We start from the raw sequence: 57,671 nt of genomic DNA, 5'->3' as shown, positions 1-57,671 counted from the left end.
GAGTGTGGTTGAGTAAGATGTGCTCTATAAGCCATGCATGCTCGACCAAACTCTGCATCGTTAATTGTTGTATTATCACCTAACGCAGACGCAATGGAGCCATTGAGATTCCGTGAGTCGGCCAGCCATTCGAAAAAATCCAACAATCTCAGATATTTATTCTTTACAGTGCTAACAACATCTTTATTGGTGATAGCGATAAAACATGTCGCAACTTTTTCACAAAATTCGAGACCGTACAATTTGATCAGTGAGGCAAATGAATAAACTCTTCCATGTTTTTCTGAATAAGGCATTGCGCCGACGTTTATATGTTCAGCCCCATATACTGTAAACGACTTTTTTGTAAGTCCCCGACTCTGACTTTCATGCAACGCTTTGATTCTTTCGTTAATCAACGCCATTAGATTAGGGCTATTTCTAATCATTCCTGCGGTGACGCCTAACAATTTCGCCAACCAATTCAAGCTAATTTTTCGAGAACTTGAATCCAGAACTAACTCAGTCGTCGCTAAAATGCGCTTCAACTCGTCAATACAACGGTCTGCCGAAAATTGCGAGTACCCATGGGACTGCACGATCTGATCATACTCTTCAAAAAGTGATCTCAGCTTTCGAGAACGCATCTCTACAACACTTGTGCTGAAACTATTCCCCAAACCAAAAGCAGTCAACACTGCTTTTTTATTCAATTTTCCGAGTCCATTAATAGGTAGAGTATTTGTTCTCGTTAACACTTCCAAATAATTTCGAATTTCTAGAACCTTCTTTTCCCAAACCGTGCCAATATTTCCTTCCTCATATAACTCAATTTCGAACTGTTCGAACAGTTCATATGCCCAATGCCAAGAGCTCATCCTTCCAGACATAGACCCTGCAGGAAAATTAAACTTTTTCTCAAATGTCCGTCGAGATATGCATCCTGGTCTCTTTGCACTTTTGGATACAGGAAGCTCATCAAAGTTATTCTTTAGATGGTTGAGGAGGTGTTTAAACTTTTCTGGTGTCCCGTATGCGTGATGAATCTGTGTAAGAATGCCGCCATTGAGCTCTTTAATCTCTTGCTCGAAATCATCTAAAACTTGCTTACACCATCGGTATTTTTGGAGTTGATAATAGTTGGTAAGCGAGCCGTGTTTAAATCCGTATGTCTTCTCTATTAAAGAGCGAGCGATTTTACCCTGACGTGTCGGGAGTTGGTTTTCCTGCAACAAAGTTTGAAAAAACGCTAGTAGCTTTGCAGGAGTGTTGTAATCATCAAGTCCCGACATTACTCACCTCTTTAGTTTCAAACTGCGACTGGTGCAGAGATCGCTGGATGTGGTTCGTAACCATCCAATTCAAAATCGTCAATAGTGTAATCAAAAAGAGAGGCTGGTTTTCGTTTAATTACTAGCCGAGGGAAAGGTCGTGGCTCTCTTGTTAATTGCAATTTTGCTTGGTCGATATGATTCAAATATAAATGGACATCCATTCCAAACCATACAATTTCACCGACCTCATACCCGGTCTGCTCGGCTAAAATGGTTGTAAGGAATGCCAAATTGGCTATATTAAAGGCCAACCCGAGATAAGAATCACAGGATCTTTGCACCATACCACCCGAAAGCTTATTGGTTTTGGGATCAACATAAAATTGATAATGTTTATGGCAAGGAGGAAGAGCCATCTGCTCAAGCTCACCAACATTCCAACCGTCAAATAAAATTCTGCGGGAAGAAGGATTGTTCTTCAACAAATCAATCACCTGAGTAATTTGGTCGATTTCTCTCCCGTCATCCGTTTTCCAGCGACGCCATTGCTTACCGTAAACCGGACCTAAATCGCCCCATTTTTGAGCAAAAGCGTCATCAGTGATAATCCTCTGTTCGAACTCTTTCATGGACAAGGATTTATCAGCACTTCCGGCAGGCTGAGCATCGATAAATTTTTTATACGGCCAATCACTCCAGATGTGAACATTTTGCTCGACCAACTCTTTGATGTTGTGCCCACCACTCAGCATCCAAAGCATCTCTTTGAATGCTATTTTCCAATAAACTTTTTTGGTGGTGAAAACTGGAAATCCCTCGGCCAAATCGAAGCGCATAGAATGACCAAATATAGCTTTAGTACCAACACCTGTCCTGTCAACTCTTTCACTTCCTGTCTGAAGTAACAGAGTAAGCAGATCTAAATATTGCTGTTCTTGATGTGTTTTCATGAAATTACCTTTGACTTGCCCCAAGCAATTAAAGGGACTCAACCTTCGCCAATGAAGAAGCTTTTGCTATCAAACTCAGCTCTGTCAATAACTTTAAACGTTGCTTTTGTCGAGATAAAACTTTGAACCTACTAAGTTACATCGAAAAAGCCAATTAACCAGATAGGTATTATATTTGAATCTGTTGGGCACCTGAAATGGCAAAAACGCCGAAACCACAATATGGTTTATCAAAAGGAGCAACGAGACACCTCAGACAGTTTGTGCGTAGCATTTCGTAGAGCCCGTTAAATAAATACTAGCACCAAACCCATACAATGAAGCTAATTAATGAATATTTTTTTCGAGCGAAGCGAATTCCATGTCACAAAGAAACGCCAAACCAAGAAACACATCACAACTACGCTGATACAGCTGACAAGATAATTTACCATCGGCTACATAGAACTGAAAAAATGCGTGGCACGGTGCCAAAGCCATTTTATCCAGTTCGCCCACGTTCCAAGCAGAAACGATAAGACGGCGAGAATCTGGCTGAGATTTTATCTGGGCGATAACTTGCGAAATCTGGTCGATAGCATCACCACTCTGGGTTGGCCAGCTGCGCCACTGGGCACCATAAACTGGGCCCAAATCACCATTGTCATCGGCCCATTCATCCCAAATGCTGACCTTATTTTCGCGTAAATAGGCGACGTTAGTTTCACCCTTCAGAAACCACAGCAATTCATGGATGATAGAGCGCATATGGCATTTTTTGGTGCTCACCAAAGGAAAACCTTTGCTCAAATCGAAGCGCATTTGATAGCCAAATACCGAGCGAGTCCCAGTACCTGTGCGATCCGATTTATCCACGCCTTCGGCTAATATGTGCTTCATTAAGTCTAAATACTGTTTCATTGCTGCTTACCTTGCTTACGAAAAATCAAGTACAAACCGATTAACACCATAGGCACAGAGAGTATCTGCCCCATAGTCATAAATCCCCAGTAGAGTCCCAACTGTGTGTCGGGTTGCCTCACAGTTTCAACCATAATACGGAACATACCGTAACCGACTAAGAACATACCAGAGACCGCACCGACTTTATCGGTACGTTTGCTAAACCAGTAAAGTAATAGGAATAATGCTACGCCTTCAAGGGCGAACTGATACAACTGGGATGGATGACGTGGGTCAGGCCCACCGGTTGGAAACACCATAGCCCAAGGCACATCAGTGGTTCGTCCCCAAAGCTCGCCGTTAATAAAGTTACCAATACGACCAGCGCCTAAACCAATAGGCACAACAGGTGCCACCATATCGGCGACTGCAAAAAAAGTACGTTTTTGTTTCCACGCGATATAGAGCATCGCCATAATCACGCCCATCAAACCGCCGTGGAAGGACATGCCACCTTCAGAGATTTTAAATAAATAGAGGGGACTGGCGAGGAAATAATCGAAATGATAAAAAAGCACGTAACCGATACGGCCACCTAAAATCACCCCAAGAAAACCATAAAAGAGTAAATCTGAAACTTGCTCCCGCGTCCATATCCCCTTTGAACGGTCGGCTTGGCGGTTCAACAACCACATGGCCGCAACAAATCCGACTAAATAGGTAAAACCATACCAACGCAGTGCCGGTTCAAAGGTTTGTCCAAAAAGATTAAACGGTCCAAATGAAACGATCACGGGATCGATATTGGGGAAACTCAACGCCATAACACATCCATTAGCAGCCTCAAACTGAGATAAACATAAAAACTAGGTCAGAATTAACTTAAGGCCGACACATAGAAGTAACAGTGCAAATATCTTTTTAAGTACAGGTGTTGGCCAAGTGCTCGCCGCTTTTACCCCCACAGGCGCCATCAAGACAGAAGTGATCACTAAACCAAACAATGCAGGTAAATAGATATAGCCTAAGGTACCATAGGGCAACTCAGGGGCATTCATTCCTGCAATAATATAGCCGAAACTGCCAGAAAGAGAGATTAAGAAGCCCATCGCCGCAGAAAAGCCCACGGCTTGACGCATCTGTAAACCATAAAAAGTCAAAAATGGCACTATCAGTATACCGCCACCTATCCCGGTCAAACCTGCCAAAACCGCAACAAAAGCCGATACAACAAAAAGCACTACTGAATTAGGTAATTGACGATTTGATTCGGCCTTAACGGGATAAGCCATTTGAATTGTCATTAAAATCACAAAGATGGCAAAACCTTGTTGTAACTTATCAGCGGGAATACGCTCAGCAATAAAACCTGAAGCCAGCGCGCCTATAATAAGGCCCGGTAACATTGATTTGAATAAATTCCAAGGCACATTGCCACGCTTATGGTGGGCACGTGCCGACGAAATAGAGGTGAGAATAATGGCTGCTAGCGAAGTGGCAATTGCAATATGGGGGAGCTGAGTAGAGCTAATACCGACCGATGGCAAAATATAAAGCAGTGCCGGCACTACAATCAAGCCGCCACCGATACCTAATAATCCTGCCATAAAGCCGACAAATGCGCCTAAAGCCAAGCAAATAAAGAACACCAACAACAAACTATCCACACGAGTACCTACAGCGTGATAAATTGAGGGCCTTAGCTTAAAGCAAAACACAGCATTAGTTAATTAAGAATTGTTGCGAGACCCTGCTGGGTCAAATATTCTTTAACCAGCTCACGCACTTGGAAGCCGTTTGATAGGCTCAGCGCTTTAGCAAGTAATTGATCTAAATCGGCCCGCGCAACACGACGCAATAGATAATTGATCCGCGCTAAACTGCCCTGATTCATACTCAACTGATCGTATCCCATAGCCACCAGCAAAATGGCCCCCATAGGTTCGCCCGCGAGCTCTCCACAGATACTAATATCGAGTTTATGGTATCGACAATCTAGGTGCGCCTGATGCAAAGCCCGCAATATTCCAGGATGATAACTGTCAAATAACGAGCTCACCCGCGGGTTATTACGGTCAACAGCCAGCAAATATTGGGTTAAATCATTACTACCAACAGAGACAAAATCCACTCGTTTTGCCACATCATCCAACTGATATAACATGGCAGGCACTTCGAGCATAATGCCTATTCGTGGCATCACTATGTCGCTGTTAACATCGTTTTTTAATTCGACATAGGCTTGTTGCAAATATTCTAAGGATTGATCGATTTCATCTAAGTTGCTGACCATAGGCAGCAAAATACTTAACTGTTTACCGTCTCCCCCAGCCTGTAGCATGGCCCGTAACTGCACCAAAAATAGCTCAGGATGATCCAGCGACAAACGGATCCCGCGCCAACCAAGGAAAGGATTGTCTTCTTTAATTGGGAAATACGGCAGAGGTTTATCACCGCCAACATCCAAAGTGCGCATCACCACAGGTCGACCAGACGCCGCCGACAAGACCTGTTGATACACTTTCACTTGCTCAGATTCACTCGGGAAACGTTGTTGCAGCATAAAAGGGATTTCGGTGCGATACAGCCCAATCCCGTCGGCACCTTCGGCAATTTCAGAAGCCACGCCGCTGAGTAAGCCCGCATTAAGATACAAACGAATACGTGAGCCGTCGAGGGTCACAGAAGGCAGTGCTAATTCTTGAGCATACTGGCGTTGCAGCGCTTTTTGCGCCGAAATTAAGCTGCGATACTCACCAACAATCGCCGGTGATGGCGACACCAATAGCTGGCCACGGCTGGCGTTCACCACTAAGAGTTTTTGATCAATATTGGCGGATAACAGTTGTTCTACACCGGTAATGGCCGGCACACCTAAGGCGCGGGCTAAAATAGCGGCATGGGAGTTTACGCCGCCAAGCTCAGTGACAATCCCCGCGAGTTTTTGTCTTGGGAACTCAGCCAACATAGTCGCATCGGCTTCGCGGGTAATTAAAATGACAGGTTTATCGGGCTCAAGCTCTAAACGCTCTGGCTCAATCAGCTGGCGCAATACTTTTTGGCCTAAGTCGCGGATATCACTCGCCCGCTCCTTAAGATAAGGATCTTCCATCGCCAAAAATTGCTGAATATAACGCAAGGACACTCGGCTCACCGCCGACTCAGCAGCCCAACCTAATTGCACTTCACGGGTATATTCGCCGCCTAAACTAGCATCATCGAGCAGTAACTGTAATGCATTGAAAATGGAGACAACTTCGTCATCTTGCTCACGATCAAACCGTTGAGATAAGGCACCTATCGCTTCTTTACAACGCGCCATAGCCGTAGTTAAGCGACTCGATTCATAGGCAATATCGTCAGAACGCACCTCAGGCTGTTCAAGGGGGATTTCCCCACCAAGTACGAAGGCATACGCAATGGCGATACCGTTTGACGCTGAAGTACCTTGAAACAGAATTTGTTGATGATGGGAGCTGACTTGAGCTTTTTGTTTTAACCCACGCACCGCCATCGCTAATTGGGCGGCGAGCGTCATCAGGAAGGCTTCTTCGCCCTCACTGAATTGGCGAGCACTCGCCTGCTGTACCACTATTACCCCAACCACAGCCTTCTGGTAGATAATAGGTACAGCTAAAAAAGCGCGGTATTCTTCTTCGGCGACTTCAGGAAAAAGCTTAAACCTTGGATGAAGCCGAGCATCAGCTAAATTAACGGCCTCTTCTCGCTGGGCAGCGAGTCCAACTAAACCTTCGGTCAGCGGCATACGTACCCGACCAACGGCGCTTTTTTCAAGACCGTCGGTTGCAGATAACACCAGTTCTTGCTCTTCTAGGATATAGATGGAGCAACATTGGGTTTCCATCGCCGCTTTAGTCGATGAGACTAAGACTTCTAGTGCGGTTTCCAAACTGTGGGCAGATGCCACAGCCTGAGTAATATCCCTAAGCGTATTTAACACTGTTTTCAATCCTCTTTTGAAAATCAGCCCGTTGTTTTTTGCCTTCCCCGTTTCCTAGGTATTTCTAGGGTCTGGAATGACAATGCCGTTACCGCAAACTCTTTCATCACCTTACGATAAACATCACGCTTAAATGACACGACTTGCCGCACAGGATACCAATAACTTACCCAGCGCCAATCGTCAAATTCAGGATGCCCAGAGGAACTTAAATTAATCGCACTATCTTGGCTTTTCAGTTGTAACAGAAACCACTTTTGTTTTTGCCCAATACACACAGGTTTACTGTCTTGCCTGACTAAACGCTTTGGCAAACGATAGCGTAACCAAGAACGGGTCGAGGTTAATATATGCACGTGTTCAGGTCTTAGGCCCACTTCTTCATACAACTCACGATACATAGCCTCTTCTGCTGTCTCGCCATCATCGACGCCACCTTGAGGAAATTGCCATGAGTGTTGACCGAAACGTCTAGCCCACATGACTTGGCCATATCTGTTACAAATTATAATGCCCACATTTGCGCGAAAGCCGTCGCTATCAATCACATGGACTCCAAATCACATTAAATTTTAATAAACTGATTGTTTCATAAAGCTAGTCTCTCAGCAAACCTCTATTTTATCCTAAGCTTTGGATAACATCTGACTTAAAAGACATTTATCAACAATGCTAGGGGATGGGATCCGGGGATATCCACATTTTCTGTGGATATCTCTGTTTGAAACTCAGGTGAACTTGTTATAACGTTCAAAAAACATCTATTTACCATCGTTTTGAAAATTTAGCGTTAAAACTTAATAGCAAACAAATTCATAAACTTGTACATTAATCATGATTTATTTTAGACTAAAAAACCAATAAAGCTCATTATTTAACCAGCAAGAAGTATTTCTATCATTCTCGCGATATTACTCAACTTTATACACAAATAGTGTCCACAACTGTCCACAAAAGCCAGAATAAATGCACTTTATTCGCATTGACTTAGGATTTTTATTAGGTTAAGAGGCTCACTTTACTGAGTTATCCATAATATCTGTGGATAAGTATGTGGGGAACGCAAGGGAAAGCAGAGAGTAACTTTGAACACTTTTTTGCAAAACGGGGGTTATCACGGATATAAAATTTAAAATCAGTTACTTAGAATAAAAACATTCGGTACAAATTCACTCACCCTGTAGTGCTCATTTTTTAACCGTCATTGCTAAGCGGTTATTTTTAAGTAAAATCCAACCATGAATCGAATTATCCCCCCCGAAAATCTATCTGAACTACTCGAACGTGCCAACATGATGGCGGGCGTGAGTTTGGCGCAGATAGCAAGCCAAAGAAGCATTCGTGTCCCCAAGGATCTTAAACGCGATAAAGGTTGGGTCGGTCAATTAATCGAAATGGAATTAGGCGCAACGGCGGGTTCTAAACCTGAGCAAGATTTTCTACATTTAGGAGTCGAGCTTAAAACTATCCCCATTGATACACAGGGGCGACCGCTGGAGACCACATATGTCTGCGTGGCGCCGCTATCGAATATCCAAGGATTAACCTGGCAAAACAGCTTAGTCTGCCATAAGTTACAGCGAGTACTTTGGGTACCCGTTGAAGGAGAGAGGCATATTCCTGTGGGTGAGCGCCGTATAGGTACACCAATATTGTGGGAACCGGATCCGCTCGAGTTGCAATTACTGCAACAGGATTGGGAAGAGATCATGGAGCTTATCGCCCTCGGAAAAGTAGAGAGGCTTACAGCGCGCCACGGCGAAGTGCTGCAATTGCGCCCTAAGGCCGCTAATAGTAAGGCGTTAACACAAAGCATTGCCGAAGATGGTAGCCTCAAAATGACCAACCCTAGGGGCTTTTATTTAAAGACCAGTTTCACTGCTATGATACTTAATAAGGTATTTGGTTAATTTTTAGTAACGATATGGACTTGGATTGATCCAGATCACAAATTTCACTGGCACTAAGGTGACTCTTTTCTATAAACTACGGCATCCTGAAATCACAGCCGTATTCGGATACCAATCAAGCAGTGAGAGCACGTAGACAAGCGAAAAAACTCCTTTTTGCGATTTTAGCTTGGGCGATTGCCATGGCTGCATTCGTGTTTTTTCGATATGCCCAATCACCAGAGCTGCCCCAATGGGCGGTAAGTTCGGCTGATCTCGCAACACTTGCTATCTACATGGGGATAATTTTTGGCAGCTTACATTGGATGTCGAACGTCATTGCCGATTTCAGTGCAATCAATCGCCTCCCCTATGTGTTTTCAGTCATCTTTAAAGGCTTGTTTTTATTACTGGGTGCTACGACGTTAGCTTACATGACTCAGTTTTTAAATATGTGGGCCATCGAAAATCACATGTCGACCCTCAGACAAATGCTGACGGCGCACATTCTCTATAGTCCTTCATTCCAAGCATTGATCGTATATTTGGTCGTTGTACGAGTCAGCTTAGCTTTTGTCGAGCAAATGGCATTATTAGTCGGGCCGCGTATTTTACTCAACATAGGCCTTGGTAAATACCACAAGCCAAGATATGAGCAGCGCTTATTCCTCTATTTAGATATGGTCGCCTCAACCACACATGCCGAATCACTTGGCGATTACCGCTTTAGTCGATTGATCCAAGACAGCTTTAGTTTACTTTCAGATACTGTGTCCAATAACGAAGCTGAAATCTACCGCTATATGGGAGATGCAGTGCTGCTTCACTGGCCATTAGAAGAAGGGATAGTTCACGACCGCTGCATGAATATTTATTTTGAATTTAGCCAACAACTGAACTGGCAACGCCGCTACTTTGAAGAGCATTATGGCTTTGTGCCGAAATTTAAAGCGGCGGCCCATTGTGGCCAAGTCGTCGCTGCAGTTGTTGGTGTACAGAAACAAGAAATTAGTTTCTTTAGTGACGTGCTCAATACCTTAGCAAGACTGCAAGATCAATGTAATCCACTAGGACAGCGCATGTTGATTTCGGGCGCACTCGCGGGACGTTTAGATAACCCCAACACTCAGTATCACCTATCAAATCTAGGCCCAGTCAAACTCAAAGGGAAACAACACTCAATTGAAGTGTTTGGCGTTTCCCCGCTTTGATTTGTAATCGACTTTAAGCTTTAGCTTGAATTAATGCTTTGCAGTTACAGTCAGTTTATTCCTCGTCCTTAGCTAATAATTTTTGGATCATTAACCCTAAAGTGCGGAAAGTTAAGATCCGACTGGTGGTTTGACGCCAGACAAGGCCGATATCACGGTAAGGTGCCTCACCCGGTGGCGTCATCACCACTAAATCTGTGTCATTCAAAATACCCGCGTCAATGGCCATTTGCGGAAGAAACGTGGTGCCCAGTTTACTGTTCACCATCTGCACTAAAGTATGCAAACTGGTGGCGGCAAACGGATTGACTTTCGCACTATCACCTAGCTGACATGCAGTAATAGCATGGCCTGTGATGCAATGCTCACTTTGCAGAAGAAAAATACTCTCGTCCGGCAGAGTTTGATAATCAATAGGTTGATGTATGCCACCCGCTAAATCTTTGTGGGCCACCATTTTGAAAGGATCTATGCCCACTTTCATGCTGTGGTAACCGCTTGTATCAACGGGTAGCGCTAGGATCAATAAGTCCAGCTCTCCTTTACCCAAAGCATCTAGCAAACGCTCAGTGGTATCTTCCTTCAATAATAAACTCATCGCCGGATAAGATTGCTGACACTGGCGGATCACACGACTCAATAGAAAAGGCGCTATGGTTGGAATACAGCCTAAGCGAATATCCCCCGTCATCGGCTCACCTTGATTTTTCACTAATTCCACCAAATCATCCACATCAGTGAGAATTTTACGGGCGCGCTGCACCACTTCTTCACCAATGGCGGTAAACATAAATGACTTATGGTCTCGCTCAATCAACTGATGCCCTAACTGCTCTTCTAGGTTTTGGATCCCACTTGAGAGCGTTGATTGACTGACGAAACACACCTTAGCGGCGCGGTTAAAATTCTGCTCTTGATGGAGATTCACCAAATAGAATAAGTTTTTTAAGCTAGGTAAACTTTTCATTTTCTCGATTGCCATGAAGGTTATGAATTAAGAAATTAAATCTACTTTAGCATAAGTGATGAGCAATAACGCGGCATAAGATATCAGGATTGTGACCCGAATCGATATTCAATCGGTTCGCCGTAAAACTTAAGTGGGAGTAACAAAATAAGATGGGAAAAGCGCTAACAAGAAAATGTCGAAAACAATAAACTTAATCGTAAAACCAATGCAAGATTCACTCAATTAAGCGCAACAATAGACATTATCGCTGCGCCTTAACTTACCTTAGCAAGTAATATTTTATGCTTTGGCTTGGAGGAATAACTTTAACTGTTGTAAATCTGCACTCGCGTGTTCAACGATGTCAGCAACCCAAGAGCCATGTTCAGCATCCCATCTTGCTTCTTCGCCATGCTGTAATAATTGGGCGATCTGCTGAATACGTTTTAACCCCACAGAACCTGCAGCACCTTTAAATTTATGTGCTTCTGAACATAAGGTATCTTTGTCTGCTGCGTCGTTAGCCTTCACTAGATTTCCAACATATTCAGGCATTAACTGCTCAAATAACACCACACTCTTGAGTAAGGTACCGGCACCAATGGCGCTGCAGTACTGTTCGAGAGTATTGAGATCTAGGATTGCTTCTAATTCAACTGTGGCCATAAGGCCTCCCTTAAGTGGTTCAATGCTTAAAACGAATTTATCACATGATACCCACTAAAATTGTCAGTGCAACTTATAGCGATATTCATGGTCTAATTCAGATTAAAATTAACAAAAAACAAACTAATAGTCGTAAATAAACGCTTACGAAATAATAGCGACGACATAACATTTAGGGAGTAAATTTATCCCACTAACTTGCCTCTATCGTTGCGCTAATGCGTGCCCTTGTCCACCATAAAGCTGCAAATTATCCACAATCGCCACCAATCCATCCCAACGATAGGCACACCAATCGGGTGCTAATAGCATAGGTTTTTTCGCATAAGCGGTGACACGGTGAAAAATAACTTCTAGGGGGGTATGGCGGATAATCTCGCCGACACTGTGGGCATAATCCTCAAGACTCAATAAAGGTAAGCGCCCACTTCGCCACGACTTAGCCATAGTGCTACCTTCGACGATATGCAAAGGATGTAGCTTCAAGCCATCAACGCCCTGCTGCAATACAGCAGCTAAAGTCGCCATATAATCGCTATGGGTTTCATCGGGTAAGCCAAGAATGAGATGAGTGCACACCTTAAGACCGCGAGCTCTCGCCCTCGACACAGTGTCACAATAACAGGCGAAATCATGGCCACGGTTAATTCTACGCAGTGTTTCATCTTTGGCTGTTTGCAACCCGAGCTCTAACCACACATCGACACCATTTTCCTGATAGCGCGCCAGTAAATCCAGTACATTATTCGGCACACAATCGGGGCGAGTTCCAACACATAAACCGACTATCTCGCCATCTTTAACCGCTTCATCGTACTTAGCCATTAACACTTGATATTCATCGTAAGTGCTAGTATAGGCTTGAAAATAAGCAATAAATTTATCGGCTTGTGCCTGAGGCTTCGCCTCACGATAGCGGCTCTTACCCTGTTCGAGTTGCTCAGTAATACTCAATACATCGGCAGTTTGATGGCTAAATGACGCCACATTACAGAAAGTACAACCTCCGCGCCCTAAAGTGCCGTCACGGTTAGGGCAAGTAAACTTGGCATCTATAGTGAGTTTTCGCAGTCGGGTGCCATATCGCGCCTTACAAACGGCACCAAAGGTGTTCACATATGCATCAAGCCCCATCAGAGCACCCACCAAATTTCATATCGCTTCATTGAGAATAACCAAGATAAAATCACAAATAGAAAAGAAAATACGTGAACAAATAGAAGAAAAAGCTTAGTGTAAATAAGGTAGCGAGAGTTTTCTTGGCGCTACATCAAATTCCCGCCTGACTCATACCGTTATTATCATAAATGTGCGCATCCTCAAATTAGCCAGCTTACCGCTGAGATCTTGCTCACACCAAAATGAATAACAATTCAACAATTTTAATTTTTTATCTATTTACTGTGTTTGCAATAAAAATCACTATTTCTAAATCAAAAACAATCCCACCAGCATGTTACACCTTGGTAAATTTTGAGTTTGATAGTTTTTAAAATTCTTTTTATTCATAATGTTATACAGCACATTTTACTGTTAACGTTAACGTAAGCCAATTGTGGTTTGTGTATGAAACATGAATTAATACCCATGTTTTATGCAAATTTTTGGTTTGACCTTTATTGAATCTCAGGCTAATTTGGGTGGTTCGGGTGCATATCTATAGAAAGTCTTTACATTTTCTCCCCGAGTAGTAATCAGTTGAGGTCTAGGGAGGTTTTTGTATGAGCTTATATCATCCCAGTTTTGAGCGGGACAATTGTGGTTTTGGGTTGATAGCACAGATGGATGGCGAAGCCAGCCACCGCATAGTGCGCACGGCAATCCATGGTCTAGATCGCATGAAGCACCGCGGGGGCATTGCCTCCGACGGTCGCACTGGCGACGGCTGCGGTTTATTAATGCAATTACCCGTGCAATTTTTTGAAGCGATTGCCGCGGAAAATGATTGGCATTTGAGCAGAAAATTTGCCGTAGGTATGCTGTTTTTAAGTCAAGATGATGAACTGGCTGACCAAGCCAAGTTTATTCTTGAGCGCGAACTCGAGCGTGAAACCTTAAGTATTGCAGGCTGGCGCAAGGTGCCTGTCAATCCCGATGTGTTAGGTGAAATTGGCAAGGCTAGCCTGCCACAAATCTATCAAGTGCTGATCAACGCCCCCATTGGCTGGCGTGAAAAAGACTTGGAACGTCGCCTTTATATGGCGCGTCGCCGCCTAGAGCAGCAGATCACCGACGACAAAGACTTCTATGTCGCGAGTTTGTCAGGCCAAGTTATCGTCTATAAAGGTCTGATGATGCCTGTGGACTTGCCCGCGTTTTATCCCGATCTCGCGGACATTCGCTTAAAAAGCTCTATCTGCCTATTCCATCAACGTTTCTCAACGAATACTTCTCCTAAATGGCCATTAGCTCAGCCGTTTAGATATTTAGCCCATAACGGCGAAATCAATACGATTACGGGTAACCGTCAATGGGCCCGCGCCCGTGCCTATAAGTTTAATTCACCGCTACTGCCAGATTTGCAGCAGGCCGCTCCCTTTGTGAATGAAACAGGCTCAGACTCTTCATCTTTAGATAACATGCTGGAAATGCTGTTATCTGGTGGCATGGACTTATACCGTGCCATGCGTCTATTGATCCCGCCTGCTTGGCAAAGTAATCCGGAAATGGATGACGAATTAAAAGCCTTCTACGACTTTAACTCTATGCACATGGAGCCTTGGGATGGTCCGGCAGGTATTGTGATGACCAACGGTCGCCATGCCGCCTGCGCTGTTGACCGTAATGGTCTGCGTCCATCGCGTTATGTGATCACAAAAGATCGTATTTTGACCTTAGCTTCCGAAGTCGGAATTTGGGATTACGCCGCCGATGAAGTGATTGAAAAAGGCCGTGTTGGGCCGGGTGAATTGCTGGTATTAGATACCTTGAACGGCCGCCTGTACCAATCTTTTGAAATTGATAACGATCTTAAACGCCGCCACCCTTACAAAGAGTGGATGGCGAAAAACAGCCGTACTTTAACGCCAGCGGAAGATTTAGCCTCTGAGCAGCACGGTGCCAGCGAGTTAAGCCCTGAACTATTGTTGCAATACCAAAAACAATTTGGCTATACCCGTGAGGAATTAGAACAAGTCATTTGGGTATTGGCGAAGCAAGGTGAAGAAGCTACAGGTTCTATGGGCGACGACACACCTATGGCGGTATTGTCGAAAAAGTCACGTTCCCTGTATGACTATTTTAGGCAGAAATTTGCTCAAGTAACGAATCCCCCCATAGATCCATTACGTGAAAAGCACGTCATGTCATTGACCACTTGTATTGGCCGTGAACAGAACCTCTTCAATGAAACGACTGGGCATGCTTACCGGGTGATGTTCAATTCACCTATTTTATTATTCAGTGATTTTAACCAGTTACTGGGATTAGATAGCACTTACTATCGCGCCAATATTGTCGATTTAAATTACGAACCACAGGAAGGCTTAGAAAGCGCCATTCGCCGTATCACTGCCGAAGCCGAGCGTTTAGCCCGCAGCGGCACGACTTTGTTGATCCTTTCGGATAGAGCCATAGGTAAAACTGCGCAAGTGATCCCCGCGGCCATGGCGGTCGGTTCTGTGCAGCAAATGCTAGTGAATAAGAGCCTGCGCTGCGACACCAACATCATAGTTGAAACCGCATCGGCGCGAGATCCGCATCACTTTGCCGTATTGCTTGGCTTTGGTGCCACGGCGATTTATCCGTATTTAGTGTATGAGTCAATTTCCGAACTGGCGAAACGCCATGACTTAACCGATACCACGGCATTGATGTTGAACTTCCGCTACGGCATCGAAAAAGGCTTGCGTAAGATCATGTCCAAAATGGGCATCAGCACTGTCGGCTCTTATCGTTGCAGCCAACAATTTGAAGCCATAGGCATTGCCAGCGAAGTGATCGAACTATGTTTTAAAGGCGTAATTAGCCGCATCGAGGGTGCAGGCTTTGCAGAAATCGCCCAAGACCAGGCTATTTTGCACAAAGCTGCCTACCGTGCCCATGTGCCATTACCGCAAGGTGGCCTGCTGAAATACGTTGAGGGCGGCGAGTATCACTGCTTCAACCCTGATGTGGTCAACACCTTGCAAGCGTCATTGATTGACAAAGATTTTGCGAGCTATAAAAAATTCGCCGAACTCGTCGACAATCGTCCCGTGGCCACACTGCGTGACTTAATCGGTATTAAGGGCGCGCAAACATCGATTAATGTCGCCGATGTAGAAGCGGCATCAAATCTATATTCACGTTTTGACAGCGCCGCCATGAGTATCGGTGCTTTGAGCCCCGAAGCCCATGAAGCGCTGGCTATTGCAATGAACCGCTTAGGCGGCCGCTCGAACTCAGGTGAAGGTGGTGAGGATGCACGCCGCTTTAATACTGAACGAAACTCTGCAATTAAACAGATTGCCTCGGCACGCTTTGGCGTCACGGCGCATTATTTAGTTAATGCCGATGTGTTGCAAATTAAAGTCGCCCAAGGGGCAAAACCCGGTGAAGGTGGTCAGTTACCCGGCCATAAAGTCAGCGTTGAAATCGCCGGACTGCGTCATGCACGTCCTGGTGTGACCTTGATTTCACCGCCGCCGCACCACGATATTTACTCTATCGAAGATTTAGCCCAGCTGATTTTCGACTTGAAGCAAATCAATACTAAAGCGCTGATTTCAGTGAAACTTGTGTCAGAACCCGGTGTGGGCACGATCGCCACCGGCGTGGCCAAAGCCTATGCGGACATGATCACGATTTCAGGGTATGACGGCGGCACAGGTGCTAGCCCAATTACCTCAGTGAAATATGCGGGCAGTCCATGGGAGCTAGGGTTAGCCGAGGTGCATCAATCGCTAGTAGAAAATGGTCTACGCCATAAAATTCGCCTGCAAGTCGATGGCGGCTTAAAAACCGGTACCGATGTGATTAAAGCCGCGTTATTGGGCGCCGAAAGCTTTGGTTTTGGTACTGTGCCTATGATCGCCCTAGGTTGTAAATACCTGCGTATTTGCCACTTGAACAACTGTGCGACTGGCGTAGCAACGCAAGATAAAAACCTGCGCGACAACCATTACCATGGTCTGCCAGAGCGAGTGATGACTTACTTTGAGTTTGTTGCACAGGAAGTTCGTGAATGGATGGCGACCTTAGGGGTGAGCAAGTTTGAAGACCTCGTCGGTCGCAGTGAATGGTTATATGCCCTCGAAGGCCAAACAGCGAAGCAACAAGGCTTAGATCTGTCACCGATTTTGTATCAACCCAAAGTGCCAGCAACCTCGTCACGCACTTGGCAAGAAACCAATCCACCGGCGGATTTAGGGCTGCTTAACCAGCATTTATTAAACGAATGCCAAGGTGCCGTCGATAAGGGCGAGAGTTTCGATGCCGCTTACAGCATCAACAACACAGACCGTTCCGTTGGCGCGACGTTGTCAGGCTATATCGCGAGCACACTCGGCGTCAAAGGCACCAAAGCGCCGGTCAAACTGAGCTTTAACGGCAGTGCCGGCCAAAGTTTTGGCGTGTGGAACAGCCCAGGCCTTGAGTTAAAACTCTGCGGCGATGCCAACGACTATGTGGGTAAAGGCATGTCTGGCGGCCAAATCGTCATCTACCCGCCAATTGGTAGCCCGTTCCAAAGTGAGCGCAGCGCCATTGTCGGTAACACGTGTCTTTACGGCGCGACGGGCGGCAAGTTCTTCGCCGCAGGTCAAGCGGGCGAGCGTTTTGCAGTCCGTAACTCTGGGGCGATTGCTGTGGTCGAAGGGCTTGGCGATAACGGCTGCGAATACATGACCAGCGGCATTGTGGTTGTCCTTGGTAAAACAGGGGTGAACTTCGGCGCGGGTATGACAGGCGGTTTTGCCTATGTGTTCGATCAATTCGGCCGCTTCAATCGCCGTGTGAATACTGAGCTTGTCGATACTCAAAAACTCGAATCACCGATACATCAACAACATTTAAAAGGTCTAATTGAAGCCCACGTGGCCGAGACGGGCAGCGAACATGCCAAGATGATCTTAAGTGATTTTGGTAACTGGTTAGATTGCTTCGTATTAGTAAAACCTAAAAATATTGCCGTGGCCGATCTGCTCAAATTAGAGAAATCGAGCCCAGAATTAGTTGTAAAAGCGGGGTAATGGCGCATGAGTAACGATTTTCAATTTATTGAAGTGGGTCGTAAAGACCCCGCTAAACACCCTGCAGCTAAACGTGCGACTCAGTTTATTGAGATTTATCAGCCTTTTGCCCAGCCTCAAGTGGCTGAGCAAGCGGACCGCTGTTTAGATTGCGGCAATCCTTATTGTGAGTGGAAGTGCCCGCTACACAATTATATTCCTAACTGGCTCAAGCTAGCGGAACAAGGCCGCATCATGGAAGCGGCAGATTTAGTGCATGAGACCAACACTCTGCCCGAAATCTGCGGCCGTGTTTGTCCACAGGACAGACTCTGTGAAGGTGCTTGTACTCTGAACGACGACTTTGGCGCTGTCACTATCGGTAATGTCGAAAAATACATTACCGACACAGCGATCGCCCAAGGCTGGCGCCCCGATATGAGCAAGGTCACGCCTCGCCCTGAACGAGTGGCGATTGTCGGTGCGGGTCCTGCGGGTTTAGGCTGCGCGGATATTCTGTCTCGCAACGGTGTTAAAGCTGTGGTCTTTGATAAATATCCACAAATTGGTGGTCTACTCACCTACGGTATTCCGTCTTTTAAACTCGACAAAGCCGTTATGGCGACCCGTCGCAGTGTATTAGAAGGCATGGGCATTGAGTTCAAACTCGGTGTCACTGTCGGTAAGGACATCCCATTTACTAAACTGCTCGAAGAATACGATGCCGTCTTCCTCGGTATGGGCACCTATACCGCGATGAAAGCAGGCCTTGAGGGTGAAGATGCCCAAGGCGTATACCAAGCCCTGCCCTATTTGATTGGTAACACCCATCATTTAATGGGCACCCAGAATACTGAAACGCCCTACCTGAACCTTGAAGGTAAACGTGTGGTGGTATTAGGCGGTGGTGATACTGCGATGGATTGTGTGCGCACAGCCGTCAGACAAGGTGCCAGCAGCGTAGTCTGTGCTTACCGCCGGGACGAGGCCAACATGCCAGGCTCACGTCGTGAAGTGCAAAATGCGCGGGAGGAAGGCGTTAACTTCTTGTTTAACCGTCAACCTGTGGCGATTAAAACCCAAGATGGCAAAGTGATCGGCATTGAATGCGTTGAAACCGCCATGGGCAAGGCCGATGCAAGCGGTCGTCAACGCGCCGAAGCGATTGCCGGTAGCGAACAGTTGCTCGAAGCCGATGCGATTATTATTGCCTTTGGTTTCCAACCTAGCCCAGCACCTTGGTTTGCCGAACACGGTATCGAGCTAGATCAATGGGGCCGAGTCAAAGCGAGTAAGTTAGATGAAAACCCATTCCAAACCACAAACCCGAAAGTGTTTGCCGGTGGTGATATGGTGCGTGGTTCTGACTTAGTCGTGACAGCCATTGCCGAAGGTCGCGATGCCGCCCAAGGTATTCTTAATTACTTAGACTAAGTGCTATAGATTAAGCGCCAACGTGTTTGTTTTACAGGTAAAAACATTTTACCCTTGTCATTTTAACAAGCACTCCAATGGCTGGACTCGTGCAAACGAGTTCAGCCATTTGCTTGTGGCTTATCGCAATCGGTTGATGGATAAAATAGATAGATAAAGCGCGCATCTTAGGAGCGCACTTTTCTGCTAACCCTCCCGCGTTTTACCCCGCGATTATCAAGCAATCCCAATCTCGCCATAACGACTGCATAAAACTGTGTGGTATATTAGCCAGCATTCCCGTGTCCCACTCTTTAAGTGTTGAATCAAAAAGGTCTCCCATGAAAATTGGAATTATTGGCGCAATGGAGCCAGAAGTCGCTCACCTGATCGCCGCCATGACAAATGCGACATCGCAAACCATTGCTGGTATTGAATTTATTGCTGGTACTCTCGCGGGTAAAGACGTAGTCGTGACTCGCTCAGGCATAGGTAAAGTCGCCGCAAGTATTGCGACCACGCTACTCATCGAAAAATATGCGCCGGATGCGGTGATCAATACTGGTTCTGCCGGTGGTTTTGTGGATTCGCTGGCCATTGGCGATATCGTGATTTCTTCTGAAGTGCGTCACCATGATGTGGATGTCACCGCCTTTGGGTATGAAATTGGCCAAATGGCACAGCAACCTGCTGCGTTTATTCCTGCCGCACATTTAGTTGAAGCAGCCAACAAAGCGATTGCTCAACTGGGTGAAGTCAAAGCGATTGAAGGTTTGATTTGTACTGGCGACAGCTTTATTTGCGATCCTGTTCGCACCCAAGCCATGCTCAAAAACTTCCCGACTATGGCCGCCTGTGAGATGGAAGGCGCGGCAATCGCTCAAGTTTGTCATCAGTTTGGAGTGCCATTTGTGGTGATCCGCTCTTTATCGGATAACGCCAACAATGACTCGCCAGTGGATTTCGACTCTTATATTGTCAAAGCGGGTTATCACTCGGCTCTGATGGTGATGTTGCTGCTTGAGCAACTGAATCCTAGCGCAATAAAATAATCACTTAAGTGGAAAGTACCGAATGCACACCTCTTTTTATCAACAACTTGTCGAGATAGATGGCGCTTTGTTTGAAGGCTTTTTGGTACTTTTTTTTGCTTTGTTATTGGCGCGGTTAGCGCCATTACCACGGGAAATGCAGCCGCTTATTTGGTTTGGCCATTTAGCTAAGCAACTCGCCGCCAAGGTAAATCGCCCAGAACGCTCTCCAAGCCAACAAGCCACAGCAGGCTTTTTAGCTATGATGCTGTTACTGTTTCCGTTTTGGGCCATTATCACCTTTTTGCTCGAACTGGCCGCCTTTCCATGGTTTTTCGAATTTTTGGTGCTTTATCTATGCTTAACCGATGCAGGGTTTAGCCAAGTCGCCGATGAAATCGCTAAAGCCTTAAAACGTGGAGACAATGCCAGCGCAAAAAAGCTTTTACAGCCTTGGGTAGTGCGCGATACCGATAGTCTGTCGGAAATCGGCCTAGCCAAAGCCACCATAGAAAAACTCGCCACAGCGCCTATTTACGGCACAGCATCGACCATTTTCTTTTTCGCTATTGCTGGAGCACCGCTAGTGCTAGCAGTGCGCATGCTCAAACAACTCGAATTGAGCTGGCCGCCCATTCAACCAAAGTATCAACATTTCTGCAGTACTGTGAATGGTGTATCCATTATCTTGCTGGCGATTCCGGCTTGGTTGTGGAGCCTGTCGCTCGCTATTCAAGGCGGGCCTAAGGCGTTTGCAAAACTTTTTAGAGCCCCTAAAAATCATCACGCTATTCGAGGTTATGTTCTCAGTGTGAATCTCGTGGCCAGTATTTTGAGAATCGAACTCGGTGGACCACAGAAGTTTGCTGGCGTGCGTATCAATGTGGATAAATTGTGCTACGGTCCGCAGCCAACCAGTGATGACATCACGCCTGCAATTAAGCTGACCTCACGTGCCTGTGCTATCTGGTTTAGCTTTATCATTATACTGCCCTTGTTATGGGCAAGTTTACGTTGGTTACAAAGCCTGTGATATGATGCCGCATTATCTCAACGTGAAGTTAAAGGCTGACCATCTTGCTCGAAAACATGCATGTTTCATTAACAACACCTGCGTTGTTATTTCCTGCTATCTCATTGTTACTATTAGCTTATACCAATCGTTTTTTTGCCTTAGCCGCATTAATCCGAAATTTAAGTAATGGTGAAAAACCCGTACATAAAGATCAAATTAAGAACCTGAGCCAGCGTATTACGATCATTCGTCGAATGCAGGAAGCTGGTGTGTCAAGCTTTGCCCTATGCGTGCTGTGTATGATTTTTATCTATATCGGCTTTAATAAAACCGGCTCAGTGATTTTTGGCGCTAGCCTACTGCTCTTGCTCTATTCACTGATTTTATCTGTGATTGAAATCCGCATCTCTGTGGACGCATTAAATATTCATATCAAAGAGATGAGTAAATGAGCCAGTGGATCTACTTTTTTGATTTATGGGGTACCGCTGTATTTGCATTATCCGGCGCACTTGCCGCTGGACGCCATAGAATGGACCCCTTTGGCGTAATCGTGCTCGCCTCGGTTACCGCTGTCGGTGGTGGCAGTATTCGTGATGCCTTAATTGGTGCAACGCCAGTGTTCTGGATCCGCGACCCGAATTACATCATAGTGATCCTCGCGACTGTGCTCGTCTGTTTGCTATTAGTCCGTCGCCCTCGTAAGGTACCCGAGTATATTTTACCCGTTGCAGATGCCTTTGGATTGGCCCTCTTTACCGTGATAGGTGCTGAAAAGGCCCTCAATATGGGCTTGAGTGGGATGATTGCCGTCGTAATGGGCTTGATCACAGGCGTGGGAGGAGGCATTATTCGAGACTTACTGTGTAGACAAGTTCCTATGGTCTTACGCACAGAAGTCTATGCCACAGCTTCGATCATAGGTGGTATCGGCTATACCATGAGCTTAGCCTACGGTATGGGCGAAAAAATGGCGCTGTTTCTGGCGATGGCCAGTGCCCTGTTAATCCGCTTAAGTGCCATCAAGTGGCATCTTTCATTACCGGCCTTTGATCTCAAGACCAAGAGGGAATAGTTTGCGAATATTGTGTTTTATTTTGTGCCTCATTTTTGTTCCAGCCCTCAATCCTGCAGCGGCGCAAGCCAACTCAGGTGAAATGCCACAAGAACAGCAGCTAGCCGTAAAATATATGAATGCGCTAACTGAACACGACTATAAGACACTGCGAAAATTCTATAACCGCGAAAGCGTCTTCTTCGACAAAACCGCCAACCGTAAATACACTGGCGGCCGCTTCATCATCGACTTCCTTGAGCGCGCCCACGAGGGCGTGCTCGAGTACAACTTCAACATAGAGCATATGTATAACGCAGGCTCTTTAGTAGTGATGATAGGTAACTATCATTTCAAGGGTCCAGGTGAACAATTTGGCAAACCGGGGAAAATCATCGATGTTGCGATACCTGGTGTGACAAGCCTTAAGATCGACATGCTCAATCGCAGAGTAACGGAACATGTCGACCTAATCGATTACCAGACCATGTCTGACCAATTAGCGATGCAGTAGTCACAAAATTTATCCGTCTTTGCAACTTGATCCCTAAAAACGAGTCGAAACTAACAATGAGTCAATACCACTGCGTATTTTACCTTTGAAAAATTGACTGAGCCGTTTCGTTTCAATGAGGTTTGTATGAAGTTTTTTGGATTGATAGCCCTACTCGCCCTTAATGGCTTAATACTGGCCCCCAAAGCACAGGCCTTACAGCCCATTATCGTTTCCTACGCCGTTCAGCCAGTAAGCCATTTTAATCAACAACTACGTACCGCTCAGGCGCAACATCAGCCTTGGTCGGAAGATCCCAATAAAATCAGCAGCCAATATGCAGGCAACAAATTTACCTTAGTGCGAACTCAAACCAATAAAGACGGCATTTTAACCTATCAAGTGAGCGAGCTTTCCAAGCAGCATCCACAGATGCTGTTGATTATCTCACTGAAACAAAACGCTAAACTTTGGCAGGTAAGTTCGGCCCAATTGGCATGGAAATGCAGTGGTGGGCAACACTTTGGCACCGACAGATGTAATATCGCCGAGCATGAGGCCAATACAGCGCCTTAATCTTGTTTTGTGAAAAGATTCAAAAACAAAGAGCGCCCTAAGGCGCTCTTTTTGTTTGTTTAAACTTACTGTAGCGTAAACCTAACTAAACCAACGTCACTATACCAAAGTCACTTTGGCAAACTTACGTTTACCGACTTGGAATACAGCAACAGTACCCGCGAACAAAGTCATACGGCTATCTTCTAGCTTTTCGCCGTCCATCTTCACCGCGCCTTGCTTGATCATCCGCATCGCTTCTGAAGTCGACGACACTAAGTCTGCGTCTTTCAACAGATTGGCAATCGCAATACCTTCACCGGCAGCTAACTCAATTTCTTCGATATCATCGGGGATCATGCCCTTAGAACGATCGACAAAGGCTTGATGCGCACTTTCGGCAGACGCTGCATCATGGAAACGTGTGATAATTTCCTTAGCTAAGGCGATTTTAGTGTCACGCGGGTTAGACCCATTCGCCACATCTTGCTTAAACTGTTCAATTTCAGCCAGTGGGCGGAATGACAGTAGTTCAAAGTAACGCCACATCAAGTCGTCCGAAATTGACATCAGCTTGCCAAACATTTCATTGGCAGGTTCGCTCACGCCAATATAGTTATGCGCCGATTTAGACATTTTCTTCACGCCGTCTAAACCTTCGAGCAGCGGCATCATGATCACAGCTTGTGGCTTTTGGCCCTCCGCTTTTTGCAGTTCACGGCCCATTAACAGGTTGAACTTTTGATCTGTACCACCCAGCTCAACATCGGCCTGTAGCGCAACTGAGTCATAGCCCTGAAGTAAAGGATACATAAACTCATGAATCGCAATCGACTGACCCGAGGCATAACGCTTCTTAAAGTCATCGCGCTCCATCATACGAGCCACAGTTTGCTTAGACGCGAGACGGATCATACCAGCGGCGCCCAATGGCTCTAACCAGCTTGAGTTGAATTCGATACGAGTCTTAGCAGGATCGAGGATCTTGTAAACCTGTTCTTTATAGGTTTCTGCGTTTGCTAAAACTTGTTCACGGGTGAGCGGCGGACGTGTGCTATTTTTACCACTTGGGTCCCCCACCATACCAGTAAAGTCACCAATCAAAAAAATGACTTCATGACCTAACTCTTGGAATAATCTTAATTTATTCAAGATTACTGTGTGTCCAAGATGGATATCCGGAGCGGTAGGGTCAGCGCCTAACTTGATACGGAGTGGACGTCCTTCTTTGAGTTTTTCCAGCAGATCCGCTTCGAGTAAAATCTCATCGGTACCACGTCTAATTTCTGCTAATACTTGGTCTAAATCAGCCATCTCGGCAGGGACTCCTAAGGCCATGATCATAAAATGAAGAGACTTATGTTACTTGTTAGCCACCACAATTGAAAGTGTGTACACTAACGGGATTATTTAAGTCTCTGGTTATTGGTATCGGCGTCAATGGGAAAGGTTATAACGTTATTTAAATTGTTACCTAAAAAGCATCAAATTCTCCTTAGCATTCTTTCAGTTATCACAATGATAACCATGCTTCTACCTTCTGAAGAAGCGCAAGCTTCAAGACAAACCACTAGCATTGATGACCAAGCTCAAATCAACACCCGTTATGATGTGCCCTTAGCTTTTCGCTCGCCTGAACGCCCTGAGTTGCCAGAAGGTCAAACAGATAATGCTCCGACAACGGCTGAACCGTTATCCTCACCCGATGCGCTCGCTGCAGGTGGAGTCAATAATCAAGCCGCAGGATCCCACGAAAGCGCTCTTCACAGAGATGTCGAACATTTTAACGTCAAAAATGGTGATACTTTAGCTGCGGTATTTAATCGCGCTGGCTTAACCAGCAAAGATGTTTATGAAATCACCCAGTTGCCTTTAGCCAAGCAAAACTTACTTAAGATAATGCCGGGCGAAGAAATTGTGATTTCAAAGGATGCAAACGGTAATTTGACTGAAGTGCGTTATCGGGTCGATGCTATTTCCACGCTAGTCATCACTAAAAGCCAAGAGCAATACAACGAAAAAATCTCCGAAAAGGATGTGGAAATCCGCAACCATTTCACCAGTGCCAAAATTAAGAGCAATTTCTGGAATGCCGCCGTGGATGCAGGCATGTCTGCTAACCAGATATTACAATTATCGACCGTATTCGGCTGGGATATCGACTTTGCCTTAGACTTACGCGAAGGCGACAGCTTCGCCATTATTTACGAGCAAGAATATGCCGATGGTGAATTTTTGCGTAATGGCAATATCTTAGCTGCAGAATTTGTTAACCAAGATGAGCGCTATACTGCCATTCGCTATACCGACGGTAACTATTATTCCGAAAATGGCACTAGCATGCGTAAAGCCTTCCTGCGCTCACCGGTCGATTTTAAGTATGTCAGCTCCAACTTTAACCCAAGACGTTTGCACCCAGTGACAGGCCAGGTCAAAGCCCATCGGGGTGTAGACTATGTCGCAGCCATTGGCACGCCCATTAAAGCTGCGGGTAGTGGACGCGTTATTGAGTCTGGTTATAATCAATTCAACGGTAACTATGTGTTTATCAAACATAACGATACCTATACCACCAAATATCTACACCTCACAAAACGTAATGTCAGCAAAGGCGCCAACGTTAAGCAAGGACAAATTATTGGTACTTTAGGTAAAACAGGCCGTGTCACAGGGGCTCATTTACATTACGAATTTATCGTCAATGGCGTACACCGCAACCCGAGAACGATTACGCTACCGAAATCCGAATCAATTGCGAGAAAAGAAAAAAATCAATTCGATGCACTTAGCAAGCAATTGATGACTACACTTTCGCAAAACAAGCAAACGCAATTGGCAATGCAATAACGACGGATGGATTCCTCCCAATGAAAAACGCTTATTATATTGGACTGATGTCAGGCACCAGCATGGACGGTGTCGATGCGGTATTGGTCGACTTTTCAGGCGCGCAGCCGCAACTTATCGCCAGCCATACCGAAGCTATTCCGAGCCATTTGCTCAAAGGTCTACAGCGCCTGTGCTTACCCAGCTCAGATGAAATTAACCGCCTCGGCCGTTTAGATCGTAATGTGGGTCAGCTGTTTGCCTTAGCAGTCAATAATCTGATGGCTAAATGTGCTATTGCGAAAGAAGATGTCATCGCCATTGGTAGCCATGGTCAAACCGTGCGCCATATGCCAAACCTCGAAGTGGGTTTTACCTTACAAATTGGCGATCCTAATACTATTGCGACCGAAACAGGCATAGATGTCATTGCCGATTTTCGTCGCAAAGATATTGCCCTTGGTGGGCAAGGCGCGCCCTTAGTACCCGCATTCCACCAGCAAACCTTTGCCCAAGTCGGTAAAAAACGTGTCATCCTCAATATTGGTGGTATTGCTAATATCACCTATCTGCCGGGCAATAGCGAAGAAGTCTTAGGTTTTGATACAGGGCCAGGCAACACCTTAATTGATGCCTGGATGCAACAGGTTAAAAGTGAACCCTTCGATAAAAATGGCGAATGGGCTGCATCCGGAAAAACTGATCAAAGCTTATTAACTCAGCTACTTTCGCATCCGTATTTCTCCCTTGCTTACCCTAAAAGCACCGGTCGCGAACTGTTTAACCAAGCTTGGTTAGAGCAGCAATTATCGCCCTTTAATCATTTAGATGAAGAAGATATTCAATCAACTTTATTGGATTTAACCTGCCACAGCATAGCCCAAGACATTATTAAACTATCCAATGAAGGGGAATTATTCGTCTGTGGCGGCGGTGCATTTAATGGTCAACTGATGCAGCGACTTGCAGCCTTATTGCCAGGTTATAAGCTGGATACTACCTCGGCCCTTGGCGTCGATCCTAAGTGGGCAGAAGGCATCGCCTTTGCCTGGCTCGCCATGCGCAATCACTTAGGTTTACCCGCTAATCTCCCTGCAGTAACAGGCGCCTCCCGCGAAGCCGTACTCGGCGGACGATTTAGCGCTAAGTAATTGGCCTTCGCAAAATACTAAAGTGATAACCTAAACAAGAGCTTCTACATAAAGCTCTTGTTGTCTTTAAAAGACAAACTAATCTTTTCCCCTCTTCCTGCCTAAATTTATCAAGAAAATCAGCAGCTATTTTAAAGCCATCTATTCTTAATTACTGAAGCATTTAGTGACAGAAGCATGAGTAAAAAAAGTTTCGTCACTGAAGCTTAATCAAGTCTCACTATAGTAAAAACGGATACAGGATATTGCTCTAAACAGCTCAAACACTTAGGAATAGCCTCATAGGCGTCCAATAAAAAACTGGTTTTAAGGGAACTCGTGTCTACAGCGCGATTTTGCTCACTCAGACAAGATCCGTTAATAGGCAGGTAAATTAGGAATAAAGACGCACTGATTAACAAGCAAGCGTCTTTAAAAGAATAGGAAATCAAACAATGAACATGTCACAAAAAATGGCGGCAGAATTTCTTGGCACCTTGTGGTTAGTCCTTGGAGGTTGTGGCAGTGCGGTACTTGCCGCTGCATTTCCCGAGGTGGGCATAGGCTTACTCGGCGTCGCTTTAGCTTTTGGATTAACCGTATTAACCATGGCCTTTGCGATTGGCCATATTTCAGGTTGTCATCTCAACCCTGCAGTGTCATTCGGCCTTTGGGCTGGGGGACGTTTTCCGGCAGCAGAATTATTGCCCTATATCGTAGCCCAAGTCGCGGGTGGAATTGTTGGCGCTGGCATCTTGTATCTCATCGCTTCAGGACAAGAGGGATTTTCACTCGCGGGCGGATTTGCCTCTAACGGTTTTGGTGAGCACTCACCGGGTGGCTATAGCATGCTGTCGGTGATGATTTGTGAAATCGTTATGACACTGTTCTTCTTGATTATTATTTTAGGCGCCACCGATGAGCGAGCGCCTAAGGGATTTGCCCCAATTGCCATAGGGTTAGGTTTAACCTTAATTCACCTTATTAGTATTCCTGTGTCCAATACTTCAGTAAACCCAGCGCGTAGCACAGGCCCTGCACTGTTTGTCGGTGACTGGGCGGTATCACAACTCTGGTTGTTCTGGGTAGCACCGATTGCCGGTGCCATTTTGGCGGGCTTTATCTATCGTTACTTCCGCTCGGTAGAATAAAAGCCGAAGATCTAACACAACAGCGCTCTCTTGGCGCTGTTGTTCTTTTTCTAATCCCGCTCTAATGTTACCATTTAGCCAACTGGCGAATTTTGCTGTGCCCTAGGTTTTTACATTAGAGACACAACAGGCTTCGCCCTATTCAAGCAAAAGAGATATTTTTCATGAGCAAGACTGTTAAAAACCTCGCTGAGACAGCAGCAATGACGCCAGAAGCCCGTTACGATTACCTCGTTGAACAAGTTAAAGAACACAAAATACTTTGGACATTACAAGACCAAGACGGTTGCGTGATGTTAACCACTGAAGAAGAAGATTGCATCCCAATGTGGCCAACCGAAGAAGCCGCTGATTCTTGGGCAGTGGATGAATGGAGTGATTGTCAAACGTTAGCGATTCCACTCGACGAATTTCACGAAAGATGGGTGCCAGGCATGGAAGATGACGACCTCTTTGTCGCCGTATTCCCAGTATTAGATGATTTAGGTGTGGTAATCCCGCCTTATGAGTTAGATCAAAGATTAGCGCCGAAGCAAAGCCACTAATCGCTATCGCTAAACGAGAATGCCTATGAGCGAGCAAAAATCAGCGATACAGACACCAGAGGCAAGTACAGCCCTGAGTCAGCACTTTCCGAAACGACTCATTGCCCTATTGCTAGTGTATGTTGTTGCGTCAGTGAGTGGCTTAATCGCTAAACAAGGGGTGTTATTTTGTCTGCTAACCCTCCTGATGGTGATTGCCATTATCGGTCGGCAAAAAGCAGGGCTTATCATGCTGCGCGGCTACACAGTCGTGCAGCTTGGATTGATTAGCATGCTGCCAGTGATCATGTACGATCCGGGCAACTTAGTGGTAGGTCCAACGACAGTGTACTTAGGTGAATGGCAGGGAAAACTGCCAGACTATGTGATTTTTATCGCTTTGATCGTCTTGTCATTACTGCAAGTTTGGATAGCCTTTGATAAAAAGGTAAAGGCATGGTTTAAACCTAAGCTTAACCTGAACATCATGAGCTAAGCTCTTGTAGAAAATAAATTTAGCCCAACAAAAAGCCGTCATTACGACGGCTTTTTTGATCTCAATCTACGCCTAAAAAGATGCAAAGTTAGTCATCATTAAACAGAAAAACTTTTTTACACAGAGAAACTGGCACCACAGCCACAGGTTGTGGTTGCGTTAGGGTTTTTCACGAAGAAGCGAGAACCTTCCAGTCCTGAAGTGTAATCCACTTCACCACCGACTAAATATTGTAGGCTCATAGGATCGACAACCAAGAGAACGCCTTGTTTTTCTATCGTAAAATCGCCGTCATTGACCTTTTCATCAAAGGTAAAGCCGTACTGAAATCCAGAACAACCACCACCAGTCACATAGACTCGTAGCTTAAGTGCAGGATTTTGCTCTTCTTCCAGCAAACCTTTCACCTTAGCGGCTGCCGCATCGGTAAATTGGATTGGCATTGCTGTATCAGCTTGATCAGTCATTACTACCTCTTACATCAGTTTTCTGGGGCAAATTATCCTTTACCTGACTGTTTTGTTCAAGTATTACCCGTGGTTCTTTTTCACCCTGTAATAACTCAGGGGCACTATAGACATGTTCGGTCTGCGAATTCTTAGTCCAGCGGCTCGAAGGCACCAGCACTTTGACTTTCACTTGTTGTAAATTAAAGCCAGCAGGAACAGTGACCTTGGTATCTATGACTTGAAAATAGCGAAAATCAAATTCCAACTTAGAACCCGTGAGTTTGTTCACACTCAAGCTAACAGATTTGCCATCTTGCACACCAATGAGCGTCAATTCAGTTCGACCTTGAATAGCTTGCTTACGCTTTTGCAACTGAGTCAACACCAACTTGAGATGATATTCATCGGCCAAAGCGCCCCGCGTCATTTCAAGTCCGTGAATAGCAACACCTTCAGCATTATCATCCGGTGTCATAATGCTGCGGTAAAACGCCAGCTCATGTTCCAATTCTTTTTGCTTTTTCATTTGCTGGCCAAACATTTCTTGCATTTGGGTATTAGCCTCGCGCTCGACGGACAGCTCTAAATTTCGGGTTGCAAGTAGTTGGGTCTGTGCCTCTAACTCAGCGGTCAAGCGTTGAGTCTTGCTGCTGATATGCTTAACAACAGGCTCATCGCTACTTAATAGCAGAAAACTTATCCAAGCCCCAAAAAGAATAGAAACTAACACTAAAAGCGATAAATAAACTGAAGATGGACGATACTTGAGATCCATCACTTGCAGCCGATCTAGCCAACGATGATAATTTGGCATTAGGTAACAGCCCCTTATATAAAATACAATCAACTCAAGAACGAGTTCGATACAATACAACTCAGGCCAATGTAGTGCAATTAACGATAAATAAAGTCGCTATCCAACATGCCATAGTCACAGCCAAAAAGTATTTAACCAATGAGCTACGTGACCATTTATCTCAAGCCCGCATCAGTGCACAGCTGTGCATACTGGCACTGTTATTTGCTATTTTTGCATCCTGTGTGATCTTACTGTTTCGACTCTTGCTCGTTTGGGCTAATCATTACACCCAAATACAGGCGCTGGATTTTACGGGGAACGTCGCCGACTGGCGAGCCCTGTTACCCCTTTTAGGCGCAATATTAATTTGGATAGTGGCGAAGTTGGGCTCCAAACGCTACAAACGTATGGGAATAGCCTATGTGTTACATAGAGTTAAACTACATTATGGTAAAATCCCCCTACAATCCGCCGCTGGGCAATTTTTTCAAGCACTCTTTGCCCTCGGCACAAATTTCTCCGTCGGTCGTGAAGGTCCAGCCATTCATCTGGGTGCTGTCAGCGCCAGTTTTCTCGCTGAAAAATTCAATCTTCCCGATAATAGCGTACGCATCATGTGTGCCAGTGGCATTGCAGCAGGGATTGCAGCCACTTTTAACGCGCCCTTGGCGGCGGTGATTTTTGTACTCGAAGTGATAGTACGTGAATATAAAATCCATTACTTTTTCCCGATTATGCTATCAGCAATTTGTGGCGCAGTTTCAAGCCAACTGGTGTTTGGTAATGTGCACGAATTTGACCGTATTCAAGTGATCCATATTCCCTTAGACCATTACCCTATTCTCGCCATTGGCGGCGTGGTATTAGGCTGCGCCGCGGCACTATTTAATTACTCGCTATTAAAAGCCACCGCGACGGGTCAAAACTGGCCTCTCATTTACCGACTATTACTGGCGGGCAGCGTCACCACCCTAATCGGTCTCGTGTTACCGCAAGCCCTTGGCACGGGCGATCTCGCCATTAGTGAAGCCATTAGCCAACATCCAAGCCTGTTGCTGTTAATCGCCCTATTATTTGCCAAAATCATTGCCACTATTGCGGCGATTGGCTTAGGTATTCCCGGCGGTTTAATTGGTCCACTTTATGGTATCGGCGCGCTGCTCGGGGCGATTTTGGCGCTGATCAGCGCTATCTTATTCCCGTCCATCGCCCCTTATGTAGGGCTTTACACTGTGATCGGCATGACAGCCATGATGGGCGTGTGTTTAAGCGCGCCGCTGGCCGCCTTAGTCGCCCTGTTAGAAATGACTAATGACGCCAGCATTATTTTACCGGCAATGTTTGTAACAATTCCGGCTTTTTTAATTGCTTATCAGGGTTTTAAGACTGACTCCATTTTCTTTAAGCAATTAGAAATTATGGGACTAGGTTATAAGGTCGCCCCCGTGAATTTAGCACTGCAGAAAAAAGGCGTACGAGCCTTAATGGATAAACGCTTTGTTATCGTCAATAACAACGATGAATTGTTACTCGAAGTGCTAAAACGCGCCGAAGGTCGCCCTGTGCTAGTCCGCAATGCCGATGGCATTATCGAAATGCTTAGTCTTGAAATGCAATCCTATGATGACAGTACCACGCTATCACGCCATCCCATGCAAGGGCTAAGCGACAGCACCACCCTCAATGAAGTCTATTCACTATTGTCGCCCAAACGCTGCGGTGAGGTGTTTATCTATCAAGATACACCAGACAATGTGGTTGGGGTGATCAGTTGGTCGAACCTACAACAGGAGATTCGTTCAGGCCAAGCCTAATATCGCTTCAAAATCTAGCCGCTATTCAATACCTAATTTTGATTCAAACCTGAGGCGGCAGATTAAAAGCTTTGGGCTTCATCGCAAAAATCTAACACAGTGGCAATGTGGCTATTTCGTTGCCCCAGTGCTTCTGCTACAATCGCGCCTCAGCCACCCTACATAACATCAGGGCAGATAAGCGCGATACCGCTGCTTAAAATGCCCCCTAGCAAATTGGAAAACAGGCTGATGAATCAGTTCGAAGGATCCCATATCCTCTCCGTAAACCAGTTAGATCTTGACTCAATCCAAACTATTTTTAATGTCGCTAGCCGCATGATGCCCTATGCACTTCGAGAGAAGCGCAATAATGTGCTCGATGGCGCCATTTTAGGTAACCTGTTTTTCGAACCGAGTACCCGTACTCGCGTGAGTTTTGGCTGTGCCTTTAACTTGCTCGGCGGCCATGTACGTGAAACCACAGGCATGGCGTCATCGTCTTTATCTAAGGGTGAGTCCCTGTACGATACGGCGCGGGTGTTATCTACTTATTCTGATGTGATTGCCATGCGCCATCCTGACTCTTACTCGGTCAAAGAGTTTGCTGAAGGCAGCCGCGTCCCAGTGATCAACGGCGGCGATGGTTCGAACGAGCATCCGACCCAAGCTTTGCTCGACTTATACACTATCCAAAAAGAACTCAAGTGTGCTGGCCGCGGTATCGATGGCATGCACATCGCTATGGTCGGCGACTTAAAATTTGGCCGCACTGTGCATTCACTATCACGCTTACTCTGCATGTATAAGAACATCAGTTTCACGCTGATTTCACCCGCAGAATTAGCGATGCCTGATTATGTGATCTCCGACATTGAAAATGCTGGCCATAGCATCAAAATAACCGACCAACTTGAAGGCCATTTAGATAAAGCAGATATTTTGTATCTCACTCGCATTCAAGAAGAACGCTTCCCTTCACAGGAAGAAGCAAATAAGTATCGCGGCAAGTTCCGCTTAAATCGCAGTATTTACACTCAGCATTGCAAATCTAACACTGTCATTATGCATCCGCTTCCAAGGGATTCACGTGCGCAAGCCAATGAGTTAGATAATGATTTAAATAGCCATCCCAATCTTGCTATCTTCAGACAGGCGGATAATGGGCTGTTAATTCGCATGGCTTTGTTTGCATTGACACTCGGCGTTGATAATCAACTCGAAAAATATGAGTGTCCGGTTAATTGGTATTCACGTAAAGCCGATCGCTAATTGGCTACAGACTTTAAGGACTAAACATGACCCGTTCCGAAGCGCTATTTGAACAGGCTAAAAAAACCATCCCCGGCGGCGTTAACTCTCCGGTTCGTGCATTTAATGGTGTAGGCGGTTCGCCCCTGTTTATTGAAAAAGCTAACGGCGCTTATATTTACGATGCCGATGGCAAAGCTTATATCGACTATGTCGGTTCTTGGGGCCCGATGATCCTCGGCCACAACCACCCTAAAATCCGTGCTGCAGTATTAGCGGCGGTGGAAAATGGCTTATCTTTTGGTGCGCCAACTGAGCTTGAAGTGCAAATGGCCGAAAAAGTCATCTCTATGGTGCCTTCTATCGAGCAAGTTCGTATGGTGAGCTCAGGTACTGAAGCCACTATGAGCGCCATTCGTTTAGCGCGCGGTTTTACCAGTCGTGACAAGATCTTAAAATTTGAAGGTTGTTACCACGGCCACGCCGATTGCCTGTTAGTGAAAGCAGGTTCTGGTGCTCTAACTTTAGGTCAACCTAGCTCACCCGGTATTCCTGAAGATTTTGCCAAGCACACCTTAACCGCTGTGTATAACGATTTAGATTCAGTTAGAACCCTGTTCGAGCAGTATCCAACTGAGATTTCTTGCATCATCATAGAGCCTGTTGCTGGCAACATGAACTGTATTCCACCTGTCCCAGGTTTCCTTCAAGGCCTGCGTGATATGTGTGATGAGTTTGGCGCGCTGTTGATTATCGATGAAGTGATGACAGGTTTTCGCGTATCACTAAGTGGCGCTCAAGGTTACTACGGCGTCACACCAGACTTAACCACACTCGGTAAAGTGATTGGTGGCGGTATGCCAGTGGGGGCTTTCGGCGGCCGTAAAGATGTGATGCAATTTATCGCCCCTACGGGTCCGGTTTACCAAGCGGGTACGTTATCGGGTAACCCCATTGCGATGTCAGCGGGTCTGGCACAAATGGAGGCCCTGTGTGAAGAAGGTCTGTACGAAGCGCTGAGCGCGAAAACCAAACGTATTGCAGAAGGCTTTAAAGCGGCTGCGGATAAGCACGGTATTCCAATGGCGATCAACTATGTTGGTGGCATGTTCGGTTTCTTCTTCACGGAACAACCCAAGATCACTCGTTTCGATCAAGTGACCCAATGCAACATCGAACAGTTCCGTATTTTCTACCACGGCATGCTAGATGAAGGTGTTTACTTAGCACCAAGTGCCTATGAAGCTGGCTTCCTGTCAATGGCCCATGGCGAAGAAGAGATGCGCTTAACCTTAGAAGCGGCAGATCGCGTATTGGCTAGCATGAAAGCGGCAAGCTAAGCCTAAGCTTTAGTATTTAAGCCGTTTAAACATAACAAAGGGACGCCAATGCGTCCCTTTGCTTTTATCCGATTTAATTAGCTTTGTGTCACTTTAATAACGATCAGACTTTTTAGAACCTAAAGCCGATTTAAATATTTTCGCAGCCACCATGAATTGTAAGGTCAAATGGATATGCTCAATAACGTGCTAAGGCCAACCCATCACGCCCAGCGCAATAAGTTGCTTACCACAATACGTTAACTAAACGAGTGAGCCTAAAAGCAAAAGACTCCAGATAACAAATGTCATTTTCCTCTACTTCAAAAACACAATATCCAGTATTGATACCCAAACAAGCTCAAGACGCAGAATTCTGCAGGACTGAGTGCTAAGAGCACTCTACTTCCGAGCGGGCACTAATTCAAAAGGCAAGCATTAAAAATGCCTGCCTACATAGGCATGACAATTCAGGAATATCGACCTGAATAAAAATTAATTAAAGAATATGCAAACTAACTGCTTAGACTTTAATCGTAGATCTCACTTTTAACGCGGTAATCAAATCAAACAATACAGTTAATAACGCTAAAATAATCACAATAACCAATATATAAAACTAATTCGCAACCCAAAAGCATGAGATAGACATCACAAAGAAGCATTAAATTGAGTTACAGCTAACAGTTGCGTTCTCTAGCCCATTATGTTCTGATCCGCACGCGCTAACACGGCTAGCTTAATTTAGCCTTGATATGCCCAATCTTTAGGTTGACTCAAGTCGCCCTACGACATCAAAACAGCAGTTGGAATTGCAGTTATGTTAAATACCTTTCTCATCTTACTGGCCGTGCTCGCATTGCTCAGTATTATTTTCGAAGAAGTGACCCACCTTAATAAAGCAAAAACCACCTTATTCTTTGGTTGTATCTCTTGGGTAGCGCTGTTTATGGCTGCAGGGGAACCGGCTAATGAGAAAATCGTTGCCCATCAGCTCAATGAAAATTTGCTCGAGATTGCCACACTTTGGCTCTTTCTGATGTCGACCATGACCTTCGTAGCATATTTGAATGCTAAGGGTATGATCCAAATCATGGTGCAAAAGCTGTTTCCGCAGAAAGTATCAGTGCGTATGTTAATGATCCAAGTCGCCCTATTTGCACTCGTGCTCTCAGCATTTTGTGATAACGTCACCGCGACTTTAGTGTCTTTAGGTTTATTAACCACCTTTAAACTCGACAAGCAAATGCGCCGTAGAATGGCAGTGTTGATTATATTCGCGGTGAACTCAGGCGGTGTAGCCCTGATCACTGGCGATGTGACGACACTGATGATCTTCTTAGCTGGACATGTGCATATGTCTGAACTGCTGATGTTATTTATCCCATCGGCCGTGAGCGTGATTTTACTGGCAACCCTGTTCTCACTCAAAGCCGAAGGTGTTGTGAGCACGACGCCAATCAAACATACTTATCAAACCGTTGATGTATTGATTGCCCTCGTCTTCTTCTGCACCATTTTAATGACCATGCTACTCAACATATTGTTTGGTATCCCGCCAGTGTTAACCTTCTTAACGGGTCTATCAATTATGTTCCTGATTGGCCATACCACGCGCAGTGATAAAGAAGAAATCAAGATCCTAGAGTATATTCGCCAAGTTGAATACGACACCCTGTTGTTCTTCTTAGGTATTTTACTGCTCGTTGGTATGCTTAAAGAAATTGGCACCTTAGACATGTTGACTGAAGCTTATACTCAGTTTAATCCAAACATCTCTAACTTCGTCACGGGTATGGGCTCAGCCTTAATTGATAACGTACCGCTAACAGCGGCATTGTTAAAAGCCAATCCAGTGCTGAGTACTCCTGAATGGCTTGGCTTGACTTACAGCGTCGGAGTCGGTGGTTCACTGCTGATTATCGGTTCAGCATCAGGTATTGTAGCCATGAGTAAAGTAAAAGAACTGACTTTTGTGAGTTACTTGAAATATGTTCCTGCACTTTTCCTCTGCTACAGCGTCGGTTACGCACTGACCCTATTCTTAGCCAACAGACTGTTTGATTAAGTTGAGATTCACTAAGATCAAAAAAGGCGCCTAGTGCGCCTTTTTTATCAACTACTTATTTATTGTTACCACAAATAACCGCTAGCATGACTTATCGTAATACCTGATTAGATTGCGGGCACCTTAAACTGGGTTCCTTGAATATCTAACACTATGTCCCTTGGACGAATAGAGATGATTTTCAGCTTACCAGCAATCATATCCCCTTCTTGTAACTCTGCACCGTCTACATTCAGCCATCTCTGGGCAGGGTCGCTGGAATAAACATGAGCAACGATATTAAATTCAGGCACTTGTAATTGCAGACCTGCAGGTAATTGGCCGTATTTCGGAATTTCATCCACAGCAGTTTTGGGGATAGGATCTAATTTAGCTTCAGTGACATTCGTCTCTGCAGCATTAACATATTCCACATCCTTTAATGCATTTTGAAAGGAAGCCACTAACTTATCTTCATCGCGACTTTTATTGGTCTCTAAACCGACATCTTCCGCCGCGGCACTGACTTGCTGACGCAGGGCTTCAAGACTCGCTAGACCCGACTCATTGGCATTAGCACCTAACATCATAGGCTGCTGTGCTTGCGTCTCTGCTGGCACAACCGCTTCCTGAATTGCCGCATCGACTTGGGCTGACGTCGACATATAATCTGCGTAGCTTGAATCACTAAAACCCGAATTGCTATCACTTTGAGCCGGCATGCCAACAGAATTGGTCGTTATATTCGCGCTAGCATTCATTTGAGGCGCATTTGATACTACAGTCTCAGCCTGAAATTGTGGCGATACCGTTAGCTCGGGTAAAGTCTGCGTCCGAGGAAGCGCCACTTTCCCAGCAAGCCGAACACCTGAAGCAGCACTAGGCTCAACTTGGAGCTCAGAGGCAGCTCCTACCGTAGACTGAAGCTCATTTTTAATCGCAGTCGTGGGTGGCAATGATGAAGTTGATGGCAGTACATTAGCCACTGCCACAGTATCACTTTGGGGAAGTCGAGTTTTATTCCAAACGCTTAATCCCCAAGCCACACCGATTCCTGCGGCAACTGCGACGACTAATAAAGACAGTTTTCCTATCGGCACACCCGATTTACGAGGCTGTGGATAATTCGCCCTTGGCGTCATCACAGCATCAGGTAACGGTGATTGTTGCTGTTGTTTATTGCGGGTTACGGCATCGAGTAAAATGGACATCAGCTGCGCGCCCCATCATCAGTTAACCGTGGGCCTTGCTGACTTAAATACAAATTTAATCTCACTAATGTTTGATTCCCTGCAATACCATCGGCTTTTAATCCATGCTGACTTTGGAAGGTTTTAAGATCATTTTCCAATTGCACATCAAATTGATTAACCCGACGGGGGCTACGACCATTCACATGGGCTAACGCATTCTCTAACCACTGTAATTGACCAGGACTCGATTTTTGACTGATATCCATCATAGGCAAATTAGGTGCTTGCCATAATATTTCGAAGGTGCCACTGAAATGTTGATTAAACCAAGCTCTATCAACCCAAAGTTGCTGCTCACCCAGTTGCATCAGTAATTGTTCCCCCTCTACCGCAAGCACTGCACCATAAAAATCTTGTTGCTTGTCATCAACCAAATACACGACAGCCGGATAATTAAGCCGAGTCAGTGACATCCAGTTACCCTGCTGTTGATAGCAAGCTAATCCTTGCTCAACCGCCGATTGGCAAGCCGTCAAGCCTTTATAGGGCACTTTGCCCCACACGCTAAACAAACCTGCAAAAGCAGTATCAATATTGCGACTCTGATTAATCGCCTCGTTTAACAGACGTTGATTAGGATCGGGAATGGAAGTCTGGCCGCTTGGTTGATTAGTCGGTTTTACTGACTTATCAGCGATGTCTTCCCCGCCTAAGGTTTGAGCATTTAATGACGCCACATTAGTTGGCACAGACTCAGAAACCAAATTGGACGCTGGCATCGTATTGACTGACTTATCAGTAAATAACCAATAAGACACACCAAACGCAACACATAACGCCGCAGCGGTTGCTGTCGGCCACAAATACCTATTTTGAGTCAGTTCTTCTTCACCAAATACTTCAGCCGCGGCTTGCCGCACCATATGATGATCTATGGGCACCCGCGATTGTGCATAGCCTGCCATCAGTGAACGTTCACATAAAAGGTTAATCAATCGAGGGATGCCGCCACTGTATTTCTGCAAAACGTTAACGGCTTTACGGGTGAATAAAGGCTCAAACCGCCCAGCCACTTGCAAACGATGCAGCACATAGAGGGCGATTTCATCTTCATTGAGCGGCAATAAATGATAACGAGCCGTGATCCGCTGGGCTAACTGACGCAATTCTTGGCGCTTCAATAACAGCTGTAATTCCGGCTGACCGATTAAAATCACCTGCAATAACTTCTTAGTGTCCGTCTCCAAATTAGTCAGAAGACGCAATTGCTCCAGCACCTCAGGACGTAAATGCTGTGCTTCATCGATAATGAGCACGGTATTACGACCTTTGCTGTGATTCGCCAATAAAAAACGGCTCAAGTGATCAGTCAATTGCTTGAGTGTAGGATTGTCGCCGTAGGAAATCTTAAGCTCATCACAAAGCGTTGCGAGTAATTCAAGCTCAGTTAACGACGGATTAAGGATAAAAGCAGTATCGGTATTGTCGGGCAATTGCCCAAGTAAACAGCGAGATACTGTTGTTTTACCCGTGCCGACTTCCCCTGTTAACAACACAAAGCCGCCCGTTTCCCCTAACCCATAGGTTAAATGGGCTAACGCCTCTCTGTGCCTATCACTCAGAAACAAATAATGGGGATTGGGTGCAATTGAAAAAGGGTTATCGCTGAGTCCGTAAAAGGCCTTGTACATACCACCAATCATCCTAATTTAAAAATAACGCCCCACGTTAAAGCGTCCCAATGTTATTGTCAAAATATCTGCAACATCAATGTGACAGATAAGTGCGCAAATATCTCGCGACGACTTTATCCATCATCTTAATGAGCGTGATAAGCTATGTTTATGACACATTAGCCGAATCTTGCCTGTGAAAATATATCTCGTCGGCGGTGCTGTACGTGACAGCCTGCTCAATCTTCCCATTAAAGATAAAGATTACCTCGTCGTTGGAGCAACACCAGAACAAATGTTGCATCAGGGTTACCGCCAAGTGGGTAAAGATTTCCCCGTATTTCTACATCCCAAAAATCAACAAGAATATGCTTTAGCCCGAACCGAACGAAAAATTGGTCTGGGTTATGGTGGTTTTAGCTGCCACGCCAGCCCTGATGTGACTTTAGAACAAGATTTGTTGCGCCGAGATCTAACCATCAATGCGATCGCCCAAGATGAAAAGGGCAACTTATATGATCCTTTTAATGGTATTGAGGATATTAACGCGCGCCTGTTACGCCATGTGTCGGATGCTTTCGTTGAAGATCCACTGCGAGTGTTACGCGTCGCCCGCTTTGCCGCAAGGTTTCATGCCTTAGGATTTCAAATTGCCGCAGAAACCCTGGCACTGATGCGTCAAATTAGCGCAAGCGATGAGCTTAGCGCTTTAACGGCGGAGCGAGTTTGGCAAGAAGTTGATAAAAGTTTAGGCGGACCTCACCCAGAGGTCTTTTTTGAGGTACTTCACCAATGTGGCGCACTCGAAGTCCTATTCCCTGAAATTCACGCCTTATTTGGCATACCTCAACCTGAAAAATGGCATCCTGAAATAGATACTGGCGTGCATACCTTAATGGTGCTCGCTCAAGCCGCACTGCTGACTGAGGATAAAAGCGTTCGGTTTGCCGCCCTAGTACATGATTTGGGCAAAGCACTGAGTCCAAAAGAGCATTTACCAAAGCATCACGGCCATGGCCAGAAAGGCTTGCCACTCATAAAAGCCCTCTGTACACGTTTACGAGTACCCAATGAGGCACGCGATCTGGCGTTACTCGTCAGCGACCAACATCAGAACGTCCATCAGGCATTCGAGCTCAGAGCCGAAACTATCGTTAAAATATTCGATAAAGCTGACTTTTGGCGTAAACCAGAGCGCTTAACGCAACTTATATTAGCTTGCACCGCAGATATGCGCGGCCGCACAGGATTTGAAAACATCCCATATCCTCAGGGAGAGTATTTAACTCAGTGCTTCACTGTCGCCAATAATGTCGATATTGCCGCCATCATTGCCACTGGTTTCCAAGGCGCAGAGATAAAACAAGCCTTAAATTTACATCGAGTTGAAGCCGTCAGTCAGTTTAAACAAAAAATGCAAACAAAACTGCCGATGGACAACCAGTAATTTGTAAAGGATTTGTAAGTCGTGCATCACTGCATGGTGAATAATGCCCCTTTTTACGATTAGAAATGTCGATATCACATAGAAAAAAAGCTTTTAAAAAAAATTTATATGCCTATAGTGGTTAAACACATTAATATTCGTAGCAAATTAAAATAGCTATGTCATAATTAGGCAGTTTCGCTTACAAAGTAACGAAACATTCAAATCCAACCTATTTTAAGGGATTTTTTACAATGAACAAAAAAGTACTGATGATTGCTGGTTTAGCAATGACTGCCCTACTAGGTGGTTGCGCGAACACTACTGCTCTGGAAGAAAGCGTTGCAACTCTGGGCAACAAAGTTGATCAATTGTCAGCTGATGTTGGTTCTCTGAAATCAGAGCAAAGCAAACTGTCTGCAGACGTTAAAGATGCAAAAGCAGCATCTATGGACGCACAAGCAGAAGCTAAACGCGCAAACGACCGTTTAGACAACGTTGCTTCTCGTTACAAGAAGTAATGAAAGGTAATTTAGCTTACTATTTAGTAAGTTAAGACAAAAGGCTTAAGAAAGATGAAAGCGATAAGCACATCAATCTAAGCCTTTTTTTATGCCTGCAATTCAAGATTGCCATGCTAAGAATAGCGAATGCGACAATACAAAATCGCTAAATTGGTTTTAAACTTCCAAAGGCATGTTAAAGGCGATTCGCCTACCTCCCTCTAAAAGTTAGCCTTGACATACTTCTGTATAAACGAGTGTTATTCCTCTTTTAAATAAAGTCGCGTTATTAATCTAAAGTTCTCGTTTGCGTTTTTAAGCATCCCTAACAATCAGCCTCATTTATCATAAAAAATGTATTTATGGGAAGTGAAAGCTAGTAATTTAAAGAACAGCTATAGATAAAAAAATCGAGGCTATATGGAAAACAAAAGCAATAAGAAGGTTGTCTTTGTCACTGAACAAATAGGCCTAAAGTTAAAAATAATAACACCTTCAGCCTATCCAACATAAGAGCAACATAAAAACATCAAACAGAATCATAGGTTTGAGTAATATAGCCTTTTAAAGCATCAAAAAACCATCTAACTAAACCTATGAATTGTCTTAAAATTAACTGCATCGACTGCAAGTTTTAACCTATAGCGATTCACTCACGCGTTTATGTGCCAAGACTAATACATAGTCAATTTCTAGCGACTCAAAATGATTAGCTTGAATATCATGTTTCATCTTGTCAGTTGCACGCCACGCATAGGGTGCCATATCCAATAACGTTAATGCCTGTTCACCTGTAATTGATAAAGTAAAGCGCAGTGACTGAGTTTCTTTTACCAATAATGCTGAGGGTAAATTCACTTGGAAAGGTTTTTCAGCCAAGTCGGAATAAATATATTCTCTGAGTTGCCATAGATGTCGTGGCCCAGGCATAACCAGTAACATGGTCCCATCATCTTTCAATACCCTGACAGACTCTTTTCCCTTTAACGGCCTATCAATAACAGTAATAAAATCCACACAATTATCGGCAAAGGGTAATTTTTTAGAAGAGCTTAAACACAAGATCCCAGGAGTCTGCGCTTTTGCTGCAGCAAAAATAGCATTTTCTGCGTCCGCTACACCCACGTACTGGACGTTTCGCGGATTTTCGACCTCTGCCAACTTGGAAGCTAAAGCGCGCAAATAGAAGCCCTCAGCGCATTCATAATCCAATAAACAAGCGTCAGGCTTGATAGAGCCGGTGATTAACTCAGCCAATTTATCGATTAAAGGCGAAAAGATGCCTGATTCGAGAAGAAAACGCTTAGCCCTAACTTGCTCGCGCGAATCCCCTGTCGGCTTTTGGCGTTGTGGTTTAGTAAAAACCCAATACCCTTGCTCATTTCGATCAAAGTGATGCTTATTCGCACAATAAAAACCTTGGGAGGCTTTGTGTTGTTTTAATGCAAGTCCGCAGGTTGGACACTGATATTCGAGACCCATATAAAGCTCCAAAAATAAGTTAAGCTTCAGAAAAAAGAGGAAGCTCCAAAAACAAAAATCGGGTACTTGACCCGATTCTATTATTCATAATTTCACTATAATGACTAAACTGGAATGACTACAAAAAAATAAATCCACACAACACAGCACCCAGTGCCAAACGGTAAATAACAAACGGGGTCATTCCCATGCGGCTGATGATTTTCAAGAAATAATGAATACATGCATAAGCTGCAACAAAGGAGATCAAAGTGCCTAAGATCAATGCTTGATAATCAATTGGCAGCGCGCTTTCCGCCAAATCTTTACCCACTAAAATTGCCGCGCCTAAGCTCACAGGCACTGACATTAAGAATGAAAAGCGAGCCGCAGCATCTCGACTCAAACCTAGCATTAGCGCCGCGGTCATAGTGGCACCAGAACGTGAAGTTCCAGGGATTAAAGCAAGCGCCTGGGCGAAACCAATTAACAAGGCTTTGCGCCATCCAGTCTGATAGATTGTTAAATCGCGGCGCGACATCTTATCAGCCCACCACAGCAATAAACCAAAAACGACTGTCGTGACCGCGATAACCTCTGTATTACGTAGGTGAGTTGCAATAAAATCCTTAGCCATAAAACCAAAAAATACAGCGGGTAACGTCGCCAGAATAATCCACCATGCCAGCTTGCTGTCTTCGGATTGCTGACCTTTAAAAATGCTTGCAACCCAAGCATTAAACATAGTCCATAACTCGTGTCTAAAATAAATCACCACAGCAAATAACGACCCCGTATTCACCGCCACGTCGAATGACAAACCTTGATCTTCCCAGCCTAAAAGCTGAGCAGGCAGAATTAAGTGGGCAGAACTAGAAATAGGCAAAAACTCAGTTAGCCCTTGAATAAGCGCTAAAATAATGACCTGAAACGTATCCATGACAATCCTATCAATAAATTAAAACGTCAGCCCTTGGGGCCATTCAAACATCACAGGCCAAAGCCGCTGCGACTCTTTATCATACTCTTGCCACAAACTGGCATAGCTTTTATCAACCACAGGATGAATCAATTCCGGCGCTAACTCGGCTAATGGCCATAACACAAAGGCATTATTAACTATCTCTGCACGGGGGAGCGTAACGGGCGTTTCACATACCACATGGTCATAAAGCAGCAGGTCTAAATCTAAAGTTCTTGGGCTAAATTTCTTCGCCCCGACAAGCCGGCCGTGATTCTGCTCGATTTGCTTAAACTGCGCAACTACCGCAGCAATATTAAAGTCAGTTTCAGCACTAGCAACCATATTCAGAAAGTTAGTGCCACTAAAACCTACCGCTTCACTTTCATACATAGAAGAGAGGCGCAGCGGCCCAAAACACGCTCGCAGCGATATTAATCCCGCTTGCAAATGCTGTTCAGGCTCGATATTGCTACCTAGACTGATATAAATACGTGCCATGCAATGTCCAATTTATCTGAAGATAAACATGATTTCTTAATCAACAGTCGAGTTGATCAAACTCTTATCTAACGTGAACGCTCTATCTCAACGCCAACAGAAGCGGCAGTGGCTACCGCCCCCGGCTTCATCACGACAACTTTCACCCAAGTCACGTTAAATTCTTGAAGTAAGCAATCCGCTACGCGCTCGGCAACCGTTTCGATTAACTCGATTGGATGTTCAGTAATAAGTTCTGTTAATCGATTGGAAACTGTCTCATAGCAAAGTGCATATTGATAATCGTCTGTCGCAGCGGCAAGTTTGTTATCCCACGCCATATCTAAATCTAGCAACAGACTCTGATGGATTGTCTTTTCCCACTCATAGACACCAATCACAGTATCGACGCGTAATTGCCGTATAAGTACTTTATCCATGCTTTCTCCAACTAACTTACTACTATGAGGTCTGATAAGCTAAAAGCGATCCTAGCTGTATAATCCGCAATCTTCTGACAGATAACTAATTTGCTTTCTACTCGAGCCAATCCACAGTAGGATAACGCCCTAAAAGGATTTGCTCATTCAGAAAATATCTCAACCTCAAATGGGCGAGTTATTCCACAAACCTATAGCGGGATTGGCAACTGAGTCAGCTTTTTAAATTGTTGCGCGATAATACCTTAAGACGCGTAAGGAAACCAATGTGAGTCCATTAACACTGACACTTTTGATGATTTTGGCCGCCTATTTGGCTGGTTCAATCTCGAGTGCTGTGCTGGTTTGTAGAATGAGGGGTTTACCCGATCCAAGATTACAGGGTTCAGGTAATCCGGGAGCTACCAATGTACTGCGAATTGGCGGCGCGAGTTCGGCTGCCATGGTGTTGTTTTTCGACATGCTCAAAGGCGCCCTGCCATCTTATTTAGCCTATCTGATGGGCATAGATGCAGTCTCACTCGGACTTATCGCTATCGCCGCCTGCCTTGGGCATATTTATCCCGTATTTTTTGGATTTAAGGGGGGGAAAGGTGTCGCAACAGCTTTTGGTGCTATGGCTCCCATTGGCGATGATTTAGCCATTTGCTTAATGGCATCTTGGATTGTCCTCCTCTTAATTAGCCGCTACTCGTCCCTTGCTGCCATTCTGACGGCCTTACTTGCACCACTTTATACTTGGTGGTTAGACGACAGATTTACCATTCCCGTTGCCATGCTATCGACGCTTATCATTATTCGTCATAAAGACAATATCCAACGGTTACTTAAAGGTGAAGAGTCAAAAGTTTCACGTAAAAAAACGCCTAAAAAATCTTAATGTGACAACATTATCCCAATAAAAAACTGCGCTATAAGCGCAGTTTTTTTGTCTCAACATAAACTATCAACATCAAAGGCGTTTTATGCCACAGGTGGCAAGGTATCTAACGGCCATCTTGGCTGACCTTTTACCGCCAAATCTTCGTGCTGCCCCGCCTTTAAACGCTGCAATCCTGCAAAGGCAATCATGGCGCCGTTATCGGTACAAAACTCACCACGGGGATAAAATACTTGCCCACCAAGCGAGCTCATCATTTCAGCCAAGGTTTCTCTTAAGCGCGTATTAGCACTCACGCCACCGGCGATCACTAAGCGGTTATAGCCTGTTTGCTTCAGTGCACGGCGACATTTAATCGCTAGCGTATCAACCACAGCTTCTTCAAAAGCACGCGCAATATTGGCACGAGTCTGTTCATCGTCAGGTTCGGCAGCAATGGTATTAGCGGTAAAGGTTTTTAGACCCGAAAAGCTAAAATCGAGTCCAGGTCTATCGGTCATAGGCCGCGGAAACTTATACCCTGCAGGTAAACCTTTAGCAGCAAGCTTTGCTAAACGCGGACCGCCGGGATAATCCAGCCCCATTAACTTAGCTGTTTTATCAAACGCTTCACCCGCAGCATCATCAACAGACTCGCCTAATACTTCATAGCGCCCAATTCCATCGACTTTAACCAACATAGAATGGCCACCAGAGACCAATAAGGCCACAAAGGGGAACTCGGGCGCGTCATCTTCAAGCATTGGCGCCAGTAGATGTCCTTCCATATGATGCACACCAATAGCAGGCTTGTCCCAAGCAAACGCCAGTGACCGCCCCACACAGGCGCCAACAAGCAAAGCACCAATCAAACCTGGGCCCTTGGTATAGGCAATCCCATCGAGATCAGCAATTTCAGTATTCGCATCTTTCAGCGCTTGACGAATAAGCGGCACAATTTTGCGCACATGGTCACGTGACGCCAACTCAGGCACCACACCACCATAGTCAGCATGCAGCTTAACCTGACTGTATAAAGTATGAGATAATAAGCCCAGTTCATCGTCATAGACGGCGATACCTGTCTCGTCACAGGATGTTTCAATACCTAAAACCCGCATGGTGTCTCATCAATTGCTAACTAAAGGGCGCCAATTCTACCTGCAAGCGCTCGATTACTCCAGTCGCGCAGGCCATATTGAGCCCACTATAGGACTGAGCTCAGTTTTAGGGCTTTACAAGCCTAGGTGTCTCGGTATAAAATTCCGCACCATTTTAAATAGACTTGGTTCGAGCAATTGAACCAGAACAACCTACACCTAAGGGGTGATGGCGTATGCCAATTATTAAAGTACGTGAAAACGAACCATTCGACGTAGCTCTGCGTCGTTTCAAGCGCTCTTGTGAAAAAGCTGGTATTTTAGCCGACGTGCGTGCTCGTGAATTCTACGAGAAGCCAACTACTGCACGTAAGCGCGCAAAAGCAGCTGCAGTTAAACGTTTAGCTAAGAAGCTTTCTCGCGAAAACGCACGTCGCGTACGTTTATATTAATCTCATATGAGCCTAATTGATCAGCTAAAAGACCATATGAAACAGGCCATGATCGCCAAAGAGAAGGCGCGCTTAAGCACTATTCGTATGGCATTAGCCGCCATCAAACAGATTGAAGTGGATACCCGCGAATCTCTGACTGATGAACAGGTTATAGCGGTCTTAACCAAAATGGTGAAGCAACGTCGTGACTCGATTGCTCAATTTGAAGCAGCGGGTCGTAACGAGTTGGCCGACGTGGAAGCAGCAGAGATTCAAGTTATTGAAGCTTTCCTGCCTACCCCTCTTACAGAGGCGGAAATCGCGGCGCTCATCGATGCAACTATTGTAGAAGTAGGTGCATCCGCCATGGCGGATATGGGCAAAGTAATGGGAGCATTGAAATCTAAAGTGCAAGGACGTGCAGACATGGGCGCTATCGGCGCTATGATCCGTGCTAAATTGCAATAATTAGCGTTTCACTGTATGAACAAGCCGTGCCTATGCGCGGCTTGTTTGTTTAAATTCGCGCAAGGCGGGATTTTAAGCACTCAATGGCAATACCTCGTGATTTTATCAATGAGCTAATCGCTCGCACTGACATAGTCGAACTTATCGATCGTAAAGTGCCCTTGAAAAAGGCGGGTAAGAACTACTCGGCCTGTTGTCCTTTTCATAGCGAAAAATCACCTTCGTTTACCGTCAGCCGTGATAAACAGTTCTATCATTGCTTTGGCTGCGGTGCTCACGGCAACGCCATCGATTTTGTGATGGAGTATGACCGACTCGATTTTATTGATGCCATTGAAGATTTGGCGGGCCAGCTTGGATTAGAGGTTCCCAGAGAACAAGGCACAGGCAAGCGACATGATGACGGTTTAAGTCGTGACTTATATCAACTCATGGAAGAAGCGAGCCTTTACTTTCAAAACCAACTTAGACAACACCAAGATAAACAAAAAGTTATCGATTATCTTGCCTATCGCGGTTTATCCGATGATGTAGTAGAACATTTTGGTATTGGCTTTGCGCCAGACGGTTGGGATGGCTTATTGGGCCGCTATCGTCAGAATCAAGATGCACAGGATAAGTTACTGACTGCAGGTATGTTAATTAGCAACGACAGTGGGAAACGTTACGACAGATTTCGTGACCGCCTCATGTTTCCTATCCGCGACAGGCGCGGACGAGTCATTGGTTTTGGTGGCAGAGTTTTAGGTGATGGCACACCCAAATACTTGAATTCTCCAGAAACGCCCATATTTCATAAGGGCAATGAGCTTTATGGTCTCTACGAACTAAAGCAGCGCTATCGCGATCCAGACAAAGTACTGATCGTTGAAGGCTATATGGATGTGGTGGCATTGGCGCAATTTGGCGTAGATTATGCTGTCGCTTCATTAGGCACCTCGACCACAGCTGAGCAATTTCAGCTTTTGCTGCGCAGCGCTAAAGAAGTGATTTGCTGTTACGACGGTGACAGAGCGGGTACTGAAGCGGCATGGCGCGCCTTAGAAACAGCATTGCCATTATTAAAGCCGGGCGATCAAGTGCGATTTATGTTCCTGCCTCAGGCCGAAGATCCTGATTCTATGGTTCGTAAAATTGGTAAAGATGCATTTGAAACCTTAATGGACTCTGCCATTGCACTACCCGAGTTTCTATTTGACACGTTAGCGACAAAATACGGTACAGATAAAGGCAACTTAGCGAAACAAGCTTTTATCTTAATTGAAAAAATTCAAGACACTGTGCTGCAAAATTTACTACTTGAGAACTTAGCTCACAAGTTAGGAATGAACAGCTCTGAAGATATGAAAAAGAAGCTAGGCTTTAGCGTAAAACAAGCTAAACCAATGGCAAGTAAAGGATTAAAAGGACGCGGTACACCATTGCGACTCGCCATCGCACTGCTAGTACAACATCCTAAACTGGGTATGGGTTTACCCCCACAACCCGCACTCGCCCACTTGCAGATGCCAGGCATAGAATTGCTGCCACTGTTATTGGAGATGACTCGAGAGCAAACGTTAAACAGCGCACAACTACTTGAACAATTCCGAGAGCACCCTTACAGCGGCACTCTCCATAAATTGGCCCAATGGGACCATCAAGTGGCGGATGAAAACTTGCTCGAAAAGTTTAAACAAACCCTGGTTTGGTTGAACAATCAATATATTGAACAACGATATCAGGAATTGAGTCTAAAACAGACTCATACAAAAGAAGAGAAGATGCAGCTCTCGAAGCTGATCTCAGTCATGAAAGGGTTAAACTGAGGCAAAAATGTCCTCATTCGCTACCCCAGTGACTAGCACAGATATGTGCACACGGCTATAATTGACGATTTGCGCGGCACTTGGCTTATGCTAAGTGTCCGTCGTTGTAACAGTTTCCCAACTTGGATGATATCTATGGATCATACTCCGCAGTCGCAACTTAAGCTGTTGCTTGCCAAAGGTAAAGAGCAAGGTTACTTAACCTATGCAGAAGTGAACGATCACTTACCTGCAGACATGGTCGATTCTGACCAGATCGAAGATATTATCCAGATGATAAATGACATGGGTATCCGGGTGTTCGAAGAAGCCCCCGATGCCGATGACATGATGATGTCGGAAGACAACACAGACGAAGATGCAGCAGAAGAAGCCGCAGCAGCACTGGCAACAGTAGAAAGCGAACTTGGCCGCACAACCGATCCCGTACGCATGTACATGCGTGAAATGGGTACCGTTGAGCTTCTGACCCGCGAAGGCGAAATTGTTATCGCCAAACGCATCGAAGAAGGCATCAACACAGTTCAAAGTTCAGTCGCCGAATATCCACAAGCGATCGCTATGATCCTTGAGCAATTCGACCAATTTGAAGCCGACGAACTGCGCTTATCTGATATTATCTCTGGATTTGTAAACCCGGACGAAGATGACGTCGCCCCGACCGCCACTCACATCGGCTCAGAATTATCTGAAGAAGAGCTGGACGATGAAGATGACGAAGAGGATGACGATGACAGCGAAGATGAAGAAGAAGGCAACAAAGGGCCTGATCCTGAAGAAGCTCGTGAAAGATTCGGTCAACTCAGAGCCGCTTACGAAAGCGCACTGAAAATTATCGAAGCTAAGGGCCGTGAACACCCTGAATCGGTAAAAGCCCTCTTCGAAATCGGCGAAATCTTCAAAGAATTCCGCTTAGTACCTAAGCAGTTTGACCGTTTAGTCAAAAGCATGCGCACTATGATGGACCGCGTGCGTGTTCAAGAACGTTTAGTGTTAAAACTGTGCGTTGAACAAGCCAAAATGCCGAAGAAAAACTTCGTCAAATTCTTCACTGGCAACGAAACCAACCTTGATTGGTTCAACACAGAGAAAGCCTCAACGAAACCTTATGCCGAAGGCCTAAGAATGGTTGAAGATGACGTCATTCGTTGTCGTACCAAGCTTGCAGCAGTTGAAGAAGAAACCGGCTTAGCGATTTCTGCCATAAAAGACATCAACCGTCGTATGTCAATCGGTGAAGCCAAAGCTCGCCGTGCGAAGAAAGAAATGGTTGAAGCCAACTTACGTCTGGTAATTTCTATCGCGAAGAAATACACCAACCGTGGTCTGCAATTCTTGGACTTAATCCAAGAAGGTAACATTGGCTTAATGAAAGCCGTAGATAAATTCGAATACCGTCGTGGTTATAAATTTTCGACCTATGCTACTTGGTGGATCCGTCAGGCGATTACCCGTTCTATCGCCGACCAAGCGCGTACTATTCGAATTCCAGTACACATGATCGAAACGATCAACAAGCTGAACCGTATCTCTCGCCAAATGCTACAGGAAATGGGCCGCGAGCCTTCACCTGAAGAACTGGCTGAGCGTATGATGATGCCGGAAGATAAGATCCGTAAGGTACTGAAAATAGCTAAAGAACCTATCTCCATGGAAACCCCAATCGGTGACGATGAAGATTCGCATTTAGGTGATTTTATCGAGGATACAACCCTCGAATTACCACTGGATTCAGCGACCAGCGAAAGCTTGAAAAACGCCACTCACGAAGTGTTAGCAGGTCTAACCGCCCGTGAAGCGAAAGTACTGCGTATGCGTTTTGGTATCGATATGAACACTGACCACACACTTGAAGAAGTGGGTAAACAGTTCGACGTGACCCGTGAACGTATTCGTCAGATTGAAGCTAAGGCACTGCGCAAACTGCGTCACCCTTCACGCTCAGAAATCTTAAAATCGTTCCTAGATGAATAGGCTGTTACAAGCCTAAAGTCAGCTAAGATGGATTAAAGCCCTGCCCATGCAGGGCTTTTTATTGTCTTTATCACCTCAATTTATGCACAAGCACAACATCGAAGCCTTAAATTTAGGCGACAATAGCATTTTAAGTTGATTAACAGATAACCAATTGAATCAGTTGCGTGAATTTCCAGCCAAAACACGGGTGACAAGCGTAAGTAAGCTTAGTATACTTCCTCCCGCTTCAGGTAATGACGATTACCTTAAGTCGGCCCCTTAGCTCAGTTGGTTAGAGCACACGACTCATAATCGTTAGGTCCACGGTTCAAGTCCGTGAGGGGCCACCAATTCTGATAAGGCGTAGCTGGTTAGTAACCACTACGCCTTTTTCATATCTAGGCATTACAGTTGCTGTAATGGGTGACGTAGTGTTTAAACTCGCATTAAAAAATGTCATAAATTTAATCACATCTTGTACCAAACGACTTAAATAATAACTCATCCACATAAGTGAAATAACAATGAAAAAAATTCCACTAATCGCACTATCTCTTAGTTTACTAGCCATGTCAGGCTGTACTGTCCGTGTGGCAGATTTAACTGTTGGAAGTACAAAAAACTTTGACTTAAATTCTGGTCAACTTGTTAAAGGAACCAGAGTAACGGGTGAGGATTCATATCCTGTTTTTATATTCCCCTTTGGAATACCTAATGTTAAAACAGCTATGGATAGAGCGATTGAAAGTGATAAATGTGCGGTGGGCTTAACAGATATTGTGGTTACACAACTAAATCACTCATTTTTAATCGGTTCAATTGGCTTTAGAGTTGAGGGTGATCTAATTATTGATAAAAGCCGTAAAGGCTGTGAAGCTGCAATTTAGGTTGCGTAGCCCAAGGTTGTATTAATCTTGGGCCTAATATCATCTATTAGTTACGCTGCGCCATGAGCTTGAAGCAACTTAACGATCAAATCATCTCTTCGCTCTTTGGCTAAGTCTAATGGTGTCTTTCCATCGGAATTTCTCAGATTAACATCTGCACCATAAAGTATCAGATTCTTAACGCCTAAATAGTTCCCACTCCAAGCAGCATCATGTAGTTTATAGTCATTAGTAACAACTTTAGGTTTAGATGCAGCCTCAACTCCTGCATCACTTAGCTGGGTAAGCGCAGGGGCAGTATTTTCGGCTATCTGTGCGACTAGTGAAAGTACGCAAAAAATAACCAAGCCTTGCATGAAAATACCAATAACCATCAAGTAGCTTTCTGCTACAGCTGAATCACTTACAAGGATAAAAACTGCGATAATTGTGCTAATAATCAGGTAAAACCAAGCTAAAAAACGGGCAAGTGAAATCATAAGTTAAGCATTCCTTTGTCTTTTATAGGACTAAAATATCAACCGAACTAAACGCTGAAGGTTTAAATTTCAAGCTCAATTTATCAAGATTTAATCTGAATAACCATATTCCATTGCTAATGAGTCAAACGGCTATCGACCATGACTAAACACATCACAAAACTACTGATAAGCCTTAATCCTCTAACGTGCGCAGAATCTCATAGTTCTAGCTCTTTTAATGCCCACGTGACTTCCAAATATTATTGTTTAACACCTTTTAGAAAGAACATTATTTGGCTCATTTTTACAATGAGCATGACTTCCGAAAACTATCGCTAATGCGTATCGAATTTAGATTAACTAACGTGTGCGTAATTTTCTTGACCGCCACAGCTTAAAAATACGCCAGTTACGCTACTCATTTGAAAGCTGTATTTGAATGTGTATAGATCCCCGTAAAACCTTGCGGCACCCACCTAATAAAAAGCCCCCAGCTAAGGAGGCTTAGTTCAAAGGTCTAGCTAGCAGCAAAAAATACTTGTGATTAGCCTCTATTTTACTCGTTCGTTTTATTTCCCCCTAAGAGCCATAGCAAACGAACGAGCAAAAAAGGTCAATCAGGATCTACAACCACAGTGACTAACCTACCGTCAATTTCCTTTAAAGTGCCTTTATCAATACAGCCCTTAAGCCACTTTGAGAAGTTACTGATCCCCTTCTGGCCTTGAGCTTTTAAGTCATCCCTTATCACAGCAATGGCGGTAGATTCCTCACTGACCATTCTTGAGCGAACCGCCTGATACAATGCCTGCTCGCTAGCAGATAGTGGCTTTATATCTTGGGTAACGGGCTCTAAAGGCACCATGCCCACATTTAAAGCAGCTAATGATCGTACGTCATCACCATCATCATCTGTAAATAACTTATGTTCTACTAACTCGAACGCCTGAGCGGGTTGCTCTTTCTCATCTTTGGATTTAGTCGCTGTGAGAATGTAAGCCAATTTAGGCCCGCTTTCTCGCTCTATGCGATATTCAAAATCACATGCCGCCCGTAACGATGATGAGCCTCTCGCCCTCTCCTTGTCTTGTACTCCGCTATGATGAACGATCAACAATGTAGCACCACCAGTATTAGCCCTTATTTGATCACAAGCAGATATAAACGCCCCCATATCTCTAGCTTGGTTTTCATCCGCACCGCCAAAACTCCGCGCCAAAGTATCAATGATGACTAACCCAAAAGGCTCATCAACTTCTTTCGCTTTATTCTGAATAAGCTTCACTAATTCATTCATCTGGAAACCGTCTGTAACCTGCACACCAAAATCAATACGGTACAGCCGTGAAAGCTGCAAACCATTGTGGTATTTCATGGCTAAAGCCTTCAATCTTCGGCTAACACCAACGCCACCTTCACCCGCAATATAAAGGACTGGGCGACTCTGAACACGGCAGCCATTCCAATCTAAGCCTAAAGCGATATGAACAGCCCATGACAACGCATGAAATGATTTGTAGCTACCCGATGCCCCGTAAATCATGCCAAACGAATTAGCAGGTAAAAAGCCTTTGATTAAATAGCTAAATTGTTGATCGTAGCCCTCCCACCCCTGCGCTAGCGAGAACAGTGATTCACGCTCCCTTATCTTTGCTAGTGGTTCTAAATAAACATCAGCCACTTGCGGCTTTATAGGGTGATTAATAACGTCTATTCGTTCAGCTTTTGAAATATCAGCACAGTCCGTACTCATTAGGCCACCTCCTGTACTGCTGGTGGCATTATGTATGCGCCATTTACCGCTAAGGCAGCCTTGATAGCTTCGCGCTCGCCCGTTCCGCTTTCGTCATTATCGGCAATAATCACAATGTCAGCCTTTGGCCTACTTTTCCGCACAGCTAAAGCAACATTAATCAAATTACCTGCACTGAAGGCACACAATACCAACGCATTGGGTACGCACTCCGACACCGCTGCACAAGTAGCAAAGCCTTCGCCTATGTAGATTACCGCGCTATCTTTGGTTGATAGCGGGAACATGCCGCCTTTGATCTGCCCACCAGCAAGAAAAGTCTTTTGGCCATTTGAGCCAATAAACTGCAAGCTGCTGATAGTTTTACCGTTAAACACAGGGATCACTAACGTGTCGGCTGGTAAACTTTTACCACCATTTACGGTAATAGGCGTTTTTAGCTGTAAGCTACCAAACGGCAATACCCTTTTATTCTGTAAGTAGGGATTATTTGACGTTGCAACGCGACAATACTGGCGAGTGATGTTACAAGCCCATTGTGCGACCTGCTTACGTTTTGTTTGCTGCTGTTGCTGGCGCTGTAACTGTTGCTGCTCTGCACGTTGCTGGTGGCGTTTCACGCGCTCTGCATCTATTGGTTGCCCAATATCAAGTCCCACAAGGGGGGCGACCATACAGGCCGCCTGATAAGGTTTCACACCAAAGGCATTGCATACTAACGCCAAACCATCACCGCTATTAGGCTCACATTGATTACAGAACCAAGTGCCACAACCGCTTTTATCGTCAAATCGAAAACGATCTTTACCGCCACATACAGGGCAAGCTTGATGTTTATTGCGACAAATTAAAATACCAAGGCCATTAAGCACATTAAGCCAGCGGCCGTTAGCGGCTAGGGTAATTGCTGAGAAAATGTTATTAGTCATTCACGACCTCCTCAGCATATGGGCAGAAATAATACTCGACCCTGCCCGTACCATCACCAAGGGCACGTGAGCAAATTTGCTGGCGACAATAGAACCTCAACAATGGATTGGCTCTTTGTAAAAAACTGGGTAGATATGGAATGCCGTGTGTCGCCATTTCTGCGGTTTTACGCACCGTAGGGCAATGGGCTATCAAATAGCGTATTCCTGTTGTTAGTTTGGGCGGGAAACAACCTGCCATTAGCGCTTGCTCAACTGTTAGAGCAGCATTAAGCTGCGGCTGTAGTAAAACTGAGCTAATCGGTTTATCATCATCTAAGCTATTTTTGATAGCGAGATAGTGCAAACAGGCAGTGTCAATCTTGGCGGGTTGGGTGCCTGTTTTTTTATGGTTTAAATTATTCATGGTTTGCCCCTTCTAACTGAGCTAACCACTCATTGTATTGCTCTTGCTTCCAGCCTATTGCGCGCCCGCCTTTCATTATTGGTTTCGGGAAAGATTGATCTTTGGCCCACCAAAACCACAGGGTACGTCTGTTACGGCCTGTTAAAACCTCCATCTGTGCATAGCTGATAAGCGGCTTTAGGATTACTTGGTTTGTCATATTTTAGTCCTCAGTTTATTTGATTACATAAGATGATTAACTGACTCAATTAATCCCTTATTGTCCGTAATCTTATTACTGAGGCTTTTCTAATTCAGGTGACAAAATTACATAAAAATAGCAAATTTTGTAACCAGCAAACCGCAAGCAATTGATTTTAAATAATTAAATCTAGCTCCTTTTCTCTCTTAAAACTCCTCTTTTAATTGATTCATCATTTAGTTCTAAAATTATTCCGCAAAATTTATAGAATTTACTTTGATTCCCGACAAGCTTAGATACAGGTTGCCATAACTCCATGATCTTGGAATTTAAATTTGTTTGTATAACACTAATACGTTTAAGGTCTTGGGTCATGTTCTCCTCTAAAATGGCTTGCTCTTTAATAATTTTTATCTCACAGTCTACTGGGTAGCGTAGTACACACTGATAAACAGATTTTAATACTTTAATGTTAGGAGCTAATCTATAAGCTTGTACCATTGTTTTTTTGCTATTACCCACCTTAGTAAACGTTTTTCCATGCTCTTCAAAGTAATTATAATTCAAAAAGTCCGCTGATTTTTTTAACTTTTCTACTTCTTTAATAAGATCAGAATGAATTTTTATTTTTGTTCCCTCGTGATCTATCAAAAATCTATGTAGATAGGATAACTCCTCAAAAAATGGAGGACTTTGAACTTTTAAACCTGCCAATGCGTGAAATAGATCTTCTGAAAGAGATTTAATATTTACTAACCTATCCCTTATTTCAGCTCCACTGCTCTCCTTGTAGTGGTCAACTAAATTTGGCCACGGCTTTAGAATCTTCCCAAAATCTTCGCTCTGATTCATTTGGGCTTAATCCTGCATTATAATGATGTGGCCTGACTTGGCTGTAATAGCCAATAATATAATCAGTCACATCTTGTTTAGCTTCAACAAAACTCTTATAGCCTTGCGTTGGCACCCATTCCGTTTTTAAACTCCTGAAAAATCGCTCCATTGGCGCATTATCCCAGCAGTTACCTCGGCGACT

53 protein-coding genes, 1 tRNA gene and 1 pseudogene (1 of these 55 running past the window's edge) are annotated in these 57,671 nt (G+C 44.9%); 28 read left to right on the top strand and 27 right to left on the bottom strand.

Translation table 11 applies throughout. From position 1 onward, the window contains the following. From L5M40_RS12735 to rppH, 7 genes and pseudogenes are all read right to left on the bottom strand, one after another. Positions 1–1,271: the 5' portion of a hypothetical protein gene (locus L5M40_RS12735; RefSeq protein WP_263256715.1), read on the bottom strand. The gene continues 1,663 nt to the left of window position 1, outside the view; the window shows 1,271 of its 2,934 coding nt (coding positions 1–1,271); the start codon lies at positions 1,269–1,271; its stop codon lies beyond the left edge, outside the window. 17 nt (positions 1,272–1,288) lie between these two features. Further along, positions 1,289–2,203: a thymidylate synthase gene (thyA, locus tag L5M40_RS12730; RefSeq protein ID WP_172590303.1), complete on the bottom strand. Its 915-nt coding sequence runs from the start codon at positions 2,201–2,203 to the stop codon at positions 1,289–1,291. 372 nt (positions 2,204–2,575) lie between these two features. Then, positions 2,576–3,103, bottom strand: a pseudogene (locus tag L5M40_RS12725) (thymidylate synthase); the annotation flags it as partial. After that, complete coding sequence (gene lgt / locus L5M40_RS12720) at positions 3,100–3,909, bottom strand: prolipoprotein diacylglyceryl transferase (RefSeq protein WP_263256714.1); 810 nt, start codon at positions 3,907–3,909, stop codon at positions 3,100–3,102. The pseudogene L5M40_RS12725 and the gene lgt, both read right to left, overlap by 4 nt. Positions 3,910–3,951: 42 nt before the next feature. Next, positions 3,952–4,752 (bottom strand): sulfite exporter TauE/SafE family protein, encoded by an 801-nt coding sequence (locus L5M40_RS12715; protein WP_113940671.1) that lies wholly within the window; start codon positions 4,750–4,752, stop codon positions 3,952–3,954. 59 nt (positions 4,753–4,811) lie between these two features. After that, positions 4,812–7,046, bottom strand: a complete 2,235-nt coding sequence (gene ptsP / locus L5M40_RS12710; RefSeq protein WP_263175516.1) for a phosphoenolpyruvate--protein phosphotransferase — start codon at positions 7,044–7,046, stop codon at positions 4,812–4,814. A gap of 23 nt (positions 7,047–7,069) precedes the next feature. Continuing rightward, the gene (gene rppH, locus L5M40_RS12705) at positions 7,070–7,594 is read right to left on the bottom strand and encodes an RNA pyrophosphohydrolase (RefSeq protein WP_006080762.1); all 525 of its coding nucleotides are present in this window, start codon (positions 7,592–7,594) and stop codon (positions 7,070–7,072) included. A gap of 690 nt (positions 7,595–8,284) precedes the next feature. Between rppH and mutH the strand changes: the two genes are divergently transcribed. Both mutH and L5M40_RS12695 read left to right on the top strand, forming a co-directional pair. Next, entirely contained in the window at positions 8,285–8,956 is a 672-nt protein-coding gene (gene mutH, locus L5M40_RS12700; protein WP_263175518.1) for a DNA mismatch repair endonuclease MutH, read from the top strand. A 122-nt stretch (positions 8,957–9,078) separates the two neighbouring features. Beyond that, positions 9,079–10,146, top strand: coding sequence for an adenylate/guanylate cyclase domain-containing protein (locus tag L5M40_RS12695; RefSeq protein WP_105249866.1), 1,068 nt, complete (start codon positions 9,079–9,081; stop codon positions 10,144–10,146). Positions 10,147–10,201: 55 nt separating this feature from the next. Here the strand turns inward: L5M40_RS12695 and oxyR are convergent, their stop codons facing one another. The 3 genes from oxyR to L5M40_RS12680 all read right to left on the bottom strand — a co-directional run bounded on the left by oxyR (position 10,202) and on the right by L5M40_RS12680 (position 12,895). Further along, a complete protein-coding gene (oxyR, locus tag L5M40_RS12690) occupies positions 10,202–11,113 on the bottom strand; it encodes a hydrogen peroxide-inducible genes transcriptional activator OxyR (RefSeq protein WP_028760839.1) in 912 nt (303 codons plus the stop codon). Between the two features lie 282 nt (positions 11,114–11,395). Beyond that, complete coding sequence (locus tag L5M40_RS12685; protein WP_028760840.1) at positions 11,396–11,761, bottom strand: Hpt domain-containing protein; 366 nt, start codon at positions 11,759–11,761, stop codon at positions 11,396–11,398. Between the two features lie 204 nt (positions 11,762–11,965). Then, complete coding sequence (locus L5M40_RS12680) at positions 11,966–12,895, bottom strand: TIGR01212 family radical SAM protein (protein ID WP_028760841.1); 930 nt, start codon at positions 12,893–12,895, stop codon at positions 11,966–11,968. 587 nt (positions 12,896–13,482) lie between these two features. Between L5M40_RS12680 and gltB the strand changes: the two genes are divergently transcribed. From gltB to L5M40_RS12640, 8 genes are all read left to right on the top strand, one after another. Then, complete coding sequence (gene gltB / locus L5M40_RS12675) at positions 13,483–17,931, top strand: glutamate synthase large subunit (protein WP_263165620.1); 4,449 nt, start codon at positions 13,483–13,485, stop codon at positions 17,929–17,931. 6 nt (positions 17,932–17,937) lie between these two features. Next, a complete protein-coding gene (locus tag L5M40_RS12670) occupies positions 17,938–19,344 on the top strand; it encodes an FAD-dependent oxidoreductase (RefSeq protein ID WP_219252993.1) in 1,407 nt (468 codons plus the stop codon). Positions 19,345–19,664: 320 nt separating this feature from the next. Further along, entirely contained in the window at positions 19,665–20,375 is a 711-nt protein-coding gene (locus L5M40_RS12665) for a 5'-methylthioadenosine/adenosylhomocysteine nucleosidase (RefSeq protein WP_173246143.1), read from the top strand. A gap of 22 nt (positions 20,376–20,397) precedes the next feature. Further along, a complete protein-coding gene (locus L5M40_RS12660) occupies positions 20,398–21,387 on the top strand; it encodes a cobalamin biosynthesis protein (RefSeq protein ID WP_012088591.1) in 990 nt (329 codons plus the stop codon). A 56-nt stretch (positions 21,388–21,443) separates the two neighbouring features. Next, positions 21,444–21,821: a DUF2721 domain-containing protein gene (locus L5M40_RS12655; RefSeq protein WP_012088590.1), complete on the top strand. Its 378-nt coding sequence runs from the start codon at positions 21,444–21,446 to the stop codon at positions 21,819–21,821. After that, a complete protein-coding gene (locus L5M40_RS12650) occupies positions 21,818–22,444 on the top strand; it encodes a trimeric intracellular cation channel family protein (RefSeq protein WP_173246146.1) in 627 nt (208 codons plus the stop codon). The genes L5M40_RS12655 and L5M40_RS12650 overlap by 4 nt, the downstream gene beginning before the upstream one ends. Position 22,445: 1 nt before the next feature. Beyond that, a complete protein-coding gene (locus L5M40_RS12645) occupies positions 22,446–22,937 on the top strand; it encodes a nuclear transport factor 2 family protein (RefSeq protein WP_028760847.1) in 492 nt (163 codons plus the stop codon). Between the two features lie 126 nt (positions 22,938–23,063). After that, complete coding sequence (locus L5M40_RS12640; protein WP_028760848.1) at positions 23,064–23,492, top strand: hypothetical protein; 429 nt, start codon at positions 23,064–23,066, stop codon at positions 23,490–23,492. A 99-nt stretch (positions 23,493–23,591) separates the two neighbouring features. On the opposite strand, the gene tyrS is transcribed toward L5M40_RS12640, so the two are convergent. Next, the gene (gene tyrS / locus L5M40_RS12635; protein WP_028760849.1) at positions 23,592–24,785 is read right to left on the bottom strand and encodes a tyrosine--tRNA ligase; all 1,194 of its coding nucleotides are present in this window, start codon (positions 24,783–24,785) and stop codon (positions 23,592–23,594) included. A 126-nt stretch (positions 24,786–24,911) separates the two neighbouring features. Between tyrS and L5M40_RS12630 the strand changes: the two genes are divergently transcribed. The 5 genes from L5M40_RS12630 to L5M40_RS12610 all read left to right on the top strand — a co-directional run bounded on the left by L5M40_RS12630 (position 24,912) and on the right by L5M40_RS12610 (position 29,598). Continuing rightward, on the top strand, positions 24,912–26,318 hold the full coding sequence (locus L5M40_RS12630) for a peptidoglycan DD-metalloendopeptidase family protein (RefSeq protein WP_263146048.1): 1,407 nt from the start codon (positions 24,912–24,914) through the stop codon (positions 26,316–26,318). A gap of 20 nt (positions 26,319–26,338) precedes the next feature. Then, positions 26,339–27,448 (top strand): anhydro-N-acetylmuramic acid kinase, encoded by a 1,110-nt coding sequence (locus tag L5M40_RS12625; RefSeq protein WP_028760851.1) that lies wholly within the window; start codon positions 26,339–26,341, stop codon positions 27,446–27,448. A 434-nt stretch (positions 27,449–27,882) separates the two neighbouring features. Further along, positions 27,883–28,578 carry an aquaporin Z gene (aqpZ, locus tag L5M40_RS12620; RefSeq protein ID WP_263173320.1) on the top strand — a complete coding sequence of 232 codons (696 nt, stop codon included), beginning with the start codon at positions 27,883–27,885 and terminating at the stop codon, positions 28,576–28,578. Positions 28,579–28,742: 164 nt separating this feature from the next. After that, positions 28,743–29,123: a DUF2750 domain-containing protein gene (locus L5M40_RS12615; RefSeq protein ID WP_028760853.1), complete on the top strand. Its 381-nt coding sequence runs from the start codon at positions 28,743–28,745 to the stop codon at positions 29,121–29,123. A 25-nt stretch (positions 29,124–29,148) separates the two neighbouring features. Continuing rightward, complete coding sequence (locus tag L5M40_RS12610) at positions 29,149–29,598, top strand: hypothetical protein (RefSeq protein ID WP_028760854.1); 450 nt, start codon at positions 29,149–29,151, stop codon at positions 29,596–29,598. A 116-nt stretch (positions 29,599–29,714) separates the two neighbouring features. Here L5M40_RS12610 and erpA read toward each other — a convergent pair whose 3' ends face one another. Together erpA and L5M40_RS12600 are read right to left on the bottom strand one after the other, a co-directional pair. Further along, positions 29,715–30,065, bottom strand: a complete 351-nt coding sequence (gene erpA / locus L5M40_RS12605; RefSeq protein WP_006080742.1) for an iron-sulfur cluster insertion protein ErpA — start codon at positions 30,063–30,065, stop codon at positions 29,715–29,717. Then, entirely contained in the window at positions 30,058–30,861 is an 804-nt protein-coding gene (locus L5M40_RS12600; protein WP_168823458.1) for a DUF6776 family protein, read from the bottom strand. Before L5M40_RS12600 ends, erpA begins: the two co-directional genes overlap by 8 nt. 74 nt (positions 30,862–30,935) lie before the next feature. Between L5M40_RS12600 and L5M40_RS12595 the strand changes: the two genes are divergently transcribed. The 4 genes from L5M40_RS12595 to nhaD all read left to right on the top strand — a co-directional run bounded on the left by L5M40_RS12595 (position 30,936) and on the right by nhaD (position 37,277). Further along, positions 30,936–32,660 carry a chloride channel protein gene (locus L5M40_RS12595; RefSeq protein ID WP_263175525.1) on the top strand — a complete coding sequence of 575 codons (1,725 nt, stop codon included), beginning with the start codon at positions 30,936–30,938 and terminating at the stop codon, positions 32,658–32,660. A gap of 231 nt (positions 32,661–32,891) precedes the next feature. Beyond that, positions 32,892–33,911, top strand: a complete 1,020-nt coding sequence (locus tag L5M40_RS12590; RefSeq protein WP_113940696.1) for an aspartate carbamoyltransferase — start codon at positions 32,892–32,894, stop codon at positions 33,909–33,911. Positions 33,912–33,937: 26 nt separating this feature from the next. Next, positions 33,938–35,230 carry a glutamate-1-semialdehyde 2,1-aminomutase gene (gene hemL / locus L5M40_RS12585; RefSeq protein WP_263175526.1) on the top strand — a complete coding sequence of 431 codons (1,293 nt, stop codon included), beginning with the start codon at positions 33,938–33,940 and terminating at the stop codon, positions 35,228–35,230. 799 nt (positions 35,231–36,029) lie between these two features. Next, positions 36,030–37,277, top strand: a complete 1,248-nt coding sequence (nhaD, locus tag L5M40_RS12580) for a sodium:proton antiporter NhaD (RefSeq protein WP_028760859.1) — start codon at positions 36,030–36,032, stop codon at positions 37,275–37,277. Positions 37,278–37,384: 107 nt separating this feature from the next. Here the strand turns inward: nhaD and L5M40_RS12575 are convergent, their stop codons facing one another. Together L5M40_RS12575 and L5M40_RS12570 are read right to left on the bottom strand one after the other, a co-directional pair. Beyond that, the gene (locus tag L5M40_RS12575; protein ID WP_263175527.1) at positions 37,385–38,467 is read right to left on the bottom strand and encodes a general secretion pathway protein GspB; all 1,083 of its coding nucleotides are present in this window, start codon (positions 38,465–38,467) and stop codon (positions 37,385–37,387) included. Further along, positions 38,467–40,140 carry an ExeA family protein gene (locus L5M40_RS12570; protein ID WP_263175528.1) on the bottom strand — a complete coding sequence of 558 codons (1,674 nt, stop codon included), beginning with the start codon at positions 40,138–40,140 and terminating at the stop codon, positions 38,467–38,469. Before L5M40_RS12570 ends, L5M40_RS12575 begins: the two co-directional genes overlap by 1 nt. 178 nt (positions 40,141–40,318) lie before the next feature. Between L5M40_RS12570 and L5M40_RS12565 the strand changes: the two genes are divergently transcribed. Both L5M40_RS12565 and L5M40_RS12560 read left to right on the top strand, forming a co-directional pair. After that, positions 40,319–41,569 carry a multifunctional CCA addition/repair protein gene (locus L5M40_RS12565; protein ID WP_263175529.1) on the top strand — a complete coding sequence of 417 codons (1,251 nt, stop codon included), beginning with the start codon at positions 40,319–40,321 and terminating at the stop codon, positions 41,567–41,569. Between the two features lie 233 nt (positions 41,570–41,802). Continuing rightward, positions 41,803–42,069 carry an Lpp/OprI family alanine-zipper lipoprotein gene (locus tag L5M40_RS12560; protein WP_006080732.1) on the top strand — a complete coding sequence of 89 codons (267 nt, stop codon included), beginning with the start codon at positions 41,803–41,805 and terminating at the stop codon, positions 42,067–42,069. A gap of 621 nt (positions 42,070–42,690) precedes the next feature. Here L5M40_RS12560 and L5M40_RS12555 read toward each other — a convergent pair. The 4 genes from L5M40_RS12555 to folB form a co-directional block, all read right to left on the bottom strand. After that, on the bottom strand, positions 42,691–43,533 hold the full coding sequence (locus L5M40_RS12555) for a putative RNA methyltransferase (protein ID WP_263175530.1): 843 nt from the start codon (positions 43,531–43,533) through the stop codon (positions 42,691–42,693). A gap of 118 nt (positions 43,534–43,651) precedes the next feature. Continuing rightward, a complete protein-coding gene (locus tag L5M40_RS12550; protein WP_173246178.1) occupies positions 43,652–44,452 on the bottom strand; it encodes an undecaprenyl-diphosphate phosphatase in 801 nt (266 codons plus the stop codon). Positions 44,453–44,470: 18 nt separating this feature from the next. Next, on the bottom strand, positions 44,471–44,974 hold the full coding sequence (folK, locus tag L5M40_RS12545) for a 2-amino-4-hydroxy-6-hydroxymethyldihydropteridine diphosphokinase (RefSeq protein ID WP_263175531.1): 504 nt from the start codon (positions 44,972–44,974) through the stop codon (positions 44,471–44,473). A 68-nt stretch (positions 44,975–45,042) separates the two neighbouring features. Continuing rightward, entirely contained in the window at positions 45,043–45,393 is a 351-nt protein-coding gene (folB, locus tag L5M40_RS12540) for a dihydroneopterin aldolase (RefSeq protein WP_028760866.1), read from the bottom strand. A gap of 268 nt (positions 45,394–45,661) precedes the next feature. On the opposite strand from folB, the gene plsY reads away from it, so the two are divergent. Next, on the top strand, positions 45,662–46,273 hold the full coding sequence (gene plsY / locus L5M40_RS12535) for a glycerol-3-phosphate 1-O-acyltransferase PlsY (RefSeq protein WP_028760867.1): 612 nt from the start codon (positions 45,662–45,664) through the stop codon (positions 46,271–46,273). 83 nt (positions 46,274–46,356) lie between these two features. Here the strand turns inward: plsY and tsaD are convergent, their stop codons facing one another. Continuing rightward, complete coding sequence (tsaD, locus tag L5M40_RS12530) at positions 46,357–47,373, bottom strand: tRNA (adenosine(37)-N6)-threonylcarbamoyltransferase complex transferase subunit TsaD (protein WP_131523062.1); 1,017 nt, start codon at positions 47,371–47,373, stop codon at positions 46,357–46,359. Between the two features lie 215 nt (positions 47,374–47,588). Here tsaD and rpsU point away from each other — a divergent pair, with 215 nt between their 5' ends. The 6 genes from rpsU (at position 47,589) to L5M40_RS12500 (ending at position 52,905) form a co-directional block, all read left to right on the top strand. Beyond that, complete coding sequence (rpsU, locus tag L5M40_RS12525) at positions 47,589–47,804, top strand: 30S ribosomal protein S21 (protein WP_006080725.1); 216 nt, start codon at positions 47,589–47,591, stop codon at positions 47,802–47,804. 6 nt (positions 47,805–47,810) lie between these two features. Beyond that, positions 47,811–48,254: a GatB/YqeY domain-containing protein gene (locus tag L5M40_RS12520; RefSeq protein WP_028760869.1), complete on the top strand. Its 444-nt coding sequence runs from the start codon at positions 47,811–47,813 to the stop codon at positions 48,252–48,254. Between the two features lie 83 nt (positions 48,255–48,337). Continuing rightward, complete coding sequence (gene dnaG, locus L5M40_RS12515) at positions 48,338–50,062, top strand: DNA primase (RefSeq protein WP_105249891.1); 1,725 nt, start codon at positions 48,338–48,340, stop codon at positions 50,060–50,062. A gap of 135 nt (positions 50,063–50,197) precedes the next feature. Continuing rightward, entirely contained in the window at positions 50,198–52,036 is a 1,839-nt protein-coding gene (gene rpoD, locus L5M40_RS12510) for an RNA polymerase sigma factor RpoD (protein WP_105249892.1), read from the top strand. A 255-nt stretch (positions 52,037–52,291) separates the two neighbouring features. Then, a tRNA-Ile gene (locus L5M40_RS12505) sits at positions 52,292–52,368 on the top strand. A gap of 174 nt (positions 52,369–52,542) precedes the next feature. Next, a complete protein-coding gene (locus L5M40_RS12500) occupies positions 52,543–52,905 on the top strand; it encodes a hypothetical protein (RefSeq protein WP_263191516.1) in 363 nt (120 codons plus the stop codon). 50 nt (positions 52,906–52,955) lie between these two features. On the opposite strand, the gene L5M40_RS12495 is transcribed toward L5M40_RS12500, so the two are convergent. The 7 genes from L5M40_RS12495 to L5M40_RS12465 form a co-directional block, all read right to left on the bottom strand. After that, positions 52,956–53,384: an ankyrin repeat domain-containing protein gene (locus L5M40_RS12495; RefSeq protein WP_263191517.1), complete on the bottom strand. Its 429-nt coding sequence runs from the start codon at positions 53,382–53,384 to the stop codon at positions 52,956–52,958. Positions 53,385–53,979: 595 nt separating this feature from the next. Continuing rightward, positions 53,980–55,047: a helicase RepA family protein gene (locus tag L5M40_RS12490; RefSeq protein ID WP_263256711.1), complete on the bottom strand. Its 1,068-nt coding sequence runs from the start codon at positions 55,045–55,047 to the stop codon at positions 53,980–53,982. Positions 55,048–55,118: 71 nt separating this feature from the next. Beyond that, a complete protein-coding gene (locus L5M40_RS12485) occupies positions 55,119–56,048 on the bottom strand; it encodes a primase-helicase zinc-binding domain-containing protein (RefSeq protein WP_263256709.1) in 930 nt (309 codons plus the stop codon). Then, positions 56,041–56,454, bottom strand: a complete 414-nt coding sequence (locus L5M40_RS12480; RefSeq protein ID WP_263256707.1) for a hypothetical protein — start codon at positions 56,452–56,454, stop codon at positions 56,041–56,043. The genes L5M40_RS12485 and L5M40_RS12480 overlap by 8 nt, the downstream gene beginning before the upstream one ends. Further along, positions 56,447–56,653 carry a helix-turn-helix transcriptional regulator gene (locus tag L5M40_RS12475; protein WP_263256705.1) on the bottom strand — a complete coding sequence of 69 codons (207 nt, stop codon included), beginning with the start codon at positions 56,651–56,653 and terminating at the stop codon, positions 56,447–56,449. The genes L5M40_RS12480 and L5M40_RS12475 overlap by 8 nt, the downstream gene beginning before the upstream one ends. Positions 56,654–56,824: 171 nt before the next feature. After that, the gene (locus L5M40_RS12470; protein WP_263256704.1) at positions 56,825–57,487 is read right to left on the bottom strand and encodes a hypothetical protein; all 663 of its coding nucleotides are present in this window, start codon (positions 57,485–57,487) and stop codon (positions 56,825–56,827) included. Next, positions 57,432–57,671, bottom strand: a 240-nt coding sequence (locus L5M40_RS12465) for an integrase core domain-containing protein (RefSeq protein WP_263256145.1), incomplete at its 5' end; no start/stop codon positions are given. The genes L5M40_RS12465 and L5M40_RS12470, both read right to left, overlap by 56 nt.

It is taken from the genome of Shewanella sp. SM68, from assembly GCF_025653925.1.
Taxonomy (GTDB): Bacteria; Pseudomonadota; Gammaproteobacteria; order Enterobacterales; family Shewanellaceae; genus Shewanella; species Shewanella oncorhynchi.
The sequence above is the reverse complement of the archived record's forward strand: the minus strand, read 5'-3'. Positions and strand labels throughout refer to the sequence as shown.

What these genes read in the sequence shown, in the direction of transcription:
- thyA (WP_172590303.1), bottom strand. Translation starts at nt 2,203, where the DNA reads ATGAAAACACATCAAGAACAGCAATATTTAGATCTGCTTACTCTGTTA.
- lgt (WP_263256714.1), bottom strand. Translation starts at nt 3,909, where the DNA reads ATGGCGTTGAGTTTCCCCAATATCGATCCCGTGATCGTTTCATTTGGA.
- mutH (WP_263175518.1), top strand. Translation starts at nt 8,285, where the DNA reads ATGAATCGAATTATCCCCCCCGAAAATCTATCTGAACTACTCGAACGT.
- oxyR (WP_028760839.1), bottom strand. Translation starts at nt 11,113, where the DNA reads ATGAAAAGTTTACCTAGCTTAAAAAACTTATTCTATTTGGTGAATCTC.
- L5M40_RS12685 (WP_028760840.1), bottom strand. Translation starts at nt 11,761, where the DNA reads ATGGCCACAGTTGAATTAGAAGCAATCCTAGATCTCAATACTCTCGAA.
- L5M40_RS12680 (WP_028760841.1), bottom strand. Translation starts at nt 12,895, where the DNA reads ATGGGGCTTGATGCATATGTGAACACCTTTGGTGCCGTTTGTAAGGCG.
- gltB (WP_263165620.1), top strand. Translation starts at nt 13,483, where the DNA reads ATGAGCTTATATCATCCCAGTTTTGAGCGGGACAATTGTGGTTTTGGG.
- L5M40_RS12670 (WP_219252993.1), top strand. Translation starts at nt 17,938, where the DNA reads ATGAGTAACGATTTTCAATTTATTGAAGTGGGTCGTAAAGACCCCGCT.
- L5M40_RS12665 (WP_173246143.1), top strand. Translation starts at nt 19,665, where the DNA reads ATGAAAATTGGAATTATTGGCGCAATGGAGCCAGAAGTCGCTCACCTG.
- L5M40_RS12660 (WP_012088591.1), top strand. Translation starts at nt 20,398, where the DNA reads ATGCACACCTCTTTTTATCAACAACTTGTCGAGATAGATGGCGCTTTG.
- L5M40_RS12655 (WP_012088590.1), top strand. Translation starts at nt 21,444, where the DNA reads ATGCATGTTTCATTAACAACACCTGCGTTGTTATTTCCTGCTATCTCA.
- L5M40_RS12650 (WP_173246146.1), top strand. Translation starts at nt 21,818, where the DNA reads ATGAGCCAGTGGATCTACTTTTTTGATTTATGGGGTACCGCTGTATTT.
- L5M40_RS12640 (WP_028760848.1), top strand. Translation starts at nt 23,064, where the DNA reads ATGAAGTTTTTTGGATTGATAGCCCTACTCGCCCTTAATGGCTTAATA.
- tyrS (WP_028760849.1), bottom strand. Translation starts at nt 24,785, where the DNA reads ATGGCTGATTTAGACCAAGTATTAGCAGAAATTAGACGTGGTACCGAT.
- L5M40_RS12630 (WP_263146048.1), top strand. Translation starts at nt 24,912, where the DNA reads ATGGGAAAGGTTATAACGTTATTTAAATTGTTACCTAAAAAGCATCAA.
- L5M40_RS12625 (WP_028760851.1), top strand. Translation starts at nt 26,339, where the DNA reads ATGAAAAACGCTTATTATATTGGACTGATGTCAGGCACCAGCATGGAC.
- aqpZ (WP_263173320.1), top strand. Translation starts at nt 27,883, where the DNA reads ATGAACATGTCACAAAAAATGGCGGCAGAATTTCTTGGCACCTTGTGG.
- L5M40_RS12615 (WP_028760853.1), top strand. Translation starts at nt 28,743, where the DNA reads ATGAGCAAGACTGTTAAAAACCTCGCTGAGACAGCAGCAATGACGCCA.
- L5M40_RS12610 (WP_028760854.1), top strand. Translation starts at nt 29,149, where the DNA reads ATGAGCGAGCAAAAATCAGCGATACAGACACCAGAGGCAAGTACAGCC.
- erpA (WP_006080742.1), bottom strand. Translation starts at nt 30,065, where the DNA reads ATGACTGATCAAGCTGATACAGCAATGCCAATCCAATTTACCGATGCG.
- L5M40_RS12600 (WP_168823458.1), bottom strand. Translation starts at nt 30,861, where the DNA reads ATGCCAAATTATCATCGTTGGCTAGATCGGCTGCAAGTGATGGATCTC.
- L5M40_RS12590 (WP_113940696.1), top strand. Translation starts at nt 32,892, where the DNA reads ATGAATCAGTTCGAAGGATCCCATATCCTCTCCGTAAACCAGTTAGAT.
- hemL (WP_263175526.1), top strand. Translation starts at nt 33,938, where the DNA reads ATGACCCGTTCCGAAGCGCTATTTGAACAGGCTAAAAAAACCATCCCC.
- nhaD (WP_028760859.1), top strand. Translation starts at nt 36,030, where the DNA reads ATGTTAAATACCTTTCTCATCTTACTGGCCGTGCTCGCATTGCTCAGT.
- L5M40_RS12575 (WP_263175527.1), bottom strand. Translation starts at nt 38,467, where the DNA reads ATGTCCATTTTACTCGATGCCGTAACCCGCAATAAACAACAGCAACAA.
- L5M40_RS12570 (WP_263175528.1), bottom strand. Translation starts at nt 40,140, where the DNA reads ATGTACAAGGCCTTTTACGGACTCAGCGATAACCCTTTTTCAATTGCA.
- L5M40_RS12560 (WP_006080732.1), top strand. Translation starts at nt 41,803, where the DNA reads ATGAACAAAAAAGTACTGATGATTGCTGGTTTAGCAATGACTGCCCTA.
- L5M40_RS12555 (WP_263175530.1), bottom strand. Translation starts at nt 43,533, where the DNA reads ATGGGTCTCGAATATCAGTGTCCAACCTGCGGACTTGCATTAAAACAA.
- L5M40_RS12550 (WP_173246178.1), bottom strand. Translation starts at nt 44,452, where the DNA reads ATGGATACGTTTCAGGTCATTATTTTAGCGCTTATTCAAGGGCTAACT.
- folK (WP_263175531.1), bottom strand. Translation starts at nt 44,974, where the DNA reads ATGGCACGTATTTATATCAGTCTAGGTAGCAATATCGAGCCTGAACAG.
- folB (WP_028760866.1), bottom strand. Translation starts at nt 45,393, where the DNA reads ATGGATAAAGTACTTATACGGCAATTACGCGTCGATACTGTGATTGGT.
- tsaD (WP_131523062.1), bottom strand. Translation starts at nt 47,373, where the DNA reads ATGCGGGTTTTAGGTATTGAAACATCCTGTGACGAGACAGGTATCGCC.
- rpsU (WP_006080725.1), top strand. Translation starts at nt 47,589, where the DNA reads ATGCCAATTATTAAAGTACGTGAAAACGAACCATTCGACGTAGCTCTG.
- L5M40_RS12520 (WP_028760869.1), top strand. Translation starts at nt 47,811, where the DNA reads ATGAGCCTAATTGATCAGCTAAAAGACCATATGAAACAGGCCATGATC.
- dnaG (WP_105249891.1), top strand. Translation starts at nt 48,338, where the DNA reads ATGGCAATACCTCGTGATTTTATCAATGAGCTAATCGCTCGCACTGAC.
- rpoD (WP_105249892.1), top strand. Translation starts at nt 50,198, where the DNA reads ATGGATCATACTCCGCAGTCGCAACTTAAGCTGTTGCTTGCCAAAGGT.
- L5M40_RS12500 (WP_263191516.1), top strand. Translation starts at nt 52,543, where the DNA reads ATGAAAAAAATTCCACTAATCGCACTATCTCTTAGTTTACTAGCCATG.
- L5M40_RS12495 (WP_263191517.1), bottom strand. Translation starts at nt 53,384, where the DNA reads ATGATTTCACTTGCCCGTTTTTTAGCTTGGTTTTACCTGATTATTAGC.
- L5M40_RS12485 (WP_263256709.1), bottom strand. Translation starts at nt 56,048, where the DNA reads ATGACTAATAACATTTTCTCAGCAATTACCCTAGCCGCTAACGGCCGC.
- L5M40_RS12480 (WP_263256707.1), bottom strand. Translation starts at nt 56,454, where the DNA reads ATGAATAATTTAAACCATAAAAAAACAGGCACCCAACCCGCCAAGATT.
- L5M40_RS12475 (WP_263256705.1), bottom strand. Translation starts at nt 56,653, where the DNA reads ATGACAAACCAAGTAATCCTAAAGCCGCTTATCAGCTATGCACAGATG.
- L5M40_RS12470 (WP_263256704.1), bottom strand. Translation starts at nt 57,487, where the DNA reads ATGAATCAGAGCGAAGATTTTGGGAAGATTCTAAAGCCGTGGCCAAAT.